Consider the following 43036-nt stretch of genomic DNA (forward strand, 5'->3'; position numbering starts at 1 on the left):
ACATCTGCGAAAGTTCCTGACGAACACGGTCCTGGATGCGGTGTAAACGAATTCCTGTTGGCATGTATTACTCACTTATGTCATTGCGAGGAGCGTTCTTTGCGACGTTGCTTCGCGCGAAGCGCTCGCAACGACATTTAATTACGAATTTTCAACCACATAACAAACCAATTGATCGCCGGGTTCGATATCGTTGAAGTTCTTGAAACCTACACCGCATTCAAAACCCGTGCGCATTTCCTTTACATCTTCCTTCTCATGGCGCAGGGAAGAGAGGTCGCCTTCGTAGATCATGTCCGCGCCGCGGTAGAGACGCACGCGCGCGCCGCGTCTTAGCTCGCCTTCGGTCACTTTGCAGCCGGCGACCTTGCCAAACTTGGAAGCGGCGAATGCGACCAATACCTGCGCGCGTCCGACAACTCTTTCCACGAGTTTGGGTTCAAGCATACCATTGAGCGCCTTCTCAATGTCTTCGGTCATGCGGTAGATGATCTCGTACAGGCGGATATCCACGCCTTCCTTCTCAGCGAGACGGCGGCCATCCACATCCGCTTGAACGTTGAAGCCAATGATAATGGCTTTCGATGCAGAAGCGAGCATTACGTCGTTGTTGCCGATATTACCGGTCTCAGCGTGCAGGATATGTAATCCGATCTCGCCTTCGCCGAGTTTGTTCAATTCATTGACGATCGGGTCCAGTGAACCCTGAACGTCCGCTTTGATAATAAGGTTGAGCCCCTTGGCTTCGCCAGCCTGTACATTGGCGAACAGGTCTTCGAGCGAAACTTTCTTCTTGGTCTGCGAAAGGGTCTTGGCGGCGTCGCTGCGTTCCGCAACGATGGCGCGCGCCTCTTTTTCAGAAGCCACGACCTGGAAGATATCTCCAGCGGAGGGCATGCCGCTTAATCCCATCACAGCTACCGGCGTGGATGGACCGGCTTTCTTGATCGGTTTGCCTTTGTGGTCGGTGATGGCGCGCAGTTTCCCGTAGGAAGTTCCTGCCACGACAATGTCACCGGCCTCGAGCGTTCCATTCTGAACCAGCAGGGTGGCCATCACGCCTTTGGATTTGTCCAACTCGGCTTCAATGACCGTGCCGATGACTTTTCCGCCGGGGTTAGCTTTGATGACATTGCTGTCTGCCACGAGCAGAATTCCTTCGAGCAGATCGTCAATGCCTTGTTTTTGCTTGGCTGAAACAGGGACCACCATGGTATTGCCGCCCCATTCGTCGGGGACGAGTTCGAGTTCGGCAAGCTGCTGTTTGACACGATCTGGATTGGCGTTGGCTTTGTCAACTTTGTTTAATGCGACCATCAATGGGACACGCGCGGCTTTTGCGTGTGCGATGGCTTCGCGTGTTTGCGGCATGACACCGTCATCCGCCGCGACAACGAGCACGACAATATCCGCGCCCTGAGCGCCGCGCGCGCGCATTTGTGTGAACGCTGCATGGCCGGGGGTATCTAGGAACGTGATCAGACGTCCCTTCTTTTCAACTTGATACGCGCCGATATGCTGGGTAATACCACCGGCTTCGCCGGCAGCGACTTCGGTTTGACGAATGGCATCCAGGAGGCTGGTCTTGCCGTGATCGACATGACCGAGGATGGTGACTACGGGTGGGCGGGGCTTTAAGAGCGAAGCGTTTTCTCCCGCGATCATCTGACGCCAGAGCGGAACTTCCCCGGTCTCCACCTTGGTATCTTCTTCTGATGCTTCGAGCACGGCTTCGAATCCGTACTCCCCAACCACGATCGCGGCTGTGTCAAAATCCACAGTCTGATTAATGGTTGCCATCACACCATTCGACATCAATTTTTTGATCAGGTCAATCGGGCTTTTTTCGATCTTCAGCGCCAGATCACGGATCACAATGCTGGCGGGCAATTCAAGTTTGGTAACGGTAGTGCTCATCGGCCACCTCCTTCTAATTTGCAAATATCATGGTTCAATATTCGCGGCTCCCAATTCCCCGGTAAGTGACGAGTGACCGAGCGGCTATTCGTTCACATGACTTACCTTATTGGTCTCTGCGGGCAGAGTATTAATAAAATTTTCCAATTGAACGCGGTCTTCCGCGCTCAATTCCGCTTTGAGCGCATTCGCCAAAGCTCCCCTCAAACCGCGCACCCAACATTCGCGGCGATCGTGTAAATAAGCACCTCTTCCAGCCAGTTTGCCGGTTGGGTCCACTTGTACCCCTTCAGCCGTGCGCACGACCCGCACCATTTGCCTTTTCGGCAAAACTTCGCGGCATCCCACGCAGGTCCGTTGGGGTACATGTTTAACGCGCTGGACAGGTTTCTTCTTCACCTTCAAATTATCCCGAGGGATAAGTTATTCCCAATCTTCGCCGACGACATCGTCGCCGCGTTTATGTTTCTTGCGTCCAACAACCGCGCCGAGGCCTTCGTCAAATTCCAATTCAACGCCTTTCTTCTTGCCTTTCTTACCGGCGGCTTTCTTCTTATCGGCGTCATCGTCGGTTGTTGTGGTTTGGAATATCTCAGGCTTCATCTTGAACAATTCGTCGAGCGAGACGCCGTCCTTGGCATTCTCTTCCTCTTCTTCGACGACTTTCTTTGCGTCTTTCTTCCCTTCAAGCTGTTTCTTCTCGAGCGGGATTTCTTCCACTACAACAGGTTCGGTGGCAGCAACAACTGCCACGGCTTCCGCAGTGACAGGAACTTCCACCTTCACTGGTTCAGGCTCAGGTTCAGGGAAGGTGAGCGCAGCGAGGGATTCTTCAATATTTTGTAACGCCTTCGAACCCACGCCTGCCAGCCCAAGCACCTTATTGGGATCTGTCTTGAGCGTAAACATCAAACCGCCGACGGTCTCAAATCCGGCTTCGGTCAGAATGTTGAAGATATGTTCCTTGATACCAGCTTGATCGAGAGGCATGGTGAATGCGGCAGTCGGGATGTCTGCGCGCGCGGCAGTAGTGCGGGCTTCCTCCACGCGGGCGGCTTCTTCCTTGATCTGGATCGTGCGGCGTTCAACGCGGTCCACGAACTGACCCAACAGCGTGTATTCTTCCGGCATGATCGGGCGATTCTCAGCTTTCTTTGCGAGAATTTCCTGAACCTGTGGAATAACTTCCACGGCAGCAGGGATCAATGCGGCCAGTTCGGCATTGCTTTGTAATTTCTTTAATGAATCGCTGGAGGCTTCGGTCAAAGACTTGATATCAATGCGCCAGCCCGTCAATTTCGCGGCGAGACGGGCATTCTGTCCATCGCGCCCAATGGCGAGACTCAATTGGTCTTCGCCCACCACGACAGTCGCGGTGCGCGCGCCTTCATTATCAACAAGATACACGCCGTTCACACGCGCCGGGCTGATGGCTTTGGAGATATAAATAATGGGGTCTTGATCCCATTGGATGATATCGATTTTTTCATCGTGCAATTCTTTGACGATGGCTTGAATACGCACGCCTTTGATGCCAACGCATGCGCCGACTGGATCAATACCAGCCTGCGTCGCGGAGACTGCTACTTTCGCGCGGGCGCCGGGCTCACGCGCAATGGCGCGGATCTCGACAATGCCGTGATAGATCTCAGGGACTTCGTTCTCAAGCAGGCGTCGCAGGAAATTGCGATGTGCGCGTGAGAGCACGATCTGCGGACCACGCGTACCATCTTTGACTTCCATGACCACGGCGCGAATTCGGTCGTGTAATTTGAGTCTTTCGCCGGGGATCTTTTGATTGTTGGGCATCACGCCTTCGGCCTTCATATCAAGACCAATGGTTGCGCTCTGCGCGTTGGAGGCTTGCACCAGACCAGAGACGATCTCGCCGACCTGACGCTCGAAGTATTGCATTTGATTGGAACGTTCAGCCTCGCGGATGCGCTGCTGGATCACCTGACGGGCGGTCTGAGCGGCCACGCGGCCAAAGTCAGCGGGCGTGGTCTCAACAACGATCATGTCGCCTAGCTGGACTTCGGGGTTGACTTTGCGGGCAACTTCCAATAACACTTCAGTGCGGTCATCAACAACGTTGTCTTCAACTACTTCCTTCTCGGCATACACTGTGACCAAACCGGTATCCGGGTCAAGTTTGGCTTCCACGTGCTGCGCTGTGGATGCGCTGACAGCGCGGCGATAGGCAGAGACCATTGCTGATTCGATCGCAGAAACAACAATATCCTTGGCCAGTTGTTTTTCTTCCAGCACTTCATTGAAAGCTAAGGCGAACTCGTTTTTTGGCATACTACTTACTCCATCGCTCCTGTCTGTCTATATACAAGCAAAAAAGTGGGGGATACCCACTTTTCGATGTCTTCTTTATGGGGTTTTCCGTGCGCCCGAGATTTTAGCATAGAGGGGGGGAAGGCGCAAGGTATAATCGCAATTATGATTGAAAGAGATATGCAAAAAGCCGCATTGCGCGGTGAACCATCTTATGTTTGGCGCGCGGGTCAGCAGCGGCGGCTTGATATGATCGTGCGCGCCGCGGAAGACCGCCTCGGCGGGTTGGTGCTTGAAAACGGCTGCGGGGTGGGAATGTACGTGGAGAAGCTGACAGGCCTCGGCGCGAAAGTGATCGGATTGGAATATGATCTGGAGCGCGCTGTTGAAGCGCGGATCAAATCTGACAGGATCATCAATGCCGCTGGTGAATTCATCCCGCTTCCCTCTTCGACTTTTGACCTGATCCTCAGCCATGAGGTGATCGAACACGTTCAGGATGACCGCGCCGCGATCTGTGAGATGGTCCGCTTACTCAAACACGGCGGGCGCGCCGTGATCTTTTGTCCCAACCTTGGGTACCCTTATGAAACACATGGAATTTTTTGGAAGGGGAAATATTTTTTTGGGAACAAGTTGTTCGTGAATTATCTGCCGCGCACCCTGCGGAACAAACTTGCGCCGCACGTACGGGTGTATTCAAAACGCGCCATGCAAAAACTATTTGAAGGACTGCCTGTTAAATTTATTGAACGCACAATTATATTTGGCGCGTACGACAATATCATTGCACGCTTTGGCGCCCTGGGAAAATTTCTGCGGGCGATCCTGCAATTCCTTGAAGCCACCCCGTTGAAGTGGTTTGGGCTTTCACATTTCTGGGTTGTCGAGAAGATATAAAAAACTTCGGGTTCTTGAACCCGAAGTTTTTCTTTTATTCGCCATCGCCTTCATTATCGCTTGCGCGGCCTGGTTGTTCCACCCGTATGATCTCGCCGTGATAATTGATAATTACTTTGAATCCCATCATGCCAAGATAAGCGCGCATATCTTCCGGAATACCTGTTTTCATGAGCGTGTCAAATTGCTTGTCAATATTCTTGAGCTGCTGCTCAATGATCGCCCTGGAGAAGGGATCGTCCTGTCCGAGCATTTTTGCGGTTTGCTCCGATAGAAGGTCTTCACTGCCTTTCATCATTTCCGCCATTTGAGCCAGCACGGCGCGGTCCACTTGTTCGGCGGGGATGTGGCGGCGGAATCCTGAATCATCCACCACATAACATGGCTCATTCCCGATCAGCGATGATTCCGCAGAACGGCCTAATTCGTCTATTACAAGTCCGGCAAAGAGGGGTTGATTTGGCATGATAATTTTTATGTCGTTGCGAGGGCGGTGCTAGGGAGAGCGCTCCTCGCAATGACGAAGAATTAGCTCTGTCTTCCTTCAACCGCGGCTAATAGGATTCCGGCGGCAATTCCCAGGCGGCGGTCCAGGCGCTTGTTGATGTCCATGCTGAAATCCAAATTCAATTCATACGTGAAGGGATTGAAGTTCTGTTTGAGATCGGCCACGCGGTCAGCGCCCATGGTGATGTCATAGTTCTGCGGGACGAGGTTGCTGAGGAAACGGCGTAACAACGCCAGCCCCATGCTGTCTTCAAATAATGAACCGATCACGCTGTCATTGACATCGAGGATCTCCCATTCGTCACGCAGCATGGAGGCCAGACCCTTGCGGCGCAATGCGCCAACTTTTTGGCCTGTAGTGCTGTCAACAACATCATAAGCGGCGGAGAAATCAATGATCTGACGCGCTTTGATCATCAACACTTCCTGCGCTTTGCTTTCATCTGAAAACACGCGGATATCTTCACGCAGTTTGAACATTTTCTGTTCGCTGAATAGCATGAGTTTTCCGCTTGAATCGTAAACACGGAACTTGCCGGCCAACGCGAACACCTGGCGCTTGAGCACATACTGATTGGATAGAAAAGATGTATTCATTGATACTCTCCTTATGATTTTTAAGTCTGAAGTGTATTATACGACGAGGACGCGCGTCCCTGCGCCGGGCAGATTCAAATAATCTTCTTCGGGCGGGACGAGCGGATTGCTCCAGCGATAGATCCATTTGGATAGTTCTGACGGCAGATTGATGCAGCCATGACTGCGCGGACGGCCATAATCATTGTGCCAATAGGTGCCGTGGATCGCGTGTCCCATACCCGTAAAGAACGAGCACCAGGGCACGCCGGGCAGGTTGTAAACATTCTGAACCGCGTCACCCTGATTGGTCATGTGCCTGGACGGCCATTTATGGAAGGTACTGAACTCACCTTTGGGCGTATCCGTCCCTCGTTGTCCGCTGGAACAGCGCGCGCTAAGTACCATCTTCTCGCCTTCAAAGGCTGTGACCATTTGGGTGGCGATATCGATGTGGATCAATTTGTCAGCGGCGGGAACTTGCGGAGAAAGCATGGTCAGTTCATCGTCAGGGATGAGGCGCATATTAAAGGATGGAACGTAAAAGGATTTCTTAAGTTCATCATCAAATATTTCGTACCAGACGCTTTTCTCTTCGCGCGTTACGACAACTCTTTTTATCCAATGTGTGGAACCGTAATATAGGCGGTGTCCATTTTTGGCATAGGTGTATGGCGCGAGATGCGTGAGACTCATGGGTACGCAGATCTCCCCCAGTTGACCCGCTTCAGGGATCTCGTAAACGGCTTTTTGATAATTGGTCTCGACGGGCTGAATGCCGCCGGAGAACACATATCCGCCGCCATCCACTTCATACCAAATTCTATTGAACGAATTGCCAAAACTTTCATCGCCCTGCACTTCGGCTTTAAGCGAAATGACCTTGTCTATGCCAAAGAGATGCAGTTCATTTGCCTTGAAGGTTGGCGCGTCATAAAGCGGAATGCCGCTCCAGGTGATGCGTCCCTGCGAGGCGGGCGGAGCGGCCAGGGCGCGGTCAAAGCCCATTTCGGACAGGACAAACGCAAGCGCGCCCGAGGCGGATATTTTTAAAAAGTCGCGGCGGGAGAGTTGTATATTTTTTATCATTGGTTAAGAGGACGTTCCTTCACATCCATATTCTTACACTACGATCTCTACATTGGTTCCGCGGGAACCGTAAGCGAACTCTTTATTAAGAGAGACCTGCGGGGAAGTCCAGCGGTAGAGCCATTTCGCGGCTTGCGAAGACATGTTGATACAGCCATGCGAACGTGGGCGTCCGAAATCATTATGCCAGAAAGTGCCGTGGAATGAAATACCGCCTTTGGTAATGTATTGCACCCACGGCACACCGGGCAGGTCGAATCCGCTGGAGGCGAGATCGCCGGCAGCCATGTGGCGGGAGGGACGTTTGTAATACGTGACGAACGAGCCTTGCGGCGTGGTGTAGGTGCCCACCCGCAAAATTCCGCCGGTGGATACAGGCGATACAAACACAGGCAGATTATTTTCGTAGGCGATCACGATCTGCTCGCCAAGACGCACCATGATCTTTTTTTCACGGCTGGGAATTTCCGGGCTGATCGGCGCAAGTTCCTCTTCCGTCATAATGCGGAGATGTTCTGCGCGCGCGTAATAAGATTTGTCGAATTTATCGTCGCGGATCTGATACCACACCTGACCATCCTGCGCGGTGCTTATTGATTTTATCCAGTGTGTGGTTTCATAATACATGCGATATGCGGCTGGCGAGGTTCTGTCCGCGCTTTCATGCGCATCTGTATATGGCACGCTGATCTCTGCGAGAAGCCCCTGCTTTGGAATATCCATGCTCGGCGTGTTCAAGATCGTGCGGACGGGCTGAATATTCCCGGAATATAAAAAGCCTTCTGAACCGACTTCATACCAAACGCGGTTATGCGCCTCTTCATCATCGCTGACGGCTGTGTTGGTGATGCTTAGGAGAGTATCTCGCTGACATAGTCTGACCGGCGCGGCTTTCACAGATGGCCGGTCGAACATCCAGACGGTGCGTGTGGTGACACGTCCCTGCTGGGCGGCGAAGGGATCGTCAAAATGAAAATTGAGCGGAGGGACAAGTAAACCTGCCAGCCCGATCCCGCTCAATTTTAAAAAGTCACGCCGTGATACATTGTTCAATTACAAACCTGCTTACTTGTTTACCTGTCTGCTATTTTTAATAATGCACATTCACCACTGTGCCGACCGATGAGAAGTTGTACAACCATTCCGCGTCCGGGGTGGCGAGGTTGACACAGCCATGACTCATGGGCGTGCCGAAATTATTATGCCAGTATGTGCCGTGCAGTCCATAGCCTTTATAGAAATACATCGTGAATGGAACATTCGTTAAATAATATCCGGGACCAGACATGGTGGTCGAACGCAATTTGATCCAGATATTGTATCTGCCGGTCACGGTCGGGGTTTGCCAGGTGCCTGTCGAAACAAGGAAAGAATTAACGATGGTGTCACCTTCATAGGCGTACACACGCTGCTGCGACAGATCAACATCGATCCAATGTTCGCCATTCCCATAGCTGATGGGAACCTCCGTCGACTCAACGGGTGCAGCGGCTCCTTCAGGTGTCGGAGTATCCACTACGATCTCGGCAAGCACGACACCGGGCACGCTGGTCGCCTCAGGCGTGGCTGTGGATGAATCTGCACTGATCGTGTTGGTTGGGAGGACAGCGGGGTCCACAGTCGCGGTATCGGCAGGGATCACAACAACTTCAACGGTCTTTGTGCTGGTAGGAATTGCGGCAACGGGTTTTTGAGTAGCTGTAGGATCAATGATGACACCCGCGACCTCTGGCTGGGCGGTCGCTGTCACTGTTCGGCGTTGCAATGGCTGTTCTGGTCGCAGTTGGCTTAACGATCTGAGCAACCAGTGTATTTTCGGCGCTCGGCTTGGCAATGTCCACTTGAGCGAAAGGCTGTCTCTCAGCCGGCTGCGAAGCCGGCGCGGAAGCGAAAACATTTAATATGGATGCGAGCACCGGGGAATTCACCGCCGACCACGCCGCGAACACGAGTACTGCAAGTCCAGTCAACCCCAGCAGGATGGGCAAAAGCGAGCTTCGCTTCTTTGTGTTTTTCGCAGGGGACTTTTTTTCTTGAGCTTTCGGTTTTTCTTCGGGGGCGGCTGCGTTGGTGCCCGGAGTCTCGCCTAATCTTTGCAGCGCCCATTCCATGCCTTTTTTAGCGCGCAGACTGTCCGGGCTTAACTCCAGCGCTTTGCGGATGTACTCCACACTTTCACGCGGACTGGCAACCGCCGCCAGGATCAACCACGGGTCTTCGCTTTGAGGCGCGAGTTCCGCGGAACGTTCCGCCCATTGGCGCGCTTCCGCCATGGCGCCATTTTTCAAGGCTTCGCGCGCATACGATAAAGCTTCACGGGATTCGACAAAACGATCATTCATGGGTCACCTTCGTTTATATTTACGCGATACAAGTAAACAGGCAGATACATACAAGCGTGTTGCTAATTTTTCACCATTGAATTTCCACGGGCGTGCCTACCTCAGCCCACTCATAGAGTAATTGTGATTCGTACGTGCCAAGTACAACACATCCGTAAGAGACCGGTACACCCAAATATCCTTCCCACAAAGTTGCGCCGTTCGGCAGGATCGGCAGGGCGTGAATCCCGTTTTCCAAATGACCGGAATAGTAAATACCAAGCCAGTTCGGCATCCAGATATCCCAGGTGGAGCCGTACGCGCTGGGGATCTTGTCAAGCACACTGAAGGTTCCCACGCGCGTGGCATTGTTCATGCCGGTGGATGCGACAAAGCTGTAGACCAGCGCGTCGCCTTCATATACATACATGTGCTGTTCCGAGATGTCAACCAGAATATATTTATTGCCGCTGTATGTGGGGTTGGATGGCGCGGGTTGGTTTGGACCTGAATAAGAGATCGCGCCGGATGAATCTGACACGATCTCCGCGAAGACCGACGGCTCAGGTGTGTTGGTTGGCTGTGGAGTTGGGGAAGGCATTACAGTCGGCGATGCGGTGTAGGTGGGTTTGGCGATCCGCGCCAGGGCGAACGGATTTGAATGCGTGGGAGTCGGCGCGTTGTTGTAGCCCATCACAGGCGAAGAAGTCGCCGTCCATGCCGCGAACGCGACCACCGCGCAGATCAATGTGACGATCAAGGCTGTCCGAACGGTGCTTGATATGTTCATGGAGAAAAAGTGGGGATCGGAGTTGGCTGTACGTTTTCGTTATTTATAAAGCACAAAATACCTTTCGTGACGCCTTCAGCCACACGGCCTGTTTCCTGGGTCAGGATCTCACGATCAAGATATAAGAAGCCGGTTTCAATAATGGCCGTGATCGTGTTCGGATCTATTTCAGAGAAGGCATGATATTGGGTCATATCATTTGTGATGCTGCCGGCATGGAAAGTTAATCCTGTGGTGTTTTGATATCGATCCACCATGCAGGTGGTCAGGCGCTGCGCGCGGTTCACATCGCGCGTCTCCATTGAAGAGGCGATTTTGAAGCCGGTGGCTTCATCGTTAACATACTGGCAGGAGTCATTATGAATGGAGATCAGCGCCACTGCGCGGTAACCGTTCAGGCGTGTGTCAAATTCATTAAGCAAGTCCACTTGAAAGCCCGCGGCCACCAGGTTCGCCTTAACGATCTGTGCGATCGCCAGATTCACATCCGCCTCTGTGAGATCCGTCTGGCCGTTCGCGTCTGTGCAGACCGCGCCGGAATCATTGCCGCTGTGACCGGCGACAATGCCGACCCGTAATTGCGGACGGGGAGTGACGATCGGGCTGGATTCCTCGGCTTGCGGCGTGAGGATCAAATTAAGTTGGTTTTGCAAATTGCTTGCCAGCAGGGAATTTGGAGTCCAGGCGGTAAAGAGAGTCGCCAGCAGGACCGCAATACCGAGCGTGGCGGTAATCGCATTCACTCTGTGTGGCCGGCGCGCAGGTTTTGAAATAGGTGCTTGTTTTGTAGATTCCATGTTCTATATTGATAATATTACCTTAAAAACGGATAAACAAGGTGGAAAATTATGGTCAATTATTGGGCAATTTTCATGGCTTCCATTCCCGCACGCGCGTAAAAAGATCCTGCAGGGATTTAAATTTGAAACTGTCATAGCCAGGTTTTTTGTCTTTGTATGATCGTATTGGAACACACGCGAATTCGACGGGACCAATCTTGCGCGCTGACGAAACTCTGCGCGTGAGATATAGCCCGCCAGGGTGATGTCCATACCGTATACCCAAATATTTCCCCACTCTAAAGGTGAAATGATATGCGCTTCTTTATACACAGCGCTGTGGATTCCCAATCGTGCTGTGGGCATATTTTTGATGTGGATGGATGTAACTGAATAAAATGGATTTTCGAATGTGACACGCTTCTGCGCCGGCAGATGTACCACCCGTGTCGAAAATCTCCGCGCCTCATCCTGCCCGCTGACTTCGACCAGCGTGTCTGCATCTGATTCAGATTTCAAGACCAATGCGCCCACGGATTCCAGTGGGGCGGGTGGCGCCCCCCGCCGGGGGGGGGGGGGGGCCGGGAATGCGGCTGGTTCGTCTCGCCCCTTTAAGTCGTGTGCGGCGGTCAAGCCGGGGGGGGGGCAAATAGATATAAATCATGGTCTGTGTAACCGTCCATGTTGTGATGGTCAGACGGCACCAGCGCGGGCGCGTTCAAAATGACAGATGGGTCAGTCCGTATTTGCGCGATCTGGTCACGATGCGAGATGAGAAAGGATTTGATGTCACAGCGATGCCCGCCTAATGAGACATTATATTTATCGGGATCCGTGAATGGAGAGGTGCCGATCACATCAAATGGGATTTCCTGCTGGGAAAGATAACGCCGAAATGCCAGTTCCACTGCCGCTTCTGCCACCACCCGGCGGATGCGGTCATAGGGTTTTACTCCGCTGCGCTCGAATGAATTTGACAGAGTCCGCAGCGCGTACGCGATGCCTCCTTCGGTCAGGTCAGGGGTGTAAGGGAGTCGGATGAGGTGCGAAGAGTTTTGCATGATTCTGGAGTCCATCAGCTTGCTGATGGACGTAATAATAGCAATGTGTTTTGTTTAAACATTCGGACAGCAAGCTGTCCGAGTCCAGAGTTAATTACGGCAGCGGAGTTTTGGTTGGCAGAACATAATCCACTTTTTGAATGGTCAGATCAGAGAACGAGACGATCACCGGGGTATCCGCGGAGGATGTGACAAAGACGCCGATCGTTCCGCTTGGATAGCTGGGTTCGCGGATGCTGAATTGATAGCGGTCATTCAGGAAGAAACGCATCTCCGAGCCGACCGCCCAGATGCCAATGCGGACTTCGCCGGGTGCGCCCGGGGGAGCATCTCCGCTGGGAATGGGCTTTTGCATGGTGAGTTTTGTCCCGGCGCTGAGCCTGTCCATGTAAATGGTGCCATTGCAGGATAACCCGAAGCGGTAATAATAAACTGAGCTGGCGCGCACCAATATGCCATAAGAATCCTCGCCGCGGCACAGGCTTGGGCGCGCGGTGATCTCGGCGTAATGATCTTTCAGGAGCAGGTCAGTGCGCAGGCTGGTCATGTACACGCCGCTTTGCGCCGCGAGTGTGAGGTGATTATCCTCCATGATCGCCCTGGCTTGATTCGATTTGGGGACATCCCACAGCGTTGGGTCGGAGAAATCGTCAGTGACCACAATCGAGCCGAGGCCGGGGCGCATGTCTGGGGGCGGGGTAGTGGTGGGAAAAACCTGAAAGGTCGGAGTGGCTGAAGGGGGGAACCAGTCTATGGTCGCAGTCGGAAGCGGCGTCTCTGTCGCGGGGGTGACGATGGGCGTGATGATGATCGGTTCAAAGGCGGAGCAGGATGCGATCAACAATGTCATTGCGAGGGCGAAGTAGAATCGCAGCGACATAAGAAATATCATGCGTGTTTGATGACAGGATTTCATGGATTGTGTCGTAAAATTGATTGACATTATTCTAGCATACAAGGAGCGAACATGAGCGAAAAGCAAGTGCTTGTGACCGGCGCGTGCGGTGAAATTGGTCAGGCGTTGGTGCAGGGGTTGGCAAAGCGGGGCGGATATCGGATCGTGACCGCGGATTTTATGCCGCTGCCGGATTCGATCAAAAACCTTTCAGCGGAACATGTGCAGGGGGATCTGGTTTACAAGATCAAAACTTTTTACGATTACGATTTCGATATTATCTTTCATCTGGCGGCATCGCTTTCCTCCAAGGCGGAGGTTGCCACAGAAGAGGCGCACCGCATTAATGTGGAAGGCACGATGCAGCTGCTAATGTTGGCGGCGTATCGTTCAGAAAAATACGGCAAGGCGGTCAAGTTCATCTTCCCCAGTTCCATTGCCGCGTATGGGATGCCCAGCGTTGAAGAAAAAAATAAGGCGGGCGCGGTCAGGGAAGATGACTGGAACATGCCGCACACGATGTACGGATGCAATAAATTGTATTGTGAAAAATTGGGGATGTATTACGGAAAATATTACGGCCAAAAACATTTGGATGCGAACCCGCCGGTCATGCCGGACTTTCGGGCGATCCGCTTCCCCGGGCTGATCAGCGCCTTTACATTGCCCAGCGGCGGAACCAGTGACTACGGCCCGGAGATGCTCCACGCCGCAGCACAGGGCAAACCGTATTCGTGTTTCGTGCGCGCCGATTCAAAGATCTCCTTCATGGCCATGCCGGATGCGATCAAGTCCCTGTTGATGCTGATGGATGTGCCGCGCGAGAAATTATCCAGTAATGTCTATAACATTGCCGCCTTCGCCATCACCGCCGAGGAATTCCGCCAGCGCGCCTTGAAGGCTTTCCCGGATGCGAAGATCACCTTTGATGCAAATCCGCGCCGACAGGGCATCGTGGACTCATGGCCCGAAGATGTGGACGACTCCCTCGCCCGCGCCGATTGGGATTGGAAGCCCGATTACGACGTGGATAAATTCTTCGATGATTATTTCCTGCCGGAAATACGCAAGAGGTATGGGAAGTAGGGGGAAAGGCTGTGAATAAGAAATAAGTTATGAGTTATCAGTGGATAAGTCCATTGATAACTCATCTATGGGCTGCTCCACTCGCTACGCTTCGGGGATGATATATGGGTTGAGTCAGGAAGAAATTGGGATTGTGAAAGGGAAATAAAATACTCCACCAAGGTGAGGGGGGCACCCTGAGTGGAGCGACTATATTGTTACACATAAGCCTGTAGTTGACAAGGAATTCGTATATAAAAAGCGTTTGGTTTGTATAAGAGTCTTAAGTCCGCGCATACCGCGCAAGAGGCAGATCGTCTCACAAGCGAAGTTGAGCGAGGAAAAAATAAAGATGAAAGATGACTATCATCTGATGTTATATAAGAAAGGACAAAAATTCCATGGCGCTTTATGTAGAAGAAACTGGCTCAGCCTCCGCTCCGACAATTATTTTTTTGCATGGTGGCGGCGGGGCTGGCTGGATGTGGCAGCCGCAAATTGAACAGCTTGACGAATATCACTGCCTTGTTCCAGACCTGCCCGAACAGGGGCGCAGCGTGAATGAAAAACCTTTTCGTATTCAAGATAGTGCCGCGCAAATTGCCGAATTGATCCGAACGCGGGCGCATCATGGAAAGGCTCACGTGGTCGGCTTGTCGGAGGGCGCGCAGGTGGCGGTCGCATTGCTGGCATCCGCGCCTGAACTGGTCGATCATGCTGTGCTCAGCAGTGCATTGGTCCGCCCGCTTCCTGGCGCAAAATTGATGACGCCGGGACTGATCGGCCTGACCTATCGTTTATCGGTCACGCCATTCAAGAATAGCGATTGGTGGATCCGTTTGAATATGAAATACGCGGCCGGCGTTCCTGATAAATATTACCCGCAGTTCAGTACATCCTTCAAGGAATTAACGGAATCTGGGTTCACGAACCTGATGATCGAAAATCAACGCTTCCGCCTGCCGCACGGGTTGGAGCAGGTCAAGGCGCCCACGCTGATCGTCGTTGGAAAAAAGGAATATCCGGCCATGCATCAATCCGCCCGTGACCTTGCGGCTGTCATCCCTGCGGCGCAGGCATATCAAGTTGTGCATGATGGTAAGATGTCGCTGGCTGAGGAACATAACTGGAACATGACCGCGCCGGATCTGTTTACGCAAACTGTACGGGCCTGGCTCAGCGGACAAGCGCTTCCAAAACAACTGCATCCGCTTATGTAATGGAAAATAACCGCAAGATCATTTAACATTTTTAATAAGGAGAACATTAATGAAAAAATCAGATCGTATCGCGCTAATCACTCTTCCCATCATCATACTTATCGGTATTCTGGTCGCCCTCGCAGGCAGTCAGGGCGGGATCATGCTGGGCGGAATGCCACTGTTCGCTTTATCGGTCGGGCTGGCTTTTGTGATCCAATGGCTGGTCTTTATCCCTGCTTATTTTATGCAGACCGAGAAATTCTTCGACATCACAGGCAGTATCACATATATCTCCATCACCCTGGCGGCTCTATTCTTCAGCGCGGATGTGGATGCACGGTCCATGCTGCTGGCGGCTTTGGTGGTCATCTGGGCTGTCAGATTAGGCACGTTCCTTTTCAGCCGCATCCAAAAAGCAGGCAAGGATGACCGCTTCGATGAGATCAAGCCTTCGTTTGTGCGCTTCCTGAACGTGTGGACCATTCAAGGCTTGTGGGTGACATTTACTGCCGCCGCTGCGCTGGTTGCGATCACATCCACACACCGCAAAGAACTTGACCTGTTTGCTGGCATCGGTTTTCTGGTGTGGATTCTTGGCTTTGGGTTTGAGGTCGTCGCTGACTCTCAAAAAGGCCGCTTCAATGCCGATCCGAAAAACAAGGGAAAGTTCATTCAAACAGGATTATGGTCGCGCTCGCGCCACCCGAATTATTTCGGTGAGATCGTACTTTGGCTTGGCGTGGCGATCATCGCATTACCCGTCTTGCAAGGCTGGCAATGGGTTGCCATGATCTCGCCGATCTTTGTCACCTTGCTGCTAACCCGCGTCAGCGGAGTCCCCTTGCTTGAAAAGAAGTCAGATGCAAAATGGGGCGGGCAGAAAGATTATGAAGAGTATAAAAAAAATACACCCGTGTTAATTCCGAAGCTTTAATGACAGCCTGTACCTGCCGCATACGATATCGTGTGCGGCGGGTGTTTAACAAAAATTCTCTGCCGTACAAAAATCAAAGTTGAACCGCAAAGCTCGCAAAGAAAATCTTTAAAACCCTGTGTTCTTAGCGCTCTTCGCGGTAAAAATGTGTGAATGTAAAATAGACAAATCAAAAATAAAAAACAGTTATAAGACCTGGAACAAGTTGTCAATGATTGCCCGATTTTTGTTCACAAGATTTCTGCGGATGATAACGATTTTGCTTGGCGTGACGTTGATCACGTTCCTCTTGATGCACGCCATCCCAGGTAACCCGTGGAGCAATTATTCGAGTTCGCCGCGCATGATGCTTGGATTGGGAATTGATGCAACTCTGCAGCGTGAGCTTTACCATCGCTTCGGCCTTGACCTGCCTTTATGGCGGCAGTTCACCCGGTACGTGGTCGGGGATATTGATGATGACGGCATTTTTTTCTGCGGGGCGGTGTGCGGTAATCTAGGCCCGTCCATTCAACAGCATGGACGCACTGTGCAGCATGTCATTTTTTCTCCCCCGGAGGGTAAAACTTTTTGGGAGAGCCGCTTCGGCTATTCCATTCGATTGGTGCTGCTCGGGTCGTTGATCGCGGTTGGGCTGGGGATTCCGCTGGGAATATGGAGCGGTGCGAAGCCCTGGTCAGCTGTCAGCCGCGCGATCTCCGTCGGGCTGGCGGGCTTGATCTCGATCCCCAATTTTGTGCTTGGTTTGTTTGCGATCATCGTGCTGGCTTCCTGGCTGAAAATCATTAAAGTCCTGCCGGATTGGAGCGTGCCGGGCAATTGGATCATCCCTGCCGTCGTACTGGCTGTATTGCCGATGGCAAATATTGCCAGAGTGACACGTGCCTCCCTGATGAATATTTTGAATGAAGATTACGTCCGCACCGCCCGCGGGAAGGGATTGGGCGAGCGTCGCGTGATGCTTGTTCACATTTTGAGCAATGCCATTGTTCCGATCATTACCTTCCTCGGCCCGGCTTTGATGGAAATGTTCGCGGGCTTGTTGATCGTCGAACACCTGTATTCATTTCCCGGCATCGGGCGCGGATATTGGGAAGCGGTGCTTAAACTGGATTACCCCATGATCCTCGGGCTCACGCTGATCTATGCGGCTGGCATGTCGCTCGTGAATATTTTGATCGAGTTCCTGTGTGAAGTTCTTGATCCGCGCGTGCGTTCCGTCACGCATCAGGCCGCCGCATGATCAAGCTGTTCCCATGGAAGCGGGCTTTGCGCAGTAGAACGGTCTGGTTCAGCCTGATCGTAATGCTGGCTTTTAGCCTGTTGGCCATAATAACTCCCCGGGTCGCTCCGCACGATCCGTACAAAATGAGGGTCACGGATTTCAATCTGCCGCCCATGTGGGTGCAGAGCACCTCCGCGCCGGGTGTTGCGGAATATCCGCTTGGCACAGACCGCTATGGCAGGGATGTTTTCAGCCGTTTGCTTTACGGCACACGCACCGCAATGTTCCTTGCGCTGACTGCCGTTCCCTTGGCTGCATTCATCGGGACTTTGATTGGTTTGATAACAGGGTATGCCGGCGGCCGCATTGACGCCGTCTTCATGTTGTTTACAGACATGCTCAATTCTTTACCTGGCATTATGTTCCTGGTGATCATTGTGCTTATCTTCCGCGGCTTATTCACCCCCAGCTGGGTGCATGGATTATTTACATTGATCGTTGGTTTTGCTGTGGTTGCCTGGGTCAGCCTTGCGCGCCTGATCCGTATTAATGTGCTGCAGCTTAAATCCCAATTATTCATCGAAGCGGCGGTCGGCATTGGCGCATCTCCGTGGCGGATCATGACCCGCCACCTCCTGCCGAATGTACTGCATGTCGTCCTGGTCTGGATCATCAACAACATTCCTGTCGTTATCCTGCTCGAAGCGGTGCTGGGTTATATCGGTGTCGGCGTGACCAGCGCAGTGGACGGCGGCGAATTCACGGTGGTCAGTTGGGGCGGTATGTTCTTCTCGGGCCGCTCCTTGATGAGCCGCAATCCGTTGATGCTGATGATCCCTTCCTTTAGTATTCTGTTGATCTCCATGAGTTTTCTTCTGTTGGGTGATTTTCTGAATGGCATCACCCGCCGGGAGTGAAGGGACTGTCTATCTTAAAAAGAACGATAATGACAAATAGTCCTATATAATAAAGCAACAAAGCGGTTAGACGGATTTTTTCCAATTGAGTTGGAGTGAGATTACCATGACGAAAAAGAAACCTGAAAAGAAAATAGTTAAGAAGAAATCACCCAATATAAAGACACCTGCGAAAAAGATCGTCAAAAAGAAGCCGCCGGCCAGGAAAGCTCTTGAAAAGAAGGTGGCTGAATACAAGCTCCCTGAATATAAAATTCCTGAAATTAAGATTGCTGGAAAAAAGGTCTCTCAAAAGGAGATTAATGAACTGATCAATACCCGCATCAGGGATCTGGCAGAACTTGACCCGCATAAAACCATCCAAAGCAGCGCGGACCTGGCGCGGGCAAATTTGGTCGCGGCAAAACTTCTGCATGCCGCCCTGGTCAATGCCAGAATGATAGGGGCGGACTTAAGCCGCGCCAGATTGATCGGCGCCAACTTGAGCGGCGCGGACTTGAGCGGGGCGGAACTTGTCGGCGCGAACTTGAGCGGGGCAAATTTAAGCAAAACCAACTTGAGCAAAGCCGGTCTTACTTTCGCCTATATGATCGGGACTGACTTGCGTGGTGCGAATCTGACAGGGGCTTACTTGAGTGAAGCGAATTTGAGTGGCGCCAAGTATGATGAAGAAACGATCTGGCCCGAGGGATTTGATCCAACAACGACAGGCGCCGTACTTGCGCCATTATGACTTTTTTCCAAAGTATGGGCACGCTCTTGAAATGAGAAAAACCAGACCATAAAACCTAATAAGAAATATAGTAACAGAATTTGTGATCGATAAAAAAAAGAGACCGTTTGTTTTTCAACGGTCTCTTTTCGCATCCATGTATACCTGTTTACTTTTCCGCTTCCCGCCCCTCGCGCTTCGCCCGCAGCCAGCCGTTCAAACTGTACTTCACCACTCGTTCGTTGCCCTCGAATAATTTTTTCAAGTTCGGACGCAAAGCCCAAATAAGCAAAATTTCCGCGCCTATGCCATACCACACATCCACCCATTGACCGTCAAAAAATAATGCGCGGACAGCAAAACCAATGATCGCGAATAAAGCCACCGCCATGGTTGTGATGGACGCGATGCCGACCGTGAAGAACGTCAACATACCGAGCGGGAGAATGAAAAGGATTGAGCCTGGCCATAATCCCATCGCCCCTCCGACGGAGGGCGCTCCGCCCGCTCCGCCGCGTAAACGAAACTTCCCGTTCTCGCCGCGTTCCGCCAGAAAGATGGAGTAGTTGTGCCCAAGGATCGCCGCGATCGGCGCGAGCACATGCACCCATTCACTGTTCGGGGTAAGCCATTGCGCCACCCACACGCCCACCGCGCCTTTCAATATGTCAAGCAGGGCGGTCGCAAAACCAGCCCAAAATCCCGCCGCGCGCATGGCGTTTGTCCCGCCCGTGCGGCCGCTTTCCACTTTACGAATATCCTTCCCAGTTTTAAGTTTAACGATCAGCAGTCCAAAGGGGATCGAGCCAAACAAATAAGCCAGAAAAATGATCCCAATATCGAATGCAATTTGCATTGAAACTCCTCCAGAGAATTGTGTCCTCGTACTGACGAAATGTAGTGATGAAAACACGGAAAAACAAATAAGGTTGCTTAGCGTACCTGTAAAGCCACTTCGCTATAGCCGCCGTTTTCGATCCAAAAGCCGCGGGCGCGCCACGAGCCGTTTACGGGCGCGAGGATGACGTACACAACTGCATAGGCGGCCTGCGTTATGTCAGATGGCGAAACAACTTCCGGTCCGCTTGGATGCGAGTGAAAGATGCCAAGCAATTCCTGCCCATTGGATTCGATCCACTCGAAGGCGTGTAACTGTTCGAGCGGATCCATCACGTATCGTACTTCGCTTTGAGCCTGATTCGCGACCTCAAGCACAGATTCTACCTGTGAATCTCGTCCTGCCAAAAGACCGCAAGCCTCGAGCGGTGCCTGTGACTGGACATGCGCGGTCATTTTTTGAAGTTGTTCATTTGTGAGCGTGAGGGAATTCATTATCGTAAAAATAATGCGGAAACCCAGGCTATCCCAACGATAATGGCGGGTGCCAGCGCAGCGCGCCGCAGGGGAATATTTTCCGCAAGGCTGACGGATAACATGGTCAGTGCATACAATGGACCTGTCAACGCAAGTCCGAATTGGATCGGCGTGAGCGGCCAGTAATGCAGTCCCGCGCCGACCTGCGCGCAGACAATGCCAACGCCGATCGCCCACGGAAAATCCCAACGGTCTGTGCCGTCAAGATGCAGGATGCGCAGGCAGATCAATGCCGCGACAAGGAAGATGGCAGGCACAAATAAGAACATGCGCGCACCCGAATACCGCAGGGAAGTGGTGAGAATTAAGAATAACACGTACGCGAGCGCGGTAAGGCCCGCGCGCGCAAATCCGTAGGTTGGGGTCGATGGGTCAATTGTGATGTACTCTGCCAGAAACACGATCAGCAGCAGGATCGCCGCAAAGGAAAAGCCAGCCCACCAGGTTATTCCGTCTGGCAATATGCTCAGCGGAGCGCCGAGCACGAAAGTGGTCAGGGTTGGCAGCATGATATGTTCGATGTTCGGCTTCTCTCCAAGAGCAGGATGGTCGCGGGTCAGCCAGCTCATGCCTGTGGCGCTCAGTGCGGCGGTGAGCAGGCTCATAATCGAACCAAGCGTGATGGGATAGGCAAAATAGAAGCCGGGCAGTGCGATCGTCAAGGTGAAACGCGGTGATTGGATCAGCCGTGTCAGCGCGAAAGCCAGTAATACTGAGGCGACCAGTACGCCCACGCGGTCTGCGGACGGCAGATAGGAACGGTTCTCTTGCATAAGAAGATTGTACCTGTGGGGGGGCGTGAGCGCAAGCAGGGGTATGGTAGAATCAAAATGTTATGGAAGTTTCAAAAGTTGAGAATTTACCCCGGCCTCCCGGAATTATCAGCTCAATAAAAGCGGGCTTCGACACCATCGCCGCGCACATCACAGCGATTTTATTGCCGCTGTTATTGAATTTATTCCTTTGGCTGGGTCCGCGCCTGCGCATGAACGCGCTATTCGATTCGATCAAGGATGACGTCGTCTCGATCTGGAGATCGGGCGGTGTTTCTGCCGAAGATATTCAACGCGTATTAACCTGGTATGGCGACACGATTCCAATGGTCAACTTGTTCTGGCTTTTGCGGACGCTGCCGGTTGGGATCTCGAGCCTGCTTTTTCCAAAGGGCGTATCATCCACCCCGCTGGGCGACCCCGCCAATTTGCAGGTCAGTGCCTTGAGCCTGCTCGGCTGGATTTTCCTGCTGACTTTGCTCGGCTGGATTGGCGGCGGACTGTATTTTCGCAGTGTGGCGTGGATCGCAGCTGCCGGCAAGGAAGATAAACCGATGGGTATTTTGCGTGCCATCGTACAAACCATGTTCATTTCCATTTTATGGGGAATCCTTTCCGTGATGATCGGTGTTCCGCTCTTGCTTGTTTTGGGTCTGTTGCTTCAATTCAGCCCGTTGATCGCGAACCTGCTGGTGATATTCATCAGTATTGCCTCCATGTGGGTGATCGTACCTCTGTTCTTTTGGCCGCACGGGGTTTTCCTTAAGAAGCAAAATGTGATAACTTCGATTCTAAGCAGTTTTCAGATGGCGCGCTTTACACTTCCCACCAGCAGCCTGTTCGTGTTGACGGTTTTTCTAATGACCTTTGGCTTGAACTTTTTATGGAGCATCCCCCCCGAGGATTCCTGGATTACATTTCTTGGTATCTTCGGTCATTCTTTTGTGACGACTGCCCTGTTGGCCGGCAGTTTCATCTATTATCGCGATATGAACATCTGGCTGCAAAATGTGATCGAAAAATTGCGTCCAAATACCGTCACAAAACAAGCGTGAGCGATTTTATTAAAAAGTAGACAGTTTTCAAACTGTTGGAGGATTTTATGGCTGAAAAAGACAATGTAATTAATTATGATGTCAGTTCGATCCAGGCGCTGGAAGGCATTGACCATGTCCGTAAACGTCCGGGTATGTACGTGGGCGGTACCGACATCAAGGCTTTACATCACCTAGTTTATGAAGTCGTTGATAATGCCATTGATGAGGCGCTTGCGGGTGTCTGCAATAGGATCGATATTACCATTCACCCGGACAGCAGCGTGACCATTGAAGACAATGGCCGCGGTATTCCGGTTGGTCCGCACCCTACCAAAAAAGATGCAAATGGCCGTCCAATGGAAACATTGGATGTTGTCATGACCGTCATTGGCGCGGGCGGTAAATTCGGCGGCGGCGGGTATAAGGTTTCCGGTGGTTTGCATGGCGTGGGGATCAGCGCAGTCAACGCCCTCTCTGAGTGGACCATTACTGAGGTCAAACGGGACGGCAAACACTGGCGTCAGGAATACAAACGCGGCGTGCCGCAAGGTCCCATCAAACTGATCGGCAAAGTAAAGGATGAGACCGGCACCAAACAGACCTTTAAGTTCGACAAACAGATTTTCACAGAAGATATTGACTTCCGTTTCGACACCCTCATTCAACGCCTGCGTGAAATGTCGTTTGTGACGCGCGGCGTGACCATCAAATTTTTAGATGAGCGCGCCGACCGTGAAATGACCTTTTACTTTGAAGGCGGCATTACCGCTTTCGTGCGGTATCTGAATCGCAACCGTGAAGGTCTGCATCCCGTTGTGCACGTTGAAAAAGAAGTTGAAAATATCGGCATTGAAGCCGCGATCCAATACACTGACTCCTACACCGAATCCGTGTACTCCTTTGCGAACACGATCAATACCATTGACGGCGGTACACATCTGACCGGTCTACGTTCTTCATTAACGCGTGTGGTCAATGACTATGCCCGCAAGAATGGCCTGCTCAAAGATGCCGACCCGAATTTTTCAGGTGACGATACCCGCGAAGGCTTGACCGCGATCGTCTCGATCAAACATCCCGATCCGCAGTTTGAATCGCAGACCAAGGTCAAGCTGATGAATCCCGAAGCGCAGACCTACGTCACCCAGGTGGTCGGCGAAGCATTCAGCACCTTCCTCGAAGAGAATCCGCAGGCGGCCAAGACGATCATCGCCAAGTGTTTAACCTCCGCGCGTGCGCGTGACGCGGCGCGCAAAGCGCGTGATCTTGTCATCCGCAAGTCTGCACTCGAGTCGTTGACATTGCCCGGTAAGCTGGCAGACTGTTCCGAGCGCGATTCAAACAAGACCGAGTTGTATATCGTGGAAGGTGATTCCGCGGGCGGTTCAGCCAAACAGGGACGCGACCGTCACTTTCAGGCGATCCTTCCGTTGCGCGGCAAGATCCTCAACACTGAGCGTGCCCGTCTTGATAAGATCCTCGGCAATAATGAAGTCAAGTCGCTGATCTCAGCATTGGGAACAGGCATCGGTGATAATTTTGACCTCGAAGGCTTGCGCTACGGACGGGTCATCATCATGACGGATGCGGATGTGGACGGCAGTCATATCCGCACGCTGTTGCTGACTTTCTTCTTCCGTTATATGCCGCAATTAATTGACGGCGGTCACATGTATATTGCCCAGCCGCCTTTGTACCGCATCGCTTATAAGAACCAGGTCAAATATGCATACAGCGATAAAGAGAAGGATAAGGCTGTCAAAGAGTATGGCAATGATAAAGTTGGCATTCAGCGCTACAAAGGTCTTGGCGAAATGAATCCGGAACAGTTGTGGGAAACGACCATGAATCCCACCAACCGCACCCTGCTGCTTGTCACCGTGGACGACGCCGCAGAAGCCGACCGTACCTTTGATATGCTGATGGGCGATGCCGTTGACCCGCGCAAGAAATTCATCCAAACTCACGCCAAGAGCGTCAGGAATTTGGATATTTAGCAGATCAATTTCCAAAGAGTAATAAAAGAAGAGATCACTTAAGTTGTGGTCTCTTCTTTTTTGTACCGGGCCTTTCTTCTTTGTTATGAAAGTCGCATACACCTTAAAGCATTGTGGAGTAAAATTTGACCATTATGAAAGCTCAGGTTGTGCAATCTGGTTTGATCCAAGAAGCGATACCTGCCAATAAACTGCTCAGCAATATTCTCACGTGGATCGTGCTGATCTATCAGGCAGTTGCGTTGTTTATCTTTTTTGCATGTATATACCTGGCAATAAACTGGATCAGGGAACCTTTTATTGGTTCTTTTTATGAGCATACGCTGGTTTTTGTTGATACCGGCCCCACACAAAAAGGGAGCGCCTGGGAATTCAATGCGCTGGTTTCCAGTGGAGATCAGATCGTTGCGGTGGATCACACCCCGGTCCAAACTCAAGCGGATGTGCGTAAAGTCATTATCGGAAAGCACCTTCCCGGAGACGTTATCCCGGTCACAATAAGGTTTATCAACGGGGAAGTCCGCGATCTCGACATTACCCTGCACACGTTCCCATCTCAAGGCGTCAATCTTTATTTTATTGTCCCAACTGTCATCAGCATGCTCTTTCTGATCTTCAGTTTATGGATCTTTGGCTTGCGCCGCAACGAACCGGCCGGGCGCGCGTTTTCATTATTCACCTCCTCCATTGCCATTGCAACCGGCGCTTTCTTTAATATCTCAACGACTCACGAATTTACGATCATCTGGACCTTCAGCTGCGCCATCGCCGGCGGAGCGATCGTCGCGCTTGCGCTTTCCTTCCCGCAGAATCCGCGCTTGATGATAGATCGTCCCTACCTGCGCTGGATCGGACTGTTCATTGGCATTGCCATGGCGATGATGGCAACTCCCACACTTTTTAACTTAAGTGAGCCGACAGCTTACATCCGTTACTGGCGGGCCATTTATTTATTCGTTGCCGTGAGTGTCCTATTCCTGCTTGGCGCGAATCTATATTACTCTTTTTACGCGCAATCACCGGTGGTGAAAACGCAGTCCCGCGCCATTATTGTCGGCGCGTTGATTTCCTTTATTCCTTTAAGCGTTTGGCTTGCGCTTGGGGGAGTGCTGGCACTTAACTTTTCGCCGTATTTGTTTTTACCAATTGTCATATTTCCCGCTGTGATCGGGTACAACATTATGCGCTTTAAATTCCTGCGCACCGATGATCTGGTACGGCGCGGATTTATGTATTTTTTGCTTACGGCGATCGTGATAACCGGCTATGCATTATTGTCCGGCGGGGTGGGGGTGATCTTCAATACCCGCATGCCTTCCAATAATCCCTACCTTGTCGGCGGATATATTTTTCTTATCGCGCTTTTGCTTGAGCCGATCCGCACCCGGCTGCAAAGACTTGTGGATACCGTCTTCTTTCGCGGCGAGCGTGCTTTTGCAGAACAACTTGAGGGCTTCTCCCATAGACTGGCTACTGCGCTGGATCTCAACTCTATTGGAACGATCCTGCGCGAGCAGATCGCATCCACCTTAAGCCCGAGCCGGATCCACATCTATACATATGATTCACGCGACGATTTTTTCTCGGCCCTGCCCGGCGAAGACCGCCGCCCCACCAGCGAAATTCGTTTTACAGCCGCGAGTCCGTTTGCCCGTTATTTTGAAACGGAACACCTGCCCTTATATTTGGACAATACTGCTGAACTGCCTTCCGTATTGAAGCCTGAGCAATCGCGGCTGGCGTTGCTTGGCGCGCGCTTGTTTATTGCCCTGCCCGGTAAACACCGTGAAAACGGCTGGCTTGCTTTGGGTTCGCGTTTATCTGGTCTGCCTTATACTCCGCGTGACCTGAGGTTCCTCGAGAATATTTGCGATCAGGCATCTGTTGCGATCGAACGTGTTCAAACCGTTGCGCGTCTTGAACGCCAGATCCAGGAAATGAATGCGTTGACGCGTGTTTCTCAAGGCGTGAATGTCACATTAACTTTTGACGATGTGCTTGAGCTGATCTACGCCCAGACGGTGCAGATCATTCCCACGTCGCATTTCCATATCACGCTGTACAACAAGAAAAGCGATTATTTCTATTATGGTTTTTGTGTCGAAAACAATGAGCGTATCCCCGAACGCGAGAATCTGCCTTTTTCAATCACTTCCGGTCTCAGCCCGGAGGTGATCCGCAAAGGCCGCCCGATCAATACTCAGGACTATATCCGCGATTGTCAGGCGCGCAACCTCACGCCCATTCTGGAGAATGTATTCGCCTGGATGGGTGTGCCTCTCAATGCCGGCGCGGAGTCCATTGGCGCGCTCAGTGTTGGCAATCATGACAGCGCGACCGCCTATACACGCGGACAACTTGAACTTCTACAGGCCATCGCAGATCAGACCGCGGGCGCGATCGTGAAGGCGCGTTTGCTTGACGAAACTGAACAACGCGCACGTCAGCTTTCCACCTTGAATGAAATTACCCGCCAGTTGACTTCCACTCTGGAACTGGGTCCCCTGCTACAAAATATTCTTGAGAACGCAGTTGGGATTTTGAATTGTGAGGCCGGCAGTTTACTGCTTGTGGATGACCAGACCAGTGATCTGATCTTCAAGGCGACCACTGGACCGGTGGCTTCCAACTTGATCGGGCAGCGCCTTCCAGTCGGCACCGGTATCGTTGGGCGGGCGGTGCAGACCCGCGCACCCGTGATCGAGAACGAGGAGCATCAAACATCAGCCAGATTCAAAGGGATCGATCAGCAAACTGGTTTTGCGAGTCGTTCACTTTTGGCCGTTCCGCTTCAGGCGAAGGATCATGTTACCGGCGTGATCGAAGTCATCAACCGCCGTGATGGACTGCCTTTTGTGCAGGACGATCAAAACTTGCTGACCGCGTTTGCGGGTCAGGCTGCGGTTGCCATTGAGAATGCGCGCCTTTATGAACTCACCGATCAGGAACTGGCCGTGCGTGTCGAGGAACTCTCGGTCATGCAGCGCATTGATCGGGAATTAAATGCCAGCCTTGAAATGGATCGCGCCATGCGCATCACATTGGATTGGGCCTTAAGACAATCCGGCGCGGAAGCGGGGCTGATCGGCATGTTGGAGGAAAATTATCTGCATGTCATGTCGCAGCAGGGCTTTGATGAACGAATGGCGATTCTGCCGGATCAGACGATGAAAGTGGATCTGCCCGCCATGGTGCGGTCTGTGGAAACAGCCCAGCCGCAGCGTTTGGCGGTTGCCGACTCTAATGCGAAACTGCTCGCCACTACGCATACACAGATCATCATACCCATCCGTCGTGAAACCGCTGTGATCGGTCTGCTGCATCTGGAAAGTACAAGCGATTCCCAGGTGGATATTGAGTTTTTAACCCGTCTTACTGATCATGCCGCCATCGCCATTTCCAACGCGCAGCTGTACGGTGAAGTTCAGCGCGCTAATCTTGCCAAAAGTGATTTCGTGTCATTCGTGGCGCATGAGTTGAAGAACCCGATGACCTCCATTAAAGGCTACACGGAATTGCTGGCGGGCGGAGCGGTTGGAACGGTCAACGAAATGCAGAATAATTTCCTCAACACCATTAAATCCAATGTTGAGCGCATGTCCACTTTGGTTTCGGATCTTAACGATAATTCCAAGATCGAGGCTGGCCGCTTGCGCCTTGACTATAAAGCCACCGATGTTGCCGCGCTTGTTGATGAAGTGATCCGCTCCATTAAACGTCAGGTGGAGGATAAGAAACAGATCCTTGAGGTGGTTTCGCCTGAGAATCTTCCACCCATGTGGTCTGACCGCATCCGCGTCAGCCAGGTGCTTACCAATCTTGTCAGCAACGCTTATAAATATACGCCTGAAGGCGGGCTTATCCAGGTGGGCGCGGAAGAGACCGCCAATGAATGGAATCCTGAAGGCGCTGCGCGGGTTATTCACTTGTGGGTCAAGGATAGCGGTATTGGCTTGAGCCCGGATGACCAACAGAGGGTTTTCCAAAAATTCTTCCGTTCAGATGATCCAAAAGCGCGCGAGGTACCGGGCACGGGATTGGGTTTGAACATCACCAAGAGTCTGGTTGAAATGCAGGGCGGCCGCATCTGGTTCGAGAGCGAATTCCGCAAAGGCACAGCTTTTCACTTTACCATTCCGGTTGCGTCAGAGTAGTGAGTTGATATGACAATGGTTTCATCTGTGGGTGTCGCTCAAGCGCTTGATGGTCGTGAGGCTGGTTTACAGGCCGCGCATCAGGCCTTAAATCGTCTGGGCGCAAATACACCAGCCTTTGCTGTTGTGATCTCTTCCCATCAATATCAGGCCCGTGAAGTATTGAATGGCGTAAGCAGTTTGTTGGTCGAAGTTCCCATGATCGGATTTAGTTCACCTTCCGGGTTGACCGGTAAAGGGGAGCATCCACATTCCGTGATCGTTGCGCTCCTGTCCGGCGATTTTCACGCGGAAACATTGTGGCTTCCGGGCTATGCCCAGTCAGGTCGTGAAACTGCCGCAAAGATCGAAAAACACGCTGCGGAGCGCGGGGAACGTCAATCCATTCTATTCTTTGCGGATGGATTTAACGGTGATGCCGAACAATTCTGCGGCGCGATATCCCCGGGGGGAAATGTCTTTGGCGGGCTATCCAGCGGCGATCTGCACACTGGCAATACATACCAAATGGCCGGCAATCAAAGCGGCGCCGGCGGATTGGCGGCAGCGTTCTTGCGCGGGAATCTAAAGATAGCCATCGGCGCAGACCATGGCTGGGACGCGGTTGGCAGGCAGTTCCGTGTCACGCGGTCTCGTGGATTCTGGCTGCGTACATTGGATGGCCGCCCTGCTTCTGAAACGTATGCGGGCCTCTTTGGTTATCCCGCACGGGATTGGGCATTCCCTCCATTAAGCTACATGACACGTTTATATCCGCTTGGCGTTGAACAGGGCGAAGACCTGCTCGTGCGTTCGCCCATTCGAGTGGAAGCAGATGGTAGTTTCCGCATGAACTCCGCCATCCGTGAAGGGATCGATGCTTATTTAATGGTAGGCAGCCGCAGTGCCTGTGAGCGTGCCGCCAGACAAGCCACGCAGCAGGCGCTATTGCAGCTTGGCGACGCGAAGCCCGCCTTTGCCCTTGTGCTGGTTGACGTGGCCTGGCAAATGCTGTTGAAAGCCCAGCCTGGGCGTGGAGATCGAAGCTGTCCAGGAGATCTTGGGAACGAACATTCCAATTGCGGGTGGGTATACGCTGGGTCAGGTGATACCCGTTGAATCGCAGTCATTGAAATTTCTCAACCAGCATATCGTTGTCATTGTATTTGGTGAACAGAATTCCGCTTAACTGTGACCCCATTAAACTTACGGAGGACGGCTCAACTTGAACCGTCCTCCGTTTTTTTAGACTGAATGGAATTATGCCGGCAGATTCACCTGCGGAAGTTTACTCATCGATTCTTTCACCGCCTCGGCAGGATACTCGTAATCTTCAAGCTTTCCGCTGAGGTAGGATTCATACGCCGCCATATCAAAATTGCCATGACCTGACAGGTTGAACAGGATCACGCGCTTCTCGCCTTTGGCTTTTGCATCCAATGCTTCATCGATCGCCACACGCACCGCATGTGCAGATTCGGGCGCAGGGACGATTCCTTCCGCTTTCGCGAATTGGATCGCAGCTTCAAAAGTTTCTTTTTGTTTGACTGCCACCGCGTCTATGAAACCCGCATCATGAAGTGCGCTGATGCTGGGAGCCATGCCGTGATAGCGCAATCCGCCTGCGTGGATGCCGGGCGGCATGAAGTCGTGACCGAGAGTATGCATTTTGACGATGGGAGCCATCTTCGCGGTGTCACCATAATCAAAGGTGTACACGCCTTTTGTCAGTGTGGGAGTCGCAGTCGGCTCCACGCCTACCAGACGGGTGCGCCTGCCATTCTTGAGATTCTCTCTCAGGAACGGGTATGCAATTCCCGCGAAGTTCGATCCGCCGCCCACGCAGCCAATGACCACATCCGGATATTCATCGGCCATATCCATTTGTTTCAAGGCTTCTTCACCGATCACAGTCTGATGCAGCAGCACATGATTTAACACCGAGCCTAATCCATATTTCTTTGTACCGTTGGATGTGGCTGCGGCTTCGACGGCTTCTGAAATGGCGATGCCAAGCGAACCAAGATTGTTCGGGTTTTCAGCCAAGACAGAGCGTCCATAATTTGTCAGTTCTGTCGGGCTGGCATAGACGCGCGCGCCGTAGGTTTCCATCAAATTGCGGCGGTATGGTTTCTGCTGATACGAGATCTTCACCATGTACACTTCAAGGTCAATATCAAAAACATTGCATGCGAATGCCAGCGATGAGCCCCACTGACCTGCGCCGGTTTCCGTGGTCATGGCCTTTGTGCCGGCGATCTTGTTGTAAAAAGCCTGCGGGATGGCCGTGTTGGGCTTGTGGCTTCCTGAAGGCGATACGCCTTCATATTTGTAGTAGATATGCGCGGTTGTGCCGAGCGCCTTTTCCAATCTGCGCGCGCGCAGGAGCGGGGTGGGACGGAAGAGTTTATAGATCTCGCGCACTTCCTCTGGGATCTCGATATAGCGTTCAGTACTGATCTCCTGCATGATCAGGTCCATCGGGAAGAGCACAGACAAAAAGTCGGGCGTGACTGGCTCCAGCGTGCCGGGATGCAGCACAGGGGTCTGCGGAACCGGGCTGTCCGCATAGATGTTGTACCAGAATTTCGGCAGGTCGGTTTCGTTCAATTGAAAGCGGGTCTGTTCGTTCATGGGTTCCTCCAAAAAATATTTATGGCACAAAGCGCGGCGCGGAGTTGAATTCAGCGTCATTGCTTTGATCATCGATCACTTGCGCGGCAGGCAGGGAATTATCGCTCGGGGTTTCAACGGCGCGTTCCTGCAAATTGATTTCCTGCGGTTCAGTTTGAGGCGTGAGGTTCATCTTTTCTCCTTTGTTTACTCCTCTCCCATTGGGAGGGCGGGTGAGGGGATAAAAAAATACAGCGTTCATCCCAAAAGGGACGAACGCTGTATGATTCGCATCCGTGGTACCACCCAACTTAGGCTGACAAGCGGTTATTTACAAAAATTCCCGTGTTGATGCAACGGGAAGCCAGCCTCACTCTATCAAGCACGACCAAAAGGTTTATGCTCTAGCTCTATAACGGGAGCATCCCGTCGAAACATACTCAGGTGTTTGCCTTTTCATTTCCGCAGCTCGAAGGGCCATTCAGTTTTGTCGTTTCGGGCAGGTCTCTCACCGCATATCGCCTGCTCTCTGAACCGTCGCGCAAACTTACTTTTCCTCGTCACAGCCTTGATATTTTTGCTGATTATATGCAGAACAAATAAAATGTCAATGAATAAAAAAGAGTACAATCAAATCAAGAAAGGAGCATAAATGAAACGTAGATTATTTTTGCCTGTTCTGATCATGGTGGCGCTTGCGGGTTGTTCCATTCCTGTGGATGTGCCTCCGTCTCCCACCGCGCTGCCGACTGATACCCCCCAACCGACAGGAATTGTCGCCCCGACATTTACTCCCATCTCGCTGCTGACACAGGTTGCCACACCGACATCAGCTCCAAATGCGGTTGGGACACAAGCTCCGACGCCGGGCGCAGGGACTCCATTTTGCGATGATCCGCGTGCGCGCGAACTGATCGCATCCTTTGGAAAGGCGGTCGCGGACAAGGATGGAAAACTGCTCTCATCACTTGTCTCGCCAAGCGAGGGCATGGATGTGCGTTTTTATCGTGACGGCAATGTGGTCAACTACGATGTGGAGCATGCGCTGTTCGTTTTTGAAACCACGTTCCAGGCCGATTGGGGACTTTCATTTGGAAGTGGACAATCCACATTCGGCTCATTTCAGGAGATCATCCTGCCATCGCTTCAAACTGTATTCACACCAACTGCTGTGCTTGAATGTAATCAACTCAAATTAGGCGGCGCGAGCTATGTCCCCGCCTGGCCATATAAAGAATTCAATTATTATTCCGTGCATTTCCCCGGCACCGACGCGTATGGCGGACTTGACTGGCAGACCTGGGCTGTAGGCATGGATATGAGTAGTGGTAAACCAATGCTCGCTGCGTTCGTGCATTACGTGTGGGAGCCGTAGAGTAAAAATATTTAGCCTTGGTTTGATACTTCTTTCCTCGTTCTTCTTATTTACAAAGAAGAACGAGGATTTTTTATTTCAAGGTAAGAATTAATCAGTTGTGTTGTTCTATTATTGTAAGAAGTTGCAATAAGGAGTTTTGATGACCTGTACCACTAATTTTGCCCCTCGCCTGCGTGCTCAAGGACTGCGCATGACACCTCAACGAAATGCGATCCTGCATGTGCTCCATCATTCCGGCGGACACCTTTCGCCGACACAAGTCTATGAGCAGGCGCGCAAGGAATTTCCGGGCCTTACCGAGCCGACGGTCTACCGCACGCTTGAAGATCTCGCTGAAAAAAAGCTGCTGCTGGCTGCCCATGTAGGCAATGGAAAGATCGTTTACGAGTTGGCGGAGAATCAACATCACCATTTGATCTGCCATCAATGCGGCAAGACTGTTGAAGTGGAACACGCTCCACTGGAACTTTTATATCGTCAGCTTGAGACATCCACTGGTTACAAGTTGGATTCCAGCCATGTCACTTTCTTTGGTTTGTGTCCGGATTGTCAATCATAAAAAATGGGGTGGGGGGGGGGGGCGCGCGGGGGGGGGAAAACCCCCGGGGGGGGGGGGGGGGGGGGGGGGGGGGGGGGGGGGGGGGGGGGGGGGGGCGGTCCATACAAAGCGCCTCGCAGCGACATGAATTAACAAGGAGAACAATATGTTGTATTCCCCCGTTCCCATGCACATCCCGGATAATTTTCTGAGCATCGCCGTTTCCCTGATCTGCTGGGCGATCACGGCTGTGACTCTTGGGATCGCCATCTCGCGTACGAATAAATCACTTGGCGAAAAACAAGTCCCTTTGATGGGCGTCATGGCCGCGTTCATCTTTGCGGCGCAGATGATCAACTTCCCGGTCCTCGGCGGTACTTCGGGACATTTGCTCGGCGGCGTGCTGGCAGCCATTACGCTCGGCCCGTGGGCCGGCATGTTGGTGATGACCGCTGTCATCGCGGTGCAGGGACTGCTCTTTCAAGACGGCGGGTTGATCGTGATGGGCGCGAACATCCTTAATATGGGCATCCTGACCTGCGCGGTTGGCTATGGTTTGTATCGTTCTGTCCTTGGAAGTAATCGCACAGTAAAACTTGCAGTGATCGGCGTGGCGGCCTGGCTGTCTGTGATGACCGGCGCGCTATCCACTGCGCTGCAAATTTGGTTAAGTGGAAACGCTGAAGTGCAGATCATTGTCCCCGCGATGTTGTTCGTCCATGCGTTTATCGGGCTTGGCGAGGCATTGATCACCGTCGCGGCGATCGTTTTCATCTTGCGGTCCCGCCCCGATCTTTTGGGCGAGGGATCAGAATCTGCTCAAGGCAGTAAAGGCTGGATATTGACCGGTGTCTTGATCACGCTGGCAGTTGTCCTGCTTTCACCATTTGCATCTGCCAGCCCTGATGGACTTGAACGTGTTGCAGAGGATCTCGGTTTTATCAACATCGCCCAATCGGCGCCGTACGAAGTCATTCCCGATTACACGATCCCATTTCTGGGAGCAACACCCATCTCAACGATTGTTGCTGGAGCGATCGGTGTCATCGTAGTTCTGGCAATCGCCTTTATCGCTGGCCGTTCACTGCAAACCAAGAAACCAAATTCCTAATCCCTATTCTCTCATCCCCATGCATTCAGACGCCTTTGACCGTTATCATCACCACGACAGCACACTCCATCGCCTTGATCCACGCATAAAAGTGGTGGTGGTGATCGCTTTCATTCTTTCAAACGCCTTGCTGCCCGATGGCGCATGGACTGCTTTTGGGTTGGCCTGGCTTTTCCTGATCCTCGGCAATGCGCTGTCTGATCTTGGACTGGGATATACCTTCCGACGTTCCTTCATTGCATTGCCCTTTGCGTTGGTGGCGGTGACAGTTTTATTTTCTGTTCCTGGAAACTCGATCTTTCAATTTCATTTTATGATGTCTGACTTTACGATCACAGATGCTGGATTGCTGCGCTTTGTCAGCATTGTCATTCGTTCGTGGTTGTCAGTCCAGGCGGCGATATTGCTGGTGGCGGTGACACGCTTCCCTGACCTCATTCACGCTTTTGAACATTTGCGTGTGCCTGCCATTCTCACGACCATTATCGCGTTTTTATATCGCTACCTTTTCGTGCTGACGGATGAAGTGATGCGATTGCTTCGGGCGAGACAATCTCGTTCGGCGGCCGCGGCAGGTCAAAGGTCAGGTGGAAGCGTGCTATGGCGGGCGAGAGTGTCTGGTAACATGGCAGGTCAACTCTTCCTGCGCAGCTATGAGCGCAGCGATCGAATCTATAATGCGATGCTGGCGCGCGGCTATGCCGGTCAACTGCGGACATTGAATGCGCATGAACTTCACCGCCGTGATTGGGTGTATGGGGCGGCCGCTTTTCTATTTATTCTTGCTATGCAATTCGTGGGACGGTTCTAATGCCAATTACGCATGCTTCTGAAAAAATTTCATATCCCGAATGTGAAGGCGATGCGCTGCAAGTGCGCGACCTGCACTTCTCTTATCCCGATGGACATTCTGCATTACATGGTGTTTCATTCAAATTGTGCGACGGCGATAAGGTTGCGCTGGTGGGACCGAACGGCGCGGGCAAGTCGACGTTGATGCTGCACCTGAATGGGATCCTCGAAGGGAAGGGCGAGATCGAATTGAGCGGTCTGCGCCTCAGCCGTGACAATTTGCCTGTCATCCGTTCCATGGTGGGACTCGTGTTCCAGAATCCCGATGACCAACTCTTCTCGCCGACCGTGTTCGAGGATGTGGCTTTTGGCCCGCTGCATATGGGGCTGCCCGAAGCGGAAGTCCGCACGCGCGTGGACTCTGCGCTCGAAGCGGTGCGCATGACTTCCTACAAAGACCGTCTGTCACATCACTTAAGTGTTGGCGAGAAAAAACGGATCGCCATTGCGACAGTGTTGTCGATGAATCCAAGTGTTTTGATCCTGGATGAACCGTCCGCTGGACTCGATCCGCGGGCGCGCAGAACATTAATTAATTTACTGCGCGAACTGCCGATCACGATGCTGGTCTCCACGCATGACATGCGGCTGGTGCAGGAATTATTTCCGCGCACGATCGTGATGGACGATGGCCGGGTCGTGGCGGATGGGTTGACGATGGATATCTTGGAGAATGAAGAGTTGCTGACGGCGCATGGGTTGGAGAGGCCTTGAGGTTGTGATAACGAAATATTTCAGCAGTGCTGGTTAAACGAAACCCTGCCATTCCTTTAAGATGCACAGACCGGGTGACAAGTATCAATTGTGTTGTGCGGTCTTTTGGCGGTACTGAAAATGTCGACTCAAAAAGTTGTGCCTAAATTCGCGTGCTTTGGAGGGTTGGTGTGATTCGTAATTCCACATTCAAAACTTTACAAGCTTTAAGAAACATGGTTATGCTGTTGGGTTGCATGGCCATGTGATTCGTTTTGTGGATGGATAAAAAGGTTTACTCCCCGATCCTAACCTTGAATATGTCTATTATAAAAAATGATATCTTCTGCTTTATTCATTTTAGGACCAATGAAGTCTCGAGTATCACGTAACCAAAACTTAGACTAGTGTTACAACATTTTGAATTCAATTCTCTGCTTAATTATCTAAAGGAGGCACATAATGAAGCGCTTTATTCTCTTCGTTGCTCTCGGAGTATTCGTGTTAGTTATTGGGGTGGCGATGGCTCCACGTCCGCAAGGTGCCGTCCCTGACTCGATTTTCGCCAGCCCCGTTCATGCTGGCTGTTATATTGCAGCACCGTCGGATTGCCGAATGCACGTTGAACCGTTCACTATCGATATGACGTCTGGTTCGAGGATAGAAATTATCCGGTTGATTGCAATTCGCATGGGCAATGGTGTTCAGACTACAATCTACGATTTCCGTCCGGATCAATCTAACCCAATACCCTACGGCGGTGCGACAACGTACACGCCATCGTTGGTCTCCCAGGATTTTGCAGCTACCTGTGGCCAGTCATATGAGATCAGCTTGCAGGGCAAAACCAACACGGATGCTAGTATTTTCAACCTGGGGTTGACCGGCGCTTTTACTTGTCCATCCAATGTGCCGTAACCAATCATGAAAGTGTCATGATTGTGAAGCGATATTTCCTTGATCAATCAGGCTCGCTTATCTCGAAAAGCGCCTTGATCCTGATGCTGTTCATCCTAAGCGGGTTGTTGATTGCCCAATTGATGCCCCAGTCTTTGCCCGGTGCGCTGGCGGTATTCGCCTCGCCGATTCAAGCCAGTTGCTATCAGCCGAAGCCTGATAGTTGCCGCATCCACGTGGAACCGTATACCATCAATATCGCTCCCGGCTCCCATTTGGTCCAGTTTCAATTGGTCGCCACCCGGATTGGCATTGGTACCAATACCATAATCTATGACTTCCGCCCGGACCAATCTAACCCAATACCCTATAGCGGCACAACTTACACACCTTCCTTGGTCGCCAGGGATTTTGCCGCCACCTGTGGAAAGACATACACCATCAGTCTACTGGGCCGAGATACCAGCGATCTCAATCTCTTCGCTTTAGGTACGACCGGTCAATTCACGTGTCCGGTAGATACTACTTATCCAACTGTAATCAGAATTACGCGCCTGGGCGCAAATCCAAACAATAGTGCGACTGTGCAGTTCTCAGTGATATTTTCTGAACTTGTGACGGGCGTGGATGTTAGTGACTTTACCATTACAAAGACTGGCGTCTCTGGCGCGTCCATAACCGGCATTAGCGGATCCGGAAGTAGCTACACGGTGACTGTCAAAACTGGTAACGGCAGCGGCACGCTTCGCTTAAATGTGGTGGACAACAATTCCATTGTGGATGCTGTATCCAATCCGCTGGGTGGGGCGGTTGCGGGAGATGGCAGTTTCGTTGGCGGGGAAACCTATTCGATAAACAAAGGCGGCGATACCACCGGGGTCTTCCGTCCGAGCAATGGGCTGTTGTATCTGAAGAATACCAATACGAGCGGCTTTGCGGATGTGGCGATCAATTATGGATTGGGCGGGGATTATCCAATAGCGGGTGACTGGGATGGCAATGGCACCGCCACCATCGGCATCTACCGCAACGGTTCCTTCTATCTGCGCAACTCCAACACACTGGGTTTTGCTGATCTTGTCATTCCATTCGGCACGCCGGGCGATCAACCGGTTGTCGGAGACTGGAACGGAGATGGGGTGGACACCATCGGTGTTTACAGCAACGGACAATTCCTGCTGCGCAACACCAACACGGCCGGACCTGCGGATATGAGCTTCTACCTTGGAAACCCTGGTGATGTGGGCATCGCGGGAGATTGGAACGGCGACGGCTCGGATACCACAGGCGTTTTCCGCCCGAGTAACGGGGTGATCTTCCTGAAGAACCTCAACACCAGTGGCTTTGCGGACATTAATATTAACTACGGCTTATCGGGAGACAAGCCAGTAACGGGTGACTGGAATAGTGATGGGATCGACACGATCGGTGTCTATCGCAATGCTCAATTCCTGCTGAGGAACAGCAACACGATCGGCTTTGCGGATATTGTCTTCGCGTTGGGGAACCCTGGCGACATGCCGATCTCAGGTAATTGGGATGGGATTCCGTAACTTGCTTTGAACAACATGGCTTGAATTTGGTTCTCGGAGATTTGAAGAATCTCCGAGAACTTTTTATATTATGACCGATGGGTTAACGATACATGGGCTTGATGGTTGCCTTGCTGGTGAGAACGTTCAACTTGCCATAGGAGAAATTTCATCAATATTCAAAGTAACAAAAAGAGTCTTTGTGTAAGCAAAGACTCTTTTTGTTACTTGCTTGTTTCAGCGCAAAGCAGAGATAGATATCATGGAAGCCGCAGAGAGTTTTTTCAATCACAATTAACTTACATAGTAAGCATAGGCTATTGAGTAAATATGTCTAATAGCATAAAATATATCCATACTGAGCGTTCCCAATATATCCGAATCTATTTCTCCTGTGAATATTAGGTGGGGGATTTCATTCTGGTATATCCAACCAACAAGGAGAAATACCTATGAAATTCCATTTTCCAAAGTTTTCATTTAATGTTTTGTTCGTCTTTATCCTGTTGGCATCACTGCTCGGTAGCGCCACGCCCGCCCAAGCCGCGCAGCGTGATGCCACCCTGCCCGTCGAGCGCCTGCTCAAGGCAGACGGCAGGCTGGATTTGAGCACAGGCTACAGCGGCGAGCTCGACATCACCAATTTTGATGTCAGCCTCGACCCGGCGCTTGGGCCGACCTTCAAGCCGCTGGCTTCCCCCAATGTGTGGAACGCCCTGGGAAGCGGGTTGAATAACGGTGTCCGTGCCGTTGCCGTCAGTGGCACGGATGTGTACGTGGGCGGGATTTTCACGGATGCGGGCGGGGATGCGAATGCCGATTACATTGCCAAATTCAGCGGCGGAGTATGGTCAGCGCTAGGCGCAACGCCGTTGAATAGCTCTGTCAGTGCCATTGCCGTCAGCGGTGCGGATGTGTACGCGGGCGGGGATTTCACGGATGCAGGCGGGGACGTGAATGCGGATTACATTGCCAAATTCAGCGGCGGAGCATGGTCTGCGCTGGGCGGGACGCCGTTGAATAACACTGTCTATGCCATCGCCGTCAGCGGCGCGGATGTGTACGCGGGCGGGGGGTTCCTCAATGCAGGCGGGGACGCGAATGCGGATTTCATTGCCAAATTCAGTGGCGGAGTATGGTCAGCCTGGGCGCGACGCCGTTGAATAACACTGTCAGTACCATCGCCATCAGCGGGACGGATGTGTACGCGGGCGGTGGCTTCACCGATGCGGGCGGGGATGCGAATGCGGATTACATCGCCAAATTCAGTGGCGGAGTATGGTCAGCTCTGGGCGCGACGCCGTTGAATAACTCGCTCAATGCCATCGCCATCAGCGGTGCGGATGTGTACGCGGGCGGGGATTTCATCAACGCGGGCGGGGATGCGAATGCGGATTTCATCGCCAAATTCAGCGGCGGAGCATGGTCTGCGCTGGGCGGGACGCCGTTGAATAGCTCTGTCTATGCCATCGCCATCAGCGGCGCGGATGTGTACGCGGGCGGAGGGTTCCTCAATGCAGGCGGGGATGCGAATGCGGACAGGATCGCCAAATTCAGCGGCGGGGCATGGTCTGCGCTGGGCGGGATGCCGTTGAATAACTTTGCCTTTGCCATCGCCATCAGCGGCGCGGATGTGTACGCGGGCGGGCGCTTCACGGATGCAGGCGGGGATACGAATGCCGATTACGTCGCCCGCTTTGAAATTCCCAGCGCCACCATCACCGTCAACACCGCCACTGATGAACTCAACAGCGACGGCGACTGCTCCTGCGCGAAGCCATCGAAGCCGCCAACACCAACGCCGCTGTGGATGCCTGCGCAGCGGGTGCAGGTGCCGACACCATCCTCTTTAGCGATGCGCTCGGCACAACCAGCATCTTCCTCAATTCAAACTTGCAATCAATTACCGGCGCAAATGGTCTCACCATTAACGGCGGAGGAGATATCAGCATTAACGGAAACAACCTATATCGTCCGTTCTACGTTTCGCCAAGCACCACCCTCGCCTTGCAGAACATCAACGTAAACGATGGCAATACCGTCGGGTTTGGCGGCGGGCTTGCTATCTATAATGGACAGGTCACGATCACGAACAGCGCCTTCTCCAACAATACAGGAGGGCTAGGTTCTGGTGCGATAGATAACGATGCGGGCACACTAACGATTGATCAAAGTTCCTTCCTCGACAATACAGTAACCACCGGCCATGGAGGCGCCATCTTTAACATAGGTCTCTTGACCATTACAAACAGCACCTTCTCTGGCAATCTGGCCGCGTCTAACGGCGGCGCTATTATAAGCAGCACAGGATCACTCGCCATCATCAAGAACAGTACCTTTTCAAACAACGCGGCAGGTATTACTTCCGATGGTATTGATAATCAAGGGGTATTAATCCTCACAAACACCCTGATGGGAGACAGCCTTAATGGGGATGACTGTGTCAATTCGGGAGGCGGCACAGTCACTGCAAAAAACAATCTAATAGAAGCCGTTGGAGCATTTTCCAACGCGTGCGGGCTGACCAACGGCGTGAATGGGAACATCATCGGCTCTGACCCGCTGCTCGGCCCGCTGGCGAACAACGGCGGACCTACGCAAACGATGGCGTTACTCAGCGGCTCTCCCGCCATTAATGCTGGGGATGATGCCGATTGTGAAGCCACCGACCAGCGCGGCGTGACGCGTCCGCAGGGCAGTCATTGTGACATCGGCGCATACGAAGCCAACGGCGGCGGCGATACGACCGGGGTATTCCGTCCGGGCAACGGGTTGTTATATCTGAAGAATGCCAACACTACAGGCTTTGCGGATGTGGCGATCAATTATGGATTGGGCGGGGATTACCCAATAGCGGGTGATTGGGATGGCAACGGTACAGCCACCATCGGCATCTACCGCAACGGTTCCTTCTATCTGCGCAACTCCAACACTGTTGGGTTCGCAGATCTTGTCATTCCATTTGGCACACCGGGCGATCAACCGCTTGTCGGCGACTGGAATGGAGATGGGGTGGATACCATCGGTGTTTACAGCAATGGGCAATTCCTGCTGCGCAACAGCAACTCGGCGGGAACAGCTGATATGAGCTTCTATCTTGGAAACCCCGGTGATGTGGGCATTGCGGGAGATTGGAACGGCGACGGCCTGGATACGACGGGCGTTTTCCGCCCGAGTAACGGGGTGATCTTCCTGAAAAACCTCAATACCACAGGCTTCGCGGACATTGCAATCAACTATGGATTGGCGGGTGACAAGCCTGTAACGGGTGACTGGAACAATGACGGGATCGACACGATCGGTGTCTATCGCAATGCCCAGTTCCTGCTGCGCAACAGCAACACGATCGGTTTTGCGGAGATTGTGTTTGGATTGGGGAACCCTGGTGACATGCCCATCGCTGGTAATTGGGATGGGATTCCGTAACAGGTGATGATTATATTTCGTAAGGATTGAGATGCATGGCTATGCTATCCACAGCATAGCCATGTTATTTATTAAGTTTGGTTTTGAAGTGAAAGCTTTGCTAATTCAATTTCATTTACAGAGTGGATTGCCGAATATTCATTGTGTGAGACTGGTGCAGGGATTATTTCCGCACACGATTGTGATGTATGTAGGTTAATAAGTCGTGGCCTATGGGTTGGAGAAGTCGTAATAATAAAACTGGAAAAGGTTGTAATGACAGGAGCCACGAGAGAAAATTCGCGGCTCTTTAAAAAAACAAATGACATTTATCCCTTGCTCCTATGTTTTACAGGGTATAGACTTGTCTCAAGTTAATAACTGAATCAATAGCCCAAAAAGGAGCGGTCATGGATACTAAAAAATCAAATTCCCGAATGTTCTCTGTTTTATTCATTATTGCAATGCTTGTCGGCGTTGTCGCTTTTCCCTACTCTGCGCGCGCTGCAGGAATTCTTTATGTAACACCAAGCGGGACAGGCAACTGCACCAGCTGGGCTAATGCGTGTGGATTACAAACCGCACTGACAACTGCAGTCAGCGGTGACGATCTGGGGCCGCGGCTAGAAACGTACAAGCCAACAAACTACAGATCGCACTGTTTCTTTCGTGCTCAAGACAGGTGTGGCGGTTTATGGCGGCTTCGCCGGTACCGAGACGTTACGCACTCAACGCAACTTCTCTGCGAATGTCACAATTTTGAGCGGCGATATTGATAATAATGACAGCCAGACACCGATCAGTACCAACCTCACGACTGTGACTGGTAATGCAACCAATAGCTAGCGTAGTAATTGGCAGCGGGACGAATAATACTGCCATCTTGGATGGCTTCACAATTACGGGCGGGAACGCCAATGCCTTGCCCAAGGAGCGGGGCGGCGGGATGTATAACAACAGCGGTAGCCCCGCGTTGGCAAATGTTATCTTTATCGGTAACAACGCATCCCAAGAAGGCGGCGGGATATATAACTATCATAGCAACCCATTGTTGGCGAATGTGACCTTCAATAGTAACGCAGCTAGTAATAGCGGCGGAGGAATGTACAGTGATGGTAGCAGCCCGCTTTTGATGAATAGTAGTTTCACCACTAATACCGCTGGTATTAGTGGTGGAGCGATGCTCAATAATCTCGGGAGCAACCCAACTCTGACTAATGTTACCCTTAGTGGAAACTCAGCCCCTCACGGTGGTGGGATACATAACAGATATGCGAGTAACCCGACTTTGACACACGTCATGTTTAGCGCCAATATCGCTTTATATGGTGGGCTACAACTATCAAAGCAGCCCTATTTTGACAGACGTGGCTTTTAGCAATAATACAGCTACAAGCATATTTGGCGGCGGGATGTACAACGAGTATGGCAGCAGTCCGAATCTGACAAATGTGACTTTCAGTGGCAACTCAGCTTATAGGGGCGGCGGAATTTATAACCATCAGGATAGCAATCCACAATTAATGAACG

43 protein-coding genes and 1 other annotated feature (1 of these 44 cut by a window edge) are annotated in these 43036 nt (G+C 52.0%); of the genes, 23 read left to right on the forward strand and 20 right to left on the reverse strand.

The genetic code is table 11. The features are described from left to right. From rbfA to nusA, 4 genes are all read right to left on the reverse strand, one after another. A protein-coding gene (gene rbfA / locus IPL17_RS20680) for a 30S ribosome-binding factor RbfA (RefSeq protein WP_345308979.1) crosses the window boundary here: on the reverse strand, window positions 1–64 show its start. The gene continues 287 nt to the left of window position 1, outside the view; only the first 64 of its 351 coding nucleotides appear in the window; it begins with the start codon at window positions 62–64; its stop codon lies off the left edge, out of view. A gap of 77 nt (window positions 65–141) precedes the next feature. Continuing rightward, on the reverse strand, window positions 142–1917 hold the full coding sequence (gene infB / locus IPL17_RS20685; protein ID WP_345308980.1) for a translation initiation factor IF-2: 1776 nt from the start codon (window positions 1915–1917) through the stop codon (window positions 142–144). 84 nt (window positions 1918–2001) lie between these two features. Continuing rightward, entirely contained in the window at window positions 2002–2316 is a 315-nt protein-coding gene (locus tag IPL17_RS20690; protein WP_345308981.1) for a YlxR family protein, read from the reverse strand. 24 nt (window positions 2317–2340) lie between these two features. Continuing rightward, window positions 2341–4221, reverse strand: coding sequence for a transcription termination factor NusA (gene nusA, locus IPL17_RS20695; RefSeq protein ID WP_345308982.1), 1881 nt, complete (start codon window positions 4219–4221; stop codon window positions 2341–2343). Between the two features lie 144 nt (window positions 4222–4365). Between nusA and IPL17_RS20700 the strand changes: the two genes are divergently transcribed. Then, complete coding sequence (locus tag IPL17_RS20700) at window positions 4366–5100, forward strand: class I SAM-dependent methyltransferase (RefSeq protein WP_345308983.1); 735 nt, start codon at window positions 4366–4368, stop codon at window positions 5098–5100. Between the two features lie 34 nt (window positions 5101–5134). Here IPL17_RS20700 and IPL17_RS20705 read toward each other — a convergent pair whose 3' ends face one another. The 11 genes from IPL17_RS20705 to IPL17_RS20755 all read right to left on the reverse strand — a co-directional run bounded on the left by IPL17_RS20705 (window position 5135) and on the right by IPL17_RS20755 (window position 13166). Then, complete coding sequence (locus tag IPL17_RS20705) at window positions 5135–5566, reverse strand: hypothetical protein (protein ID WP_345308984.1); 432 nt, start codon at window positions 5564–5566, stop codon at window positions 5135–5137. A gap of 62 nt (window positions 5567–5628) precedes the next feature. Then, window positions 5629–6204, reverse strand: a complete 576-nt coding sequence (locus IPL17_RS20710) for a hypothetical protein (protein WP_345308985.1) — start codon at window positions 6202–6204, stop codon at window positions 5629–5631. Between the two features lie 36 nt (window positions 6205–6240). Then, on the reverse strand, window positions 6241–7272 hold the full coding sequence (locus IPL17_RS20715; RefSeq protein WP_345308986.1) for a L,D-transpeptidase: 1032 nt from the start codon (window positions 7270–7272) through the stop codon (window positions 6241–6243). A 33-nt stretch (window positions 7273–7305) separates the two neighbouring features. Further along, complete coding sequence (locus IPL17_RS20720) at window positions 7306–8325, reverse strand: L,D-transpeptidase (RefSeq protein ID WP_345308987.1); 1020 nt, start codon at window positions 8323–8325, stop codon at window positions 7306–7308. Between the two features lie 37 nt (window positions 8326–8362). After that, window positions 8363–9037 (reverse strand): L,D-transpeptidase family protein, encoded by a 675-nt coding sequence (locus tag IPL17_RS20725; RefSeq protein WP_345308988.1) that lies wholly within the window; start codon window positions 9035–9037, stop codon window positions 8363–8365. Further along, window positions 8979–9614 carry a hypothetical protein gene (locus IPL17_RS20730; RefSeq protein WP_345308989.1) on the reverse strand — a complete coding sequence of 212 codons (636 nt, stop codon included), beginning with the start codon at window positions 9612–9614 and terminating at the stop codon, window positions 8979–8981. Before IPL17_RS20730 ends, IPL17_RS20725 begins: the two co-directional genes overlap by 59 nt. A 70-nt stretch (window positions 9615–9684) precedes the next feature. Next, window positions 9685–10383 (reverse strand): L,D-transpeptidase family protein, encoded by a 699-nt coding sequence (locus IPL17_RS20735; protein ID WP_345308990.1) that lies wholly within the window; start codon window positions 10381–10383, stop codon window positions 9685–9687. Then, window positions 10380–11180, reverse strand: a complete 801-nt coding sequence (locus IPL17_RS20740) for an N-acetylmuramoyl-L-alanine amidase (protein WP_345308991.1) — start codon at window positions 11178–11180, stop codon at window positions 10380–10382. Before IPL17_RS20740 ends, IPL17_RS20735 begins: the two co-directional genes overlap by 4 nt. Window positions 11181–11183: 3 nt before the next feature. Further along, window positions 11184–11681 carry a hypothetical protein gene (locus tag IPL17_RS20745; RefSeq protein WP_345308992.1) on the reverse strand — a complete coding sequence of 166 codons (498 nt, stop codon included), beginning with the start codon at window positions 11679–11681 and terminating at the stop codon, window positions 11184–11186. Window positions 11682–11791: 110 nt separating this feature from the next. Further along, the gene (locus tag IPL17_RS20750) at window positions 11792–12223 is read right to left on the reverse strand and encodes a hypothetical protein (protein ID WP_345308993.1); all 432 of its coding nucleotides are present in this window, start codon (window positions 12221–12223) and stop codon (window positions 11792–11794) included. A gap of 94 nt (window positions 12224–12317) precedes the next feature. Then, a complete protein-coding gene (locus tag IPL17_RS20755) occupies window positions 12318–13166 on the reverse strand; it encodes a hypothetical protein (protein ID WP_345308994.1) in 849 nt (282 codons plus the stop codon). Window positions 13167–13190: 24 nt separating this feature from the next. Between IPL17_RS20755 and IPL17_RS20760 the strand changes: the two genes are divergently transcribed. The 6 genes from IPL17_RS20760 (at window position 13191) to IPL17_RS20785 (ending at window position 19194) form a co-directional block, all read left to right on the forward strand. Then, complete coding sequence (locus IPL17_RS20760) at window positions 13191–14204, forward strand: NAD-dependent epimerase/dehydratase family protein (protein ID WP_345308995.1); 1014 nt, start codon at window positions 13191–13193, stop codon at window positions 14202–14204. A 380-nt stretch (window positions 14205–14584) separates the two neighbouring features. After that, complete coding sequence (locus IPL17_RS20765) at window positions 14585–15403, forward strand: alpha/beta hydrolase (RefSeq protein ID WP_345308996.1); 819 nt, start codon at window positions 14585–14587, stop codon at window positions 15401–15403. Window positions 15404–15452: 49 nt separating this feature from the next. Beyond that, window positions 15453–16319 (forward strand): DUF1295 domain-containing protein, encoded by an 867-nt coding sequence (locus tag IPL17_RS20770; RefSeq protein ID WP_345308997.1) that lies wholly within the window; start codon window positions 15453–15455, stop codon window positions 16317–16319. Between the two features lie 211 nt (window positions 16320–16530). Continuing rightward, the gene (locus tag IPL17_RS20775; protein WP_345308998.1) at window positions 16531–17562 is read left to right on the forward strand and encodes an ABC transporter permease; all 1032 of its coding nucleotides are present in this window, start codon (window positions 16531–16533) and stop codon (window positions 17560–17562) included. Then, window positions 17559–18461: an ABC transporter permease gene (locus IPL17_RS20780; protein WP_345308999.1), complete on the forward strand. Its 903-nt coding sequence runs from the start codon at window positions 17559–17561 to the stop codon at window positions 18459–18461. The genes IPL17_RS20775 and IPL17_RS20780 overlap by 4 nt, the downstream gene beginning before the upstream one ends. A gap of 106 nt (window positions 18462–18567) precedes the next feature. Beyond that, window positions 18568–19194, forward strand: a complete 627-nt coding sequence (locus tag IPL17_RS20785) for a pentapeptide repeat-containing protein (RefSeq protein WP_345309000.1) — start codon at window positions 18568–18570, stop codon at window positions 19192–19194. A 148-nt stretch (window positions 19195–19342) separates the two neighbouring features. Here the strand turns inward: IPL17_RS20785 and IPL17_RS20790 are convergent, their stop codons facing one another. The 3 genes from IPL17_RS20790 to IPL17_RS20800 form a co-directional block, all read right to left on the reverse strand. After that, complete coding sequence (locus IPL17_RS20790) at window positions 19343–20029, reverse strand: glycerol-3-phosphate acyltransferase (RefSeq protein ID WP_345309001.1); 687 nt, start codon at window positions 20027–20029, stop codon at window positions 19343–19345. 77 nt (window positions 20030–20106) lie between these two features. Further along, entirely contained in the window at window positions 20107–20505 is a 399-nt protein-coding gene (locus tag IPL17_RS20795; protein ID WP_345309002.1) for a M67 family metallopeptidase, read from the reverse strand. Next, complete coding sequence (locus tag IPL17_RS20800; RefSeq protein ID WP_345309003.1) at window positions 20505–21320, reverse strand: hypothetical protein; 816 nt, start codon at window positions 21318–21320, stop codon at window positions 20505–20507. The genes IPL17_RS20795 and IPL17_RS20800 overlap by 1 nt, the downstream gene beginning before the upstream one ends. 62 nt (window positions 21321–21382) lie before the next feature. Between IPL17_RS20800 and IPL17_RS20805 the strand changes: the two genes are divergently transcribed. The 4 genes from IPL17_RS20805 to IPL17_RS20820 all read left to right on the forward strand — a co-directional run bounded on the left by IPL17_RS20805 (window position 21383) and on the right by IPL17_RS20820 (window position 29606). Beyond that, window positions 21383–22375: a hypothetical protein gene (locus IPL17_RS20805; protein WP_345309004.1), complete on the forward strand. Its 993-nt coding sequence runs from the start codon at window positions 21383–21385 to the stop codon at window positions 22373–22375. A gap of 47 nt (window positions 22376–22422) precedes the next feature. Beyond that, entirely contained in the window at window positions 22423–24354 is a 1932-nt protein-coding gene (gyrB, locus tag IPL17_RS20810) for a DNA topoisomerase (ATP-hydrolyzing) subunit B (protein WP_345309005.1), read from the forward strand. Between the two features lie 134 nt (window positions 24355–24488). Further along, window positions 24489–28508 (forward strand): GAF domain-containing protein, encoded by a 4020-nt coding sequence (locus IPL17_RS20815; protein WP_345309021.1) that lies wholly within the window; start codon window positions 24489–24491, stop codon window positions 28506–28508. Window positions 28509–28517: 9 nt separating this feature from the next. Continuing rightward, the gene (locus tag IPL17_RS20820; protein ID WP_345309006.1) at window positions 28518–29606 is read left to right on the forward strand and encodes an FIST N-terminal domain-containing protein; all 1089 of its coding nucleotides are present in this window, start codon (window positions 28518–28520) and stop codon (window positions 29604–29606) included. A gap of 141 nt (window positions 29607–29747) precedes the next feature. Here the strand turns inward: IPL17_RS20820 and IPL17_RS20825 are convergent, their stop codons facing one another. Both IPL17_RS20825 and IPL17_RS20830 read right to left on the reverse strand, forming a co-directional pair. Further along, window positions 29748–31121: a TrpB-like pyridoxal phosphate-dependent enzyme gene (locus IPL17_RS20825; protein WP_345309007.1), complete on the reverse strand. Its 1374-nt coding sequence runs from the start codon at window positions 31119–31121 to the stop codon at window positions 29748–29750. A 19-nt stretch (window positions 31122–31140) separates the two neighbouring features. Next, complete coding sequence (locus tag IPL17_RS20830; protein WP_345309008.1) at window positions 31141–31293, reverse strand: hypothetical protein; 153 nt, start codon at window positions 31291–31293, stop codon at window positions 31141–31143. A gap of 72 nt (window positions 31294–31365) precedes the next feature. After that, window positions 31366–31673, reverse strand: a binding site (T-box leader). A gap of 79 nt (window positions 31674–31752) precedes the next feature. Here IPL17_RS20830 and IPL17_RS20835 point away from each other — a divergent pair. From IPL17_RS20835 to IPL17_RS20890, 12 genes are all read left to right on the forward strand, one after another. Further along, complete coding sequence (locus IPL17_RS20835) at window positions 31753–32475, forward strand: hypothetical protein (RefSeq protein WP_345309009.1); 723 nt, start codon at window positions 31753–31755, stop codon at window positions 32473–32475. A gap of 142 nt (window positions 32476–32617) precedes the next feature. Further along, on the forward strand, window positions 32618–33037 hold the full coding sequence (locus IPL17_RS20840) for a Fur family transcriptional regulator (RefSeq protein WP_345309010.1): 420 nt from the start codon (window positions 32618–32620) through the stop codon (window positions 33035–33037). 145 nt (window positions 33038–33182) lie between these two features. Continuing rightward, a complete protein-coding gene (locus IPL17_RS20845; protein WP_345309011.1) occupies window positions 33183–34127 on the forward strand; it encodes an energy-coupling factor ABC transporter permease in 945 nt (314 codons plus the stop codon). Window positions 34128–34146: 19 nt separating this feature from the next. Next, window positions 34147–34938: a cobalt ECF transporter T component CbiQ gene (gene cbiQ / locus IPL17_RS20850; protein WP_345309012.1), complete on the forward strand. Its 792-nt coding sequence runs from the start codon at window positions 34147–34149 to the stop codon at window positions 34936–34938. Next, entirely contained in the window at window positions 34938–35693 is a 756-nt protein-coding gene (locus IPL17_RS20855; protein WP_345309013.1) for an ABC transporter ATP-binding protein, read from the forward strand. Before cbiQ ends, IPL17_RS20855 begins: the two co-directional genes overlap by 1 nt. Before the next feature lie 441 nt (window positions 35694–36134). Continuing rightward, window positions 36135–36590, forward strand: a complete 456-nt coding sequence (locus IPL17_RS20860; protein ID WP_345309014.1) for a hypothetical protein — start codon at window positions 36135–36137, stop codon at window positions 36588–36590. Window positions 36591–36607: 17 nt separating this feature from the next. Beyond that, window positions 36608–38122: a hypothetical protein gene (locus IPL17_RS20865; RefSeq protein WP_345309015.1), complete on the forward strand. Its 1515-nt coding sequence runs from the start codon at window positions 36608–36610 to the stop codon at window positions 38120–38122. 431 nt (window positions 38123–38553) lie between these two features. After that, window positions 38554–39264, forward strand: coding sequence for a hypothetical protein (locus IPL17_RS20870; RefSeq protein ID WP_345309016.1), 711 nt, complete (start codon window positions 38554–38556; stop codon window positions 39262–39264). After that, the gene (locus tag IPL17_RS20875; RefSeq protein ID WP_345309017.1) at window positions 39237–40127 is read left to right on the forward strand and encodes a hypothetical protein; all 891 of its coding nucleotides are present in this window, start codon (window positions 39237–39239) and stop codon (window positions 40125–40127) included. Before IPL17_RS20870 ends, IPL17_RS20875 begins: the two co-directional genes overlap by 28 nt. A 386-nt stretch (window positions 40128–40513) precedes the next feature. Further along, window positions 40514–41527 carry a choice-of-anchor Q domain-containing protein gene (locus IPL17_RS20880; RefSeq protein ID WP_345309022.1) on the forward strand — a complete coding sequence of 338 codons (1014 nt, stop codon included), beginning with the start codon at window positions 40514–40516 and terminating at the stop codon, window positions 41525–41527. A gap of 648 nt (window positions 41528–42175) precedes the next feature. Next, entirely contained in the window at window positions 42176–42352 is a 177-nt protein-coding gene (locus tag IPL17_RS20885) for a hypothetical protein (RefSeq protein WP_345309018.1), read from the forward strand. Continuing rightward, window positions 42336–42884 (forward strand): hypothetical protein, encoded by a 549-nt coding sequence (locus IPL17_RS20890; RefSeq protein ID WP_345309019.1) that lies wholly within the window; start codon window positions 42336–42338, stop codon window positions 42882–42884. The genes IPL17_RS20885 and IPL17_RS20890 overlap by 17 nt, the downstream gene beginning before the upstream one ends. Window positions 42885–43036 lie beyond the last annotated feature (152 nt).

The sequence above is a fragment of the Candidatus Villigracilis saccharophilus genome (assembly GCF_016711665.1).

Coding starts and splice junctions, on each gene's coding strand:
- infB (WP_345308980.1), bottom strand. CDS start 1,917: ATGAGCACTACCGTTACCAAACTTGAATTGCCCGCCAGCATTGTGATC.
- nusA (WP_345308982.1), bottom strand. CDS start 4,221: ATGCCAAAAAACGAGTTCGCCTTAGCTTTCAATGAAGTGCTGGAAGAA.
- IPL17_RS20700 (WP_345308983.1), top strand. CDS start 4,366: ATGATTGAAAGAGATATGCAAAAAGCCGCATTGCGCGGTGAACCATCT.
- IPL17_RS20705 (WP_345308984.1), bottom strand. CDS start 5,566: ATGCCAAATCAACCCCTCTTTGCCGGACTTGTAATAGACGAATTAGGC.
- IPL17_RS20710 (WP_345308985.1), bottom strand. CDS start 6,204: ATGAATACATCTTTTCTATCCAATCAGTATGTGCTCAAGCGCCAGGTG.
- IPL17_RS20715 (WP_345308986.1), bottom strand. CDS start 7,272: ATGATAAAAAATATACAACTCTCCCGCCGCGACTTTTTAAAAATATCC.
- IPL17_RS20730 (WP_345308989.1), bottom strand. CDS start 9,614: ATGAATGATCGTTTTGTCGAATCCCGTGAAGCTTTATCGTATGCGCGC.
- IPL17_RS20735 (WP_345308990.1), bottom strand. CDS start 10,383: ATGAACATATCAAGCACCGTTCGGACAGCCTTGATCGTCACATTGATC.
- IPL17_RS20740 (WP_345308991.1), bottom strand. CDS start 11,180: ATGGAATCTACAAAACAAGCACCTATTTCAAAACCTGCGCGCCGGCCA.
- IPL17_RS20750 (WP_345308993.1), bottom strand. CDS start 12,223: ATGCAAAACTCTTCGCACCTCATCCGACTCCCTTACACCCCTGACCTG.
- IPL17_RS20755 (WP_345308994.1), bottom strand. CDS start 13,166: ATGTCAATCAATTTTACGACACAATCCATGAAATCCTGTCATCAAACA.
- IPL17_RS20760 (WP_345308995.1), top strand. CDS start 13,191: ATGAGCGAAAAGCAAGTGCTTGTGACCGGCGCGTGCGGTGAAATTGGT.
- IPL17_RS20765 (WP_345308996.1), top strand. CDS start 14,585: ATGGCGCTTTATGTAGAAGAAACTGGCTCAGCCTCCGCTCCGACAATT.
- IPL17_RS20770 (WP_345308997.1), top strand. CDS start 15,453: ATGAAAAAATCAGATCGTATCGCGCTAATCACTCTTCCCATCATCATA.
- IPL17_RS20775 (WP_345308998.1), top strand. CDS start 16,531: ATGATTGCCCGATTTTTGTTCACAAGATTTCTGCGGATGATAACGATT.
- IPL17_RS20780 (WP_345308999.1), top strand. CDS start 17,559: ATGATCAAGCTGTTCCCATGGAAGCGGGCTTTGCGCAGTAGAACGGTC.
- IPL17_RS20785 (WP_345309000.1), top strand. CDS start 18,568: ATGACGAAAAAGAAACCTGAAAAGAAAATAGTTAAGAAGAAATCACCC.
- IPL17_RS20790 (WP_345309001.1), bottom strand. CDS start 20,029: ATGCAAATTGCATTCGATATTGGGATCATTTTTCTGGCTTATTTGTTT.
- IPL17_RS20795 (WP_345309002.1), bottom strand. CDS start 20,505: ATGAATTCCCTCACGCTCACAAATGAACAACTTCAAAAAATGACCGCG.
- IPL17_RS20800 (WP_345309003.1), bottom strand. CDS start 21,320: ATGCAAGAGAACCGTTCCTATCTGCCGTCCGCAGACCGCGTGGGCGTA.
- IPL17_RS20805 (WP_345309004.1), top strand. CDS start 21,383: ATGGAAGTTTCAAAAGTTGAGAATTTACCCCGGCCTCCCGGAATTATC.
- gyrB (WP_345309005.1), top strand. CDS start 22,423: ATGGCTGAAAAAGACAATGTAATTAATTATGATGTCAGTTCGATCCAG.
- IPL17_RS20815 (WP_345309021.1), top strand. CDS start 24,489: ATGAAAGCTCAGGTTGTGCAATCTGGTTTGATCCAAGAAGCGATACCT.
- IPL17_RS20820 (WP_345309006.1), top strand. CDS start 28,518: ATGACAATGGTTTCATCTGTGGGTGTCGCTCAAGCGCTTGATGGTCGT.
- IPL17_RS20825 (WP_345309007.1), bottom strand. CDS start 31,121: ATGAACGAACAGACCCGCTTTCAATTGAACGAAACCGACCTGCCGAAA.
- IPL17_RS20830 (WP_345309008.1), bottom strand. CDS start 31,293: ATGAACCTCACGCCTCAAACTGAACCGCAGGAAATCAATTTGCAGGAA.
- IPL17_RS20835 (WP_345309009.1), top strand. CDS start 31,753: ATGAAACGTAGATTATTTTTGCCTGTTCTGATCATGGTGGCGCTTGCG.
- IPL17_RS20840 (WP_345309010.1), top strand. CDS start 32,618: ATGACCTGTACCACTAATTTTGCCCCTCGCCTGCGTGCTCAAGGACTG.
- IPL17_RS20845 (WP_345309011.1), top strand. CDS start 33,183: ATGTTGTATTCCCCCGTTCCCATGCACATCCCGGATAATTTTCTGAGC.
- cbiQ (WP_345309012.1), top strand. CDS start 34,147: ATGCATTCAGACGCCTTTGACCGTTATCATCACCACGACAGCACACTC.
- IPL17_RS20855 (WP_345309013.1), top strand. CDS start 34,938: ATGCCAATTACGCATGCTTCTGAAAAAATTTCATATCCCGAATGTGAA.
- IPL17_RS20860 (WP_345309014.1), top strand. CDS start 36,135: ATGAAGCGCTTTATTCTCTTCGTTGCTCTCGGAGTATTCGTGTTAGTT.
- IPL17_RS20865 (WP_345309015.1), top strand. CDS start 36,608: ATGATTGTGAAGCGATATTTCCTTGATCAATCAGGCTCGCTTATCTCG.
- IPL17_RS20870 (WP_345309016.1), top strand. CDS start 38,554: ATGAAATTCCATTTTCCAAAGTTTTCATTTAATGTTTTGTTCGTCTTT.
- IPL17_RS20875 (WP_345309017.1), top strand. CDS start 39,237: ATGGTCAGCCTGGGCGCGACGCCGTTGAATAACACTGTCAGTACCATC.
- IPL17_RS20880 (WP_345309022.1), top strand. CDS start 40,514: ATGGGAGACAGCCTTAATGGGGATGACTGTGTCAATTCGGGAGGCGGC.
- IPL17_RS20890 (WP_345309019.1), top strand. CDS start 42,336: ATGCAACCAATAGCTAGCGTAGTAATTGGCAGCGGGACGAATAATACT.